This is a genomic window from Lentibacillus salicampi (assembly GCF_004565465.1).
GTDB lineage: Bacteria > Bacillota > Bacilli > Bacillales > Amphibacillaceae > Lentibacillus > Lentibacillus salicampi.
This window is the reverse complement of record NZ_SRHY01000005.1, coordinates 114951-172621: the sequence shown is the minus strand read 5'-3', so window position 1 is coordinate 172621 and position 57671 is coordinate 114951. Positions and strand designations below refer to the sequence as shown.

Genomic DNA, 57671 nt, shown 5'->3' with positions numbered 1-57671 from the left:
CACCTGATTCAAAACCCTCTGGCATTTCAATCTGGCTTTTAAACTGGCAAAATTCCTCAAACGTTAATCCCATTTTCTCACCCCCTTTATACACCCATTATTCGACAAAAATTTGTAAAATCCTGCTTATTATATAATAAAAAATACCTATTCGGATTCTTCATGTTAATATTTTTTCTTTTTTGGCATTATATTCCTCTTGTGTAATAAGACCATCTTCAAGTAATTTTCCAAACTCTCTAATTTCTTCTACAACAGATTGATTTGTAGTAACTGCGTCATCATCATTTGTTTCATTTCTTTCTTTTTCGTCTTCTTTGTCTGCTTCATTAATATAAATCTTAAATAAACTATACCAGTATTCTAAATCTTTTTTTCCATGAACAAATATATCTTCGCTTTTTCTAACTCCAAATTTATGTTTTAGGAAATAAACTAATCTAACTGGATTATTAGTGTCATTGACAACAATTCTAAGACATAAACTTTCCACTTTATCTTCCGAGGTACTAGATCCACTTAATCCACCGATTACCGCACCAACACCACCAGCTAATACACTTCCTAATAATGCACCACCTACTTGACTTCCTCTATTTGTTTTAGTAAGGGTATTACCGTCTTGAATTATTTCTATTTCTAAAATATCCCTATAGGTATATTTATTTATATTGAAGCCATCTTTTAGGTTATCTCTACTAAAAAAGCATACACTATCAATATTTTCATCAACCAGAACAACTAGTTTATCATCCTTTGATGTATATTCTTTATCGATACTAAAATTTGTTAATTCAGATTTTGTTTTATTAACTAACTCATAAAATTGTATTTCATTCTCTTTACCAATACTATAGGCACTAATAATTATAATAACTACCATACCTAAAGAACTGAATATCATTACAGTGCCTAATGTTTCATTTATGAAAAGGGCAAAAAACCCCCCTATACCCAAAACAAAAAAAGATGTAATAAAAAATTTATAACGTGACTCACTTGACATATTTAAATCCCTCTCCCTTCTACTACAATATACGACATATAGGACAAAAATCCTGCTTATTGAGAAATATTTCCTATATTATTTTTACTTCTCTAATTTTTGTACTATTACATTCTGGACATCTCAATAAATCATGAAATACTGCTAGACATTTTGAACAATAATATGCATTTGTAACTTTAGATACAGATTGTAAATTTTCGATTATGTTATAATATGTTTCTGGATTTTTTATATATTGTAAATTCATTCGATCACCTTCTTTATTTGAGATAAAAAAATACCCTTCAAATATGAAGGATAGGTAAAAATTCGATTATTTATGTATTTCTCGTTCAATTTTTTCCACTTTTGAATCCAATTTAACAATTGTGTTACCTGTATTCTCCAATAATCTAATGATTTCGCCAAAACCTATAAACATGATACCTGAGATTAAACCGCTGACAGCATATATAAAAAATGCTGACCATGAAAAATACAGAGAACTACTTGCTATAATTAAACCTGCCACGATCCCTACAACAATAATAATCTGCCCTAATGTGTAAAGCCATTTTGCAACTTTATTATTTGTATTCAATTTTACATCCCCCCTTTTTTATTATATTACCATATATTTCATCCAATGTGAGCATATATGCCTAAAATTTTAGATTTTCTGTTCGTGTAAAAATTGGTATGCTATGCCCAAATTTTTGCTAATAGGGGTCTACAGGTTAAAATAAAGCCTTTGTATAGCCTTCTATAACCGATTTAGACCTATTCCATATACGTATGCTATAATAGACCTCAATAAGCCATACTTTACTAACTTATAAATATACAAAACCTTGTTTACATAATAGCCATTATGTCTACTAACTAAAAGTAAGAATAGTTGTCATGACTGGTTTTAAAGATAACATAATAATTATCAAATATGCATAATTTATGCAACATCATAAAACCCTATGATACCAACGTTTATATAAATTGTAATAATATTCAGTTATTATCAAAAATGTATAAAATCATGCATACTTTATCTCTTATAATAGCCCCTTATATAGACATTGACCATATATGCCTATAACAGCTAAAGCCCTGCATTGCTGGCATTTTGGGTTTTTGTGGAGATTTTTTACATTTATTTCGATACTCGAAACATTTCTATTGTAACAGCGAGATTTTTTCAACATATTTATATATCTTCAAATCCCCCACAAATCAACATTTTTATGTAACATTATTCTAATTGATAATGGTTATCATTTAGTCACCATCTATACCATATTACCCTAATTAAGAATTACCCTGATTTACATTAACATTACTATGTTCTTCTATAATCCGTTCCATCTCCTGTACTTTATCAATGAATGAAACGTTATCCATAATGGATTCAATACTAATTGCATCTAATTCCCTTAGCTTTTCAATGCTTTCAACTATTTCTTTATCGGACTTAGGCATTGATGGACTAAATACAAATCTAACTGAATCAAATTCATCATCATTAAATGTCACATCTTGCATAGCTAGTATTCCCCTGATCTTATCTAAACGCTGCTCGAATCCATCTTCTAAGTATTTACTGTTCATATTGGCTTTAATCAATGCCAATGTATAGATAGCTTCTACTGCTACCTCTGCAACATTACTGATTTCAGTAGTACCATTTAATACAACGTTAGGCAATTGTGATATGTCCATTAAAGCATTTCTAAGTGTTCCGTATAACTCTTTAAATGCACTATGACTAAAAGGATTAGCAACATATTTAAAATCGCTGTCATCGTCTAAATTAAGTCCTACACCGTTTCCATGCTTAGGTAGTTGTGCATCTGTTAATGGCTGACCAATTACTACAGGCGTTCCCATAATATGACGGTAATAGCCATCAAAACTTTTAGATAACAGGCTTTCCATGCTGTCTAAAATATCAATATAATCATTTATTTCTGCATACCCTCTAGTCTTATCCATTTCATTTTCAGTTTTATAATGGACTGGCATACCAGATAAATTAACGGATTCCTCAACCTTTCGTAAATCTCCGCCATAATTATCATATTTATATACCTTTTCATCTGTGAACACGTTATAATAATCAATAGCATCTGAATTATAAGCCTGAATAAACGCTATCATGACGTTTTCATGGTTATACACTGGATATGCTTCGCTAGGATCAATTACTTGGCTTAAAATCTTTCCATCCTTCATATATACATACTCAAAGGATTCACCGTAACGAATTAAGTCATTAAGTATACGATAATCAGTTTTATGATATTTGCCACGCTTATATACCTTGTTCAATTTATCTATGACGTTTTCTGATCCACTTAATGAAACTGGATTCTTACCTAACAGAAAATTGACGCTAAATTTAATAATCGTTTTAGCATAATTTAGTACAATCTTCTCTGTTTTCAATGTTACACCGTTAAAAGTTTCATCTGGTCTTTGTTTAATTTTGTGCTTGTTTTCCCCTAAATACTCTTTAATGGCTACGATTTCCCTAATATGATGCTGTTGCGGAACACTATGTACTTCTTGAGTAACGAATTTCTTAAAACTACCGTCATATTTTTCACGTATCAACTGTTCTAATTGCATATAATCAATTCCTTTCATAATTAAAAAATCTCACTTCACAATAGAATGAAATGAGTTACACGTACCATTTATTTTCTAATTTTGCCAATACAGATAAAGAAGCACTTATAACCTTATCATCATTCCCTACTCCACTATTGCCCATCTTTCCATTATCATTATTAATCTGGTATATCTGCATCTGCTCTAATGTTTCTTTATCATTCAAAAGGATATAACCGAGTTCAAATTGTTCCTTAAACTTTTCAATCAATACTGGCTTACTTGTCTTGGTAGTCGTAAATCCTAACTGTTTCTTATGTGTTCCACGCTGATCAAACAGCTTTTCCTTATACATATTTAAATAACCGTAATCATCACGTAATTTTTCAATAAGAACAATTCCAACATTATTACGTTCAATCGCTACAAAAGCCTGACCGTAATGTCTTAATAAATCATTGGCAACCTTAGCAAATTTATATACTGGTAATTTATTACTGCCAAAACTGGCTACTTCTATACCCTCTTCATCTAAAATGGTTATTGTCGAATAGTCTCCAGTACCAGATGAAGCTGTTGCTGTATCAATTCCAGCATAATATTTCTTTTTCTTATCGTATTCATGATATATGTATAACTCTTTGCCTATGTATTTTTTTAAACTGTCTGGAATGTCTTGTATATCCTTTTTATTAATGGCTGGCATTATGTGATTGATACGCTGCATAATTTTATTTTGTTCAAATACACTGTTTCCACTTGAAACAAACGATTCCATAGGATTAGAGGGAAACTCTTGCCAAAACTCTTGTAAATCCATATCCATTAGTTTCCACTGTCTCCATGCAATTTGTTTTAATGTCGCCCCTTTTTCATGTAAAACCTTTTCATCTTCATCTAAATCCTTAACAGATGGATAGGACTTAAAATAACTTCTATACCACTTCCACGCTTCCTCATATTCATCTGCCCACATTTTCTTATAACCGGACGAATAGAAGGGAGCAAAATAAGCTGTATACTTTGAATGTCCACGATAAGCCGACATAAACAATTTATAATAATGATTCCCGATACCGTTAGATGTAGTTTCAATAATAAGCCTACTGTCCTCACTTTTTGCAAGTGCTTGTTCTGCTGACAATAACTGTTTTTCTTGATTGCCATAAAAAGCAAACTCTGACAAGTGAATCATTGTATATGTACTTCCACGCCCAATATCCTTATTTCCTGCTGTAACTGAAGAAACAGATGATCCATTACTTAATATTAATTCATTACGGTTATCACGTACTGTATCAGGGAACAAGTTAGGATATTTATCTCTTGGCAAATATTGATTCATTCGCTTCAAACGGTTAAATAATTCCCTTGCTGAGTCTTCCTTATAAGAAACTATCATGATATTAGAATTAGGCTTATTTATGGCAATAAAAAAAGCCCTTGCTAAGGCATAAACTGAAAAACCTAATTGTCTGCTTTTGGCTACAATTGAAAAACGTTGCTTATTTACTATGTCATTAAATTCTATTTGTTGATCGTTTAAGTCTAATTTGACTAATTCCCCTGCGTTATCCACAATATGTACAAAATTCTTACAAAACAAAGTGAAATCGTTCATTATACGCTGAAGCTTTTCTTGTTTTGTTAATTTCTTTGCCACTTCATCACCCCTTATATCGCTAAGTCGTCATCATCTTCTATTTCCGTATCATTTCCCATTAAATCTTTAACCGCTTTAGCATTTTGTTTAATTTGTTTCTGCAAATCTAAGAATAATTTAATACTCTTTTCATCACCTTCTTTTGCTTTATTGCTGACTACATCATAGATTTGTTCAAAATCATCTGTTGAACGCCATTCAAGCAACAACATTAATAATTGTCTATATTCTGGTGTTTTCTCCCACTTCAAGAAACTATTCAATGTTTTCATATGTACATATCGTAAAAAATCTTCCTTGCTTTTTTTCTCTAAACGTTGATCGTATCTAATATCATGTTTCCATTTGAAATATTCACGCTTTTTAAATGGAATTTTTTCTAACGCTTCATAAACTGTCATTAATGATTATCCTTTCTGTTAAATTGTAACTGGAACACCTTTTTTTCAACTGGAACACTTAATGGAACACTAAATATAAAGGTAATTGTTCCAATTTACACCCTATAAACACTGTCATAATTGGATTTTACCTTCACTGGAACACTTGGAACACGTTTTTTCTAGTTTCTCTTATATGTATATATAATTACTAAATTATGTCTATAATCTCTCACAACACTAAGGATTATTTTTTTACTGTTCCAACTGTTCCAGTAGTCTATAAACGTTGATATGATAGGATTTTAAAAATAAAACTGGAACAATTTTATATAAATTTACTGTTCCAGTTACTGTTCCACTTAACTATTTACTGTTCCACCTATTTAAAAGGGGAATATTCTTTATATTCACTTGATAAACCTATTCCGTTCCAAGTTGTTTTTTTATTAAACTTATTTGGTCTGGAGGTGTCAAAATTATATGTCTGTTTTAAGTGACTATTAAATTCCTTTTTGCTGTAAGAATAATAATTGTTCTCTTTGCAATAATTTTTGTATGTATGATATAAATTTTCTACTGGTACTTGATAAGGTTTGTTGTTTTCATCATTTCCGATTTCGCAACATTCCTCAACAAACGTGACAATATTATCTGATTGGTTTATGTATTGTTTAAGCATCTCTATAGTTGATTCATTTTCTGAAAAGTTCATTTTCTTTTTACGTAATCGTTGCAATCCCTCTAACGCTAAATTTAATAGGGTTGACAATGCTTTTTCTGTTGTCAATTTACCTATTAAACTTTCATCCTTATTTTCACCTTTGAAAGTGTTGGGGAATGGAATAATAATCCAACGTCTGAAATAAGCATCTGAATTATCATGAGACTTTGGAATTGTATTAGCTGAATAAATATGTTTAGCAAACGGTCTAAATTGAAAAGGATTCTGCCCTTTTCTTTCAGCATCTATTGATCCACCTGTAACACTTGCTTTGAAGTTGCCATTTTGTTTCAATGCTTTATTAGGTAAATCATCAAACGTATTAATTAATTTATGCTGTAATTGTGCCACTTTAAATCTATTGTCGTCTAAGTCCTGTAACGCCACATTACTAATGTTACTGTTACCAATTAAAGCACTAATCATATCAATCATTACAGACTTACCATTTGCCCCACTACCTTGAAACATAAACGCTTTTTGTGCCTTAATGTCCATAGTCAAGCAATAACCAATCATTTCATACACTAATTTAACTGTATCGGCAGGAACAACCGATTTAACAAACTTATCCACTTTAGATATATTGGCATCAGGATCATAAGTAACGGGTAATTGAATTGTCGAAATTCGTTTTTGGCTATGTGGTAATAATTCACCAGTTTCCATATTTAATAATCCATTTTTCACATTTATAAAACCGTCATTTGGATTTACTTTAACATTCTTATATGTAATATCATTATTAGTACGTAACCAGTCAATCGTTTCACGTTTTCGGCTAATTGTGCTGTCATCTTTTAAAATGTCTTGAATAACCTTGTTTAACCTTGCTTCACCTTTTGGAATATACACGCCATCTTTATAATAATAAAGTGTATTCCCATCATAAAAAGTTGCCATATTTTCATTTATGTACCTGCCTAGTTTAGCAGGAACAAATTTAAAATTTTCACTAAAGAAGTCTTTTGGATTAATTTTGCTTTTCTTTTTTTCGTCATGACTAACTATTGTTGATGCCTGCTTACTACCCATATGTTTCTGATAGCTTTCTAACTCTGCTTCATATTGTTCATAATCATATTGTTTAGCTTCATCTTCTGTGATTTGTTTATCATCTATTTCCCAACTATTAGTAAAAGGATTAATTCTTGGTTTTCCCATTTTTCTACCTCTCCCTATATATTAAATCATTTGTTTTACTCTCCCTTTATTGATAATTTGCAATATATTCTTTATAAGCATTAATTATTTTTGGTGATGGCTCATATTTACCTTTTTCATATTTAGATAAATAGCTAGGATCGCACTTAGCATATTTAGCAACCTCAGCCAATTTGATGCCTAGTTTTTGCCTTTGCATCTTGAACATTTCTTTTTCTGTAAATTGCATTTTCATCCCTTCCTTTCCATTTCATGAATTTTAATTTTAAAAAAATAGTGTAGATAGTCGAGTTGACTAGACCCGACCATCCACCGCAAATTACAATGAAAGACGAATAATTATTAAAACATGGTTTGACGTTTTTTAGTGTAATTAAAGCCAATCAGACTGGAAACGTCTTAACCTCATCTGCTGACCGAATCCATATCAAATTTATGTGATTTTCCCCTGAAATTTAACGAATGAATATCAAAAACCACATGAAAAATTTATCCATTCGCCAACGATTTATATGTATTGCTTCCTTTTATTCCTATAATTTATTATGATGCTGTTTCAATAGAGAAACTAGCTGCTGCTTTTTCGTTCAACAATTTAACACCTTGCTGTGCTTCCAGATATACGGATTGTTTTGATCCGCTTACACTTTGAACAGTAGCATGATATGGGATAAGTTGAGCCAATTCAAGATAATCTGGATTAACTACAAATAGTTCATTGCTTAGACCCTCACAAAGCACGAATGAAACATTGCCCCAAACAGTGATATAAGTGTCCATATCAAATCCTAGGAAGTTATCCTTTGCAAAGTGTTCAACCGAATCAAAAGCATTAATCTGCTTTTTCAATTTAGCAGGAACAAAGCAAATCATGTTATCAGATACACCAGCGTTATATAATTTTTCAATTACGCTATCAAAAGCATCAACCGTTAATGCTGTATCTGCAACTTTGTTATCAGCATGAATTTGTGACAAAATACCATTCGTTTTATATGTCTTAGATGCAGATTTATAACCTCCACCTGTAGCATGGATAAAACGGTTTTCAAACTGTCGCTTAATAGCTTTAGTCTTTTTGGTAACTTCATGTGCCAACAAGTCACTAATTCCAATAGCATTAGAGTATTGGGCAGTATTTGTAACTGATGCTGTAGCCCCAATCAACTCTAACCAATTCTGCTTAGAACCTAAGTTATCTTTTTGGTATGCAGGAGCATCTCCACCTTCTGCCATAGTGACCGCACTAGCTTCATTGATTTCTTCTTGAATCCATTCGACATGAGGGGATTGAGCCGGAACAGCCTTAGACAACAATAAAGTTGAAAAAGGATTCTGTTTCTTATTCACCTCAATAATCAAGTCTTTCATATCGAATGATTGACCTGGAACAAAATCTTGCGTATTAAACATTTACTCACCTCCCTTCAAGTGTGATAATTTATGATTTAAAACCAAAGATTGACTTAACCATTCCTTTGTGATCGCCTTGTTTTTTAGCAACATCGTATGCATCATTCCCTTTCGTGTCTGTTGGCTGATATGAGTTGTTAATCTTCATATCATTATTGATTTTAGTTAATTGTTCGATTGTCTTAGTTAATCCTTCTTCATTGGACACATTTACAACATCTGCAAATTGTTCTAAGCCATTGGCTTTTAACTCTACAGATACTTGTTTTTGGAAAAGTTCATTTTCCTTTTGTTGTAAAGCCTTTTCAGCGTCTGTGGGCTCTTTAGGTAGTTTACCCTTAACCTCATCTAATTCTGTTTGTAATGGCTTTAACTCTTTCTCTTGCCATTCCTTTTTGGCATTAGCAATCTGTTCATCAACTTGTTCTTGCGAAAATGTTTGATCTGCCATTGATACACCACCTCTCTTTTTAATATTTGTATATGTATGAATGTCTAAATTAGACAGACATAAAAAAGTGATACTCTCTCCCTTTCCAATAAGTGAATTAATTTGCAAAAAATATTGGTAGCCGACCATCTAGCGACAACCGACTACGGGAGAGGTGTGCCCAATTGGCACATAATAATAATAATAATAATAAAAGAATTTTAAGGAGAATTTTGTAGTAATGCGTAATAGCATATCATTCTACAAAACTATAAATGTTTAAATATGATACATTAGCCTTATAGAAAGACATATAAATGTATACATTGAATTAAACCAACTACTTATATTAGAGTTAATTCTACAAATTTTCATAAGTTTCCGTCTATTATTGTTTACTATTGAAATATTTATTCGATATTATTATATGTTATACATTTTCACATGACTTGCAGATTGATTTTAACCCCTTCCTTCCTGTGTTTTTACTGTTTTTGCCAAAATTTCTTGTACTTGCTACTTTATCCTCTTTGCATTTACTACATTTAACCGTACCTAATTTATCCTTTTCTATTTCATCCAAATATGTATTGCTAATTTTCTTGGACAACTTTCTAATCAATGTTTTAAGCTGTCTTTTATTTTTAATGGATAAGTCGTATGTATTATTTAATTTATCAATAATATCTCGATACAGATTTTCCCTTACGTTTCCTTTTTCTTCTATGTTATAGATAGGATCAATAATCATTTTAACTATGGCATTCTCATAATCTTCTAGTTTAGTAGACTTAACCAACTGTCTAAACTTGCTTAAAATGTGATTATTAACATATGTATTATGATTTTTGTGCTTATCTTCCAGCACTTGAAATAATGGAATTGAATATTTAAACCTTATTGATTTCCCGTTATCATCTTTAACTGGCTCGCTTGTTTCAGTATCAACAAATAATAAACCTTCAATCATTTTAGGATCACCAAAATGAAATTTATGCTCTAATTCTTCCTGATTCTGTCTAACATTAATAGAAGTCACTCTTTGACCTCTGAAGCCGACTACTGGCTCTAATCTCTGCTTTATGACGGTCATTTCATAGCCAATATCATTTTTAATTCTTTTTGCTTTGTTATATTGACTTATGGCATTATTGGCATTACCATAATATCTAACAACATTTTGAAATTTTGATTCTAATTCACTTTCGCTAATTATTGGTTTCCAGACCTCATTAATTAGTAATTCTTCAAATTTCTTAGGATTCTTTTTAAATCTTTCAATAGTTTCTTTGTCTAGCCTTGACTGTCCATTTGCCCATCTGTCAAAGGCTTTTTCTTTTTCTTTATATAAGAGTTGGCTGTAATTAGATAAATATGTATTTCTCTTTTCTTCTTTGTCCTTATCGGTCAATCCATCACTTAAACCTAATTCGTTTTCAAGTGTTAATTTAGCTTCATACATATGTAGCAATTCTGGATACTTCTTAAAATCATCTGGCTTGATATTTTTATTTCGTAATTGTCTTTTCTGTTTCTCGGACATTTTAAAATTATTTATTATGGATTGCGTTTGTTCATTATTAAATAACTCTACAATGTCCTCATGTAAGCCATTTGGCATAATTCCTAATTTTGGATCTTCGTCCTCATCATCATTTATAAATTTTTCCCTGTTTGTGTTCATATTTTCCGCATACTTGCTTAACAATGGATATTCAGAATCATTAGTAAGGTTAATTAATTTAGTAGCTAATGATTCCAATTTCTTATTTATGTATAAGTCCTCCGACAACCTACTACGCTTGTTTGTATCTGCATAATTGGTATGGTAGTATTCTGTTTCCAGTATTCCTTGTAATTCAGCGTCTAGTGTACCTTTATCTTTATCGCCTAATATTTCATTTAGGTACTGGCTTAAAAGCACTGGATCATCTGTATAATCCTTTTTCTCTAATTCTCGATTTATCCTTAGAAATAAACTAGCTGCGTTCCCTTCAGATTCTTTATTATATCTAGGTGTTCCATAACCAAAGCTATATTTTAAATCTAGCTGTTTATATTCCATGTCTTGAATTTTAGTTTCTGTTTGTTCCCATGTTTTAAATTTTTCTTCCAATATAAATTCCTCTCCTTAGTTCTAAAATCTTATTGATATAGCTTATTGAGCCTTCTGACATTACGTTTAATAGAAATATAGGACTTATTATATCCGCAAGCATTAAAACGCTGTGAGAAGGCTCTCAATAGCTAAAAATACTTTAAACATTTAATCAATCAAAATAAACATTTTCATCACACTTATTTTTTAATATTTTCATGAATTCATAATCATCATGTAATACGTTTTCATCTTCAATTTCTAAATCTGTTTCAAGAAATTCACTTGCTGCTTTTTCGTACCAGTAATTTACGCCTTCATTTGTTTTAGCCTTCATAAATTTAACAAGGTCATCCTCTAAGTCATTCTCCATAATAAAGTTGACAAAAAGGTATTTCTGTCTTTGCATAATCATTCTTTCGTTATCCATTTTCGTAAATGCTTCCATCATACCCCTTGCAGCTTCTCTTTCTTCCTTATTTTCAAATTTATAGTCATCTAATCTAAGCATTTTTCATTTCTCCTTTTTAAATTTTAATTTGCTTATATGAGTTCATCATTTTGCCTACTAACAACTTCAACATCTGTACATACTACTACTTCCTCGTCACCTTCAAGGTACTCGCTTTTTGTTGGTCTGCCAGTTCCTGTCACCAAGTAAGTGTATGGGATTTCCGGCTCTTCCGTTTCATCAACTTCGACCACTGTTACCGTTTTACCGACTAAATCTTCATATGTTCCTTCGCAAGAATCCTTAATTACTCTTACCTGATCGCCAAAATCTACTTTACTCATAATTTACCCTCTCCTTTAATAATTTCAGGATTGTGAATTTTTCTGCTAACTTCCCTCATCTGCTCATCATCAGGATTGGCTCTTACATAGTTATCAATTATTGCTGCTATAGTTGCTGTCTCGTAATAATCGGCTTCAATGATTATTCTTTGAGTAGCTGGAATATTCCTAACAATCATTTGTGATCCCCCTCTTAAAATTTTTTTCACTTCATCTTTTGACATTCTCAACAACTTGGCATATTCGATTAATTCAACCCACTCTTGATCCACAAAGCAACCCCTCCCCTATATAAACCAAATTCCGATTGCTATTACCGGCATTATCAAAATTGGAATGTAGAAAAATAATGCATCTGATACAAGCGGTAACTGCTCATCGTCCTCTAAATCAAAGAAATAATGATTGATTTTGTTTATCAGGTTCACTGATAACCCTCCATTTTGTAATGGATAGCTGTAAGCACCCATGTTTTAATAAGACCTTCCATGTTGCTTATTGGTCTATCGACCTTTTTAAACATTTGCTTCATTGTTTTTGTAAATTCAATGTCATTCAGATGATAAATATCTTCAGATGAACAATTAGGATAAATAAATTCTGTATATGTGTTATAAAAGTATTCAATTTCTGTAATATCAAATGTTCGATCATTGACTAAAACATTTACCTTTTCCGAAAAGAACTTCTTTAATGACATAGGTAATTTCATTTTCCAGATATAACCAGTCATCTGGTAATGGTAATGATGATCAGTATCATTAAAATCAGTATTAATAACATCAGTATTACTACCGTCTTGTTTTGGGATTTCTAGTTGTCCTATTTCAGTATTTCTAGTTGTCTTATTCTGGGATTTCTTGAAATCTCGTTTTGGGATTTCTAAACTTTCTGCCTTATTAATCTTGTAAATATCATGCTTGCTAACAATCGGCTTTTTAACGTAAAGTCTGTTTGGTTTTCCTTGCCCTAACCTGACCTGTTCAAGTAATCCATTCTGAAGCAATTCCTTTTTTATATTGGATAACTTGTTATTACCTACATTTAAAATCTGTTTTAATTCATCATTCGTATAAATGAAATAAATATTCCCCCTTTCGTCATACCAACCATTTTTAACCGACAATTGAAACCTATCCTTTAATACTGACCAAGCAATTTTGGTATCATTTGTCATTTTTATGTAGCTGCTATTCGTAAAAAACACTTTTGGCAACTGGTAATGTTTCAATCCATATTCTTCAAATATATTGTAATATTGCTCGGTCATAGCGTTATCACCCCTTTCATCTGAATTTAAAGAATATGTATTATTTACTCTGAATCCAATTTAATAAGAATTGTTTAGTCTCTTTAGCAGGATAAAGCCACTTATTGCCAACCTTATGCTTAGGAAAATCTGGATGATAGAAAAACTGATCTTTAATGGTGTTAAAGCAAAGATTGGTCTGTTTCTCTAGCTCCTTCGTATCCCAGAACACTACTTCGTTATCTAATTTGTTTAGATGTTGCTCTAATTTTTCTTGATACAATTTATTTAGTTCATCCTCATCTAGTTTAATTTCAACCAAATTTATACCTCCTTTTTTATCATTTATTATCATAAGTTATCATGTTGTATCATTAGTATATATTATCATGTGTTATCATGTCAACCCCCCTCACTTTGAATAATTTATATGATAACTGGTAATAATTATCATGACAGTCTTGTGAGCCTGATAAATAAGGGATATACTGTGATAAGATATAATAATTTCAGGAGGTGTAAAGCTATGACCAGAAAATATTACCTTAATTTTGATGGAACGTTGGGGGAATTTATCAAACAGCATAGGAAGGCTAAAAAAATTAATGCTAGAGACTTGTCTTTTGAATTAGGCAAAGGTGCTGCTTATATATATCAAATTGAAAGTGAAAGAAATAAAAATCCTGACTACGACAATGTTTACAAGATTTTTAAGTATATAGGAATAGATGAGGATAAAATAGAGGATTATCTGGAATCATTTGGTCTTATGTCACCAGAACGTGAACAGGAATTAATTAATAAACAAATGCAACAAAATGAATTGACATATGATGAGTATCAACAACATGAAGAAAATGAGAAGGAAATAAGGAATAGTCATCCAGAATATTTCATTAATACAGATGACGAGTTACTGAAAGAAATCATAAATGATCGACTAGAGATAATTAACTCAATTCTCAAAGAGGTGTCATTAGAAAAGACTGGTGAAGGCTTTAAATTAGTCAAGAATATTGAACAGACATTGACAAATATGAAGAGCAATAAAAAGCTGTATATGTTCATGCAAAGGCTTTTTGACAATAATTTATCATTGTTGAATGAGGATAGCTTAGTTAAAGTTTTGAATGAGTTATATAAAGAAATGAATGAGGCAGAAAAGGAAAATGCTGCATGGGGAGAACCAATAATTAAACAGTCAATTGATAAATTATAGGAGATGAAAAGAATATGGCTTATTACAGAAGAAGAGGTTGCAAGTGTAAAAATAAGAAGCAATGTACTTGTGGTGCAAAATGGAGTTATACTGTTGACTTGGGGATTGATCCAATCACCAACAAAAGAAAGCAAAAAACCAAAACGGGCTTCAACACTAAAAAGGAAGCCCAATTAGCCGCTGCTGAAATTGAGCAACAAGTTAATGAAAAAACTTATGTAACTGTGACCGAAAAAACATTAAATCACATTATAGATGAGTGGATCGAGGTATATGCAAAAAATAAAATGAAACCTTCCACATTTGAAAATAAGAATATGATTATAAGAAATAAAATCCGACCAATTTTAGGTAATAAAAAAATAAAGGATATCGAACCTTCTGAAATCCAGTCCATATATAATAAAATGCTTAATGATGAAGGCTTATCGACATCATACGCTAGAGCAGTTCACAATATCTTATCATCGGTTTTTAAATATGCTAAAAAGTGGGATAAAATCAAAGTGAATATTATGGAAAAAGTTGATGCCCCTGTTCCAAAATACAAACAAATACAAACGTGGTCATTGGAAGAAGTGACAAAATTCATGGAGATAGCTAAAGATTATCAAACTTATATTGCCTATGTTTTAGCTATATACACCGGAATGAGGATGGGGGAAATATTAGGTTTAAGGTGGAAAGACATTGATTTAGATAATGGTACAATCCATATTGTACAAGCAATGATAAGAATGGGCGGTAGTTACTATTTTGATGAACCTAAAACAAAAGGTGCTAAAAGGCAAATTTCAATTACAGATGACGTTATAGAAGCATTAAAAGAGCATAAGAATGATCAAGAATATTCATCTGAATTAGTTGTTACCACATCAATCGGCACTCCATATAGTCAAAGGAACTTATTGCGTAATTTCAATTCTATCCAAAAAAGAGCAGACGTTCCAAAAATCACGTTTCATGATTTAAGACATACACATGCTACAATGTTGCTAAAATTAGGTGAAAACCCAAAAATCGTTAGTGAACGTTTAGGACATGCAAGGACATCTATAACATTAGATATATATAGTCATGTGTTGCCCGATATGCAAAAGGAAACTGCACAAAACTTCTCTAATTATTTACGTGGTCAAAATGTGGTCAAAAAAGAAAAATAAAAAACACCAAAGGATTGAAACCCTTGGTGTGACTGATGATTCCGAGTGGGCTCGAACCACCGACCTCATGCCTGTCAAGCATGCGCTCTCCCAGCTGAGCTACGGAATCATGTTTTATATGAAATGACCGACAACTAATACTATAAATAATTTATAGCGCATTGTCAATCATTATTTTTTCAAAAATAAACGTCACGCTCCCTCCTGCACTGCAAACATCATTGCCTGTTTTGCCAAGCATGCGTATTTCCTGTTCCTGTATCAATCATCAGTGAATCACTATCATCACGGACCGACGCATAGAATACCTGACTTCGATCAGAAAAACCGGCATTCGAAAGTTCTTTATTCAACCATTGTTCATCCTTATCGATAAGCTTCAGATTTCGGTGATGGATTCTTCCTTCGATAATGACCGCGATCGGGAGGCCGTGATAGGACGTTTCAATATTCAAATGCGCAGGTGTGACAGGAGCAATATCCTGTTGCGGAACAATGCTTATGCCGCCGCTTGGTTCAATAATCGCATAATCTATTAATGAGATATCCGGATAGCCTTTTTCCCGTACTTCTGATAACAATTCAGAAAGTGTAAAATGTGAACCTTTTAAATTTTCCCGGATAAGCTTGCCATGTTTAATGACAATCGTTGGCTTTCCGACAAAAATCCGGTTTAATATGTTGAACAGCATAAGCCTGGAAAACCCGATATGGATCATCCCGACTACGGCCAGCCCCGTTATTGATTGAAGAAAATCGTTTGTCACAACCGGGCCTGTCGCCAGTGAAATAACGAAAAAGATCCCGGCCAGATCATGTGCTGTTAGTTGGGCAAAAGCTGATTTTCCCATCAATCGAATGATGATAATGGTTATGAAATATAAAAGGATTGTTTTCCCGATGAATAAAAGCATTCGTGTACCTCACCTTTAATTTCTGCTTTGGCGGTAGTATCTGTTTGTTCTTTGAAATTATGAGGGGCTGTTTGGCTATATGCTGAAGTTGTCACAAAATCAGTTGAAGTTCACAAATTTCCGGAGAAGTGTTCACAATTCAGCAGTCCGTAACAGAGTGAAAAACACGAACAAATGAAAGTTTTAATTTATTTCTAAACCCGAAATAAATGCTTGGCGAAATCACCTGGTTCCCTTTATAATAAGAAGACAATTGCCAAAATTGCATCGGAGGTCACCGACTTGAAGCATGTCCTTTCTTTTCTTAAACCATACAAAATTCCTATCACTGTCGCTTACGCACTTACCCTGATTGAATTGATGGTTGAGCTTTTGCTGCCGTTTTTTCTTGGAAAGATGATTAATGACGGGGTCGTGAATCAAAACATCAGCACGATCATCATATGGGGAAGCATTATGATTGGCATGGCATTTGCCGCTTTTATTGCCGGTATTTTCAACTCATTTTACGCCGCTCACACGGGGCTTGGATTTGCGTATGATATCCGCCGGCAGCTTTTCCGGAAGATACAGGATTTTTCGTTTGCAAATTTGAATCGGTTCCCCACATCAGGGCTCGTCACCCGGTTTTCTAATGATGTTCGCCAGTTGCAAAACACGGTATTCATGGCACTCCGGATTATGGCTAAGGCACCCCTCATTGTGATGGGCGGGGTGATCATGGCGTTTATTGTCAGTCCGCGGCTTGCATTGATATTTCTTATAACGGTGCCACTTCTGGTCGGATTTATTTTATGGGTGCTGAAAATGGCTGCACGGTTATTCGACCGAGTGCAGCGCAACGTTGATTACGTCAATCAGGTCATGCAGGAGAATCTTGCGGGGATGCGACTGATAAAAGCGTTTGTGCGTCGGGACCACGAAGAAAGCCGATTTATGGATGCAAACGCTCATCTGGCCTATATAATGCGCAAAACATTCCGCTTCATCGAGGCGTCCATGCCGATCTTGCTGTTTGTCATGAATATGAGTCTTATTTTTATCATCTGGCACGGGAACACGCTGGCAATTTCCGGTGACACGAATACCGGTGATGTCGTGGCCGTTGTCAATTATGCGATGCGTGTGGCTATGTCGATTTCCATGTTCACATTCATTATTATGGGCTTTTCCCGTGCCAAAGCGTCAGCTGAACGGCTTGATGAAGTGCTCCGGGTAAACGTTGACCTGATGGATCATACGGATGCTGATGACCATTTAACCGTACAGGATGGAAAGATTACTTTTGACCATGTATCGTTTGCCTATCCAAACATGCCGGATTACGCATTGAAATCCATTTCCTTCACTGTCAACCCGAACGAGAAACTGGCTGTGATGGGTGCAACGGGATCAGGTAAAACATCCTTGTTCCAACTGATTCCGCACTTATATGATGCCAATCAGGGCACGGTTTATATCGATGAGCGACCCATCAATCAATACAAATTGGAACATGTGCGACTCAGTATAGGCTACGTTCCGCAAAATCCACTCCTGTTCACCGGGACTGTCACCGACAATATCGCGTGGGGAAAGACGAATGCATCCAGAAACGATGTTGTTCAGGCTGCAAAAGATGCCCAGATTCATGAAACAATCATGGATCTGCCGAACGATTACAACACCAAAATCGGTCAGAAAGGTGTCAATTTATCTGGTGGACAAAAACAGCGCATTTCGATTGCCAGGGCGTTGATTAGACAGCCAAAGATCTTGATGCTTGATGACAGTACGAGTGCGCTTGATCTGGCCACTGAGTCAAGGCTGCTTGAAGCCATCCGAACGTATAACTGCACGACATTGATGATTACCCAAAAAGTATCAACAGCGATGAACGCCGACCGAATATTGCTGCTGGACTACGGGGAAACGCTGGCAATCGGCACACACGATGAGCTGCTTCATGACACTGCGCTATACCGGCAGATTGTCGCCTCACAGTTTGGGAAGGAGTATGCGTATGCAGACCAAAGCCTTTAAAGAGCCATTTCAATATAAAAAAATACCGATCGATGAACTCCGCGAGCGGCAGGAGCGAGACAAGACGGACCGTGCCCGCAATACGGCCGGTACCGTTAAGCGCATCTGGTCGTATTTGTCACGGGAAAAAGGCATGCTCCTGCTAGTGATCCTAATGGTGTTCTTCAGTTCGGCCATGAGTCTGGCCGGTCCGTTTATGGTGGGGGTGGCGATTGATGATTTTATCGTTACGCAAGAAGCAGCCGGGCTCGGCATGCTGCTCGTCTGGCTGTTTATCATTTACGTACTCCATTCGTTGTCCGTTTTCTTGCAAAATTACTGGATGATCGGCATCGCCCAGAATACAGTGTACACACTGCGGAGTGAACTGTTCCAGCAATTTCACCGGCTACCGATCGCCTTTTTCGATAAACGGCAGCACGGCGAACTGATGAGCCGAGTCACCAATGATATTGATAACATTAACAACACCCTGAACCAATCCGTTATCCAAATTTTTACCAGCATCCTGACGCTTGTCGGAACCGTTGCCGTCATGCTGGCACTGAGTCCATTATTGACGCTGATTACGATGGTCATCATTCCGGTCATGTTTCTGGCGATTCGCTGGATAACCAAACGAACCGGTCCATTGTACAAGCTGCAGCAACAGCACCTTGGCACATTGAACGGGTATGTGGAAGAAACGGTCTCAGGGCAGCATGTTATTAAAACATTTTCTCAGGAAAAACGAGTCATCCGTGAATTTCAGGAGCATAATGAAAACCTGCAGCATTCCGGGTTCTGGGCGCAGACATTTGCCGGTTTCATCCCGAAAGTCATGAACATGCTGAACTTTCTAAGCTTTGGGCTAATTGGACTTGCAGGCGGGGTTCTTGCGATTAAAGGGATTATCACGGTCGGTGTCATTGTTATTTTCACAGAATACGCCCGGCAGTTCACCAGGCCGCTTAACGAGTTGTCGAACCAGTTCAATATTCTGTTGTCAGCTGTTGCAGGAGCTGAACGTGTTTTTAATATTATCGATGAAGAACAGGAAGAAACCGATGAAGCCTCCGCCCGCATGATCGACCATACGAACGGTCATCTGGCATTTGACAACGTGTCTTTTGCATATGAGGAAACACCGATCTTAAAACAAATCAGCTTCACAGCCAATCCCGGTCAGACAGTTGCCTTGGTTGGACATACCGGTGCAGGTAAAACGACAATTATTAATCTGATTTCACGTTTCTATCGTTATGATTTCGGTTCGATCACCCTCGATGGCATTGATTTAAGAAACATTAAACGCAGCAGCCTCCGAAAGCATATGGGATTTGTTTTGCAAGATGCCTTTCTATTTAGAGACACAATCAAGGGAAACATTCGCTACGGCAAGCTTGATGCGACTGATGATGCGATTATCAAAGCTGCCAAAGACGCCAATGCACACGACTTTATTAAGCGCCTTCCCAGCGGTTATGACACCGTTCTTGATCAGGACGGGAGTGGCATCAGCCAAGGACAAAAACAACTGATCACCATTGCCCGGGCAATACTCGCTGATCCGGCGATTCTAATTTTGGATGAAGCAACCAGCAACATTGACACCGTAACCGAACTGCACATTCAGGATGCACTTAAACGACTGATGGAGGGAAGAACAAGCTTTGTGATTGCTCACCGGCTCAACACGATTCAGGAGGCGGACAAAATCATCATGCTGGAAAACGGCCAAATCATTGAACAGGGATCGCATCAAGAATTAATTGCGCAGCAGGGCCACTATTTTAAATTATATAAAGGTCAATTGAAGAACCATGCATAGAATATTCTATTCAAGCATGCTAAACTAATAGTGGTTTGAGATGCTCTTACACGGGTAAATATCAGGAAAGTGGATCTTTCATCAAGCGGGGTGTTCACGATCGGACGAAAAGGAAAAATGATCGACAAACAGATAAACAGCACATATCTAAATGAGACCATGACACTGAGAATTTATCAGCCGGAAACATATTCACCGCTTTATAAATATCAGATTGGCATCATGCAGGACGGTGATGATTACTATCAGCTTGGCCGTGCCGCAACATGGTCTGACCGCTTGCACGAGAATGATGAAATCGCCAATACGATTTTGGCTGGAATCCATTACCGGGATAAATTTGACCGGAGAGATAAATATCATCCAAATGGCAGTCAGCGCCAGGCCTACAGCAAATTTCTCGCTCATGAAGTTGTCCCGTTCCTGGATGACTTGTTTCCCACGTACCTTATGGGGCGTTCCCGGGCACTAATTGGCGATTCATTGGCAGGGACCCTGGCATTGATGACCGCATTGAAGTACCCGAATACATTTGGCAAGGTAATCATGCAGTCCCCCTATGTTGATCAGACAGTAACTAAGACCGTTCAGGATGCGAAAGCCATTCAGCCGATTACCATTTACCATACCATCGGAACTGATGAGACAGCTGTTGACACGACGGATGGGAGTAAGAAAGATTTTTTAAAACCCAACCGGGAACTGCACCAGGTTTTGCAGAAAAAAAACATGGATTACACGTATCACGAACTTCAGGATGGCCGGCACACCTGGAAATATTGGCAAAACGATTTAAGCCGTGCATTCACACATATATTTAGTTCAATTTAAAATTTTTGAAAACTTTTATTTCCTATTCAATCCATTTTTTGTTATAATAGAAGCTATACTTAAAATCAATATAAGGTAAACTGAGGAGGTTATCTAAAATGAAATATGGTATTGTTATTTTTCCATCAAAGCCGATTCAGGATGAGATTAACGCATACAGAAAACGCTATGATTCACATTATGCATTGATCCCGCCACACATTACATTGAAAGAAGCCTTTGAAGTGGATGATGCTAAAATCTCTGAGCTGATTACGGAGTTAAAGCATATCGCAAATGAGACAGAGCCCTTTAACGTATCCATTAATCAAGTGAGTACTTTTGCGCCTGTGACCAACACAATTTATTTAAAAGTTAACCAGCATCAGCAATTGACTGATCTGGCTGAGAAGATGCAAACTGGAAAATTCCCTGAAAATCAGACGTATTCCTTTGTACCACATATCACCATTGCGCAAAAACTATCGGAAGACGAGCATTCAGACGTATACGGCAGCCTGCGTATGAAAGACATTCAACTCGAGGACCCTATTGACCGTTTTCACATCGTGTACCAGCTTGATAATAAGATATGGACGGTTTATGAATCGTTTGTATTTGGCAAGGAATTCGTATGATCATCAACGTTGTCAAAACACCACAGGAGAAACAAGACGCCATTGATATCCGTGCAACAGTATTTGTTGAGGAACAGCGCGTACCACCTGAAGTAGAGATAGACGAGTTTGACGAGCAGGCGATTCATTTGATCGGTTATGAAGATGATTTGCCAATCGCCGCCTCCCGTGTCCGATTTGTCGATAGCTTTGGCAAATTGGAACGGATTTGTGTCGTAAAAAACGCGCGCGGAAAATCACACGGCTCTGAATTGATTCAAACAATGGAAGATGTTATCAAAAAGGAAGGCTATGCCAAAGCGAAATTAAACGCCCAGACACACGCCACACGCTTTTATCAACGATTGGGGTATGACATTGTGTCAGGTGAGTTTATGGATGCGGGAATTCCGCACGTAACCATGACAAAACAATTAAGCTAAGAAGGGTATCCTGTTTTTCATAAAGGGTATCCTTTTTCAATGGGACGTTTTTCAGTATGCATCAGACAGCCGCAGTTTCCTATTCAATGGCGCACCTAACTGATATGCCGCTCTTATTTCATCTGCATGACAAACAGCCGAATGGTTATGCTATAACAAGAATGAAAAAGGGGGAATTATCATTGAATGAGTATCTGCTGATGTTTGCTGATGCAGTCTTCGGTTTTTTTGCTTTATTTGTACTGGTCAAAGTGCTTGGAAAAACGCAAATCTCCTCTTTAACCCCATTTGATTTCATCTCTGCTATCATATTGGGAGAACTTGTCGGGAATGCCTTATTTGAAAAAGAGTCAGGTATACCGGAAATCGCCTTTTTGGTCGTTGTCTGGGGTTTATTGCTTTACATTACAGAAGTTGTCACTCAAAAATTCAAAGGGTCACGGGCCGTACTGGAGGGCCGGCCTTCGATCGTTATTCATAAAGGACACCTCATCTATGATGTTCTCAAAGAAAATCGCCTGGATATCGATGAACTGCAGCACCTGCTTCGTTCCAAAGATGTCTTTTCAATTGAAGAAGTTGAATACGCCGTTCTTGAAGTAGATGGAACCATTTCCGTGCTGAAAAAACCGGACTATCAAACACCAACAAATTCAGATCTAAACGTCTCACCAACTCCTGTCAAACTTGGCAGAACTATCGTTAGTGATGGTGAAGTGCTGTGGGACAATCTAAAAGAGGCGAACCTGTCCAAAAAATGGCTGGAAGAGGAGCTTCATAAACAAAATATTGCTGCTGTTGAGGATGTTTTCTATGCCGAATGGCAGGAAAACCAACAAAAACTGTTTACCATGCTTTACCATAATAAAAAGTAAAAGTTCACGGAGGCACTCACGTTGATGGGGGGCTCTTTCACCGTTGATGGGGGCTCTTTCACCGTTGATGGGGGCTCTTTCACCGTTGATGGGGGCTCTTTCACCGTTGATGGGGGCTCTTTCACCGTTGATGGGGAACTGTCTCGAGGTCTCGACAGTTCCCCTGCTATTCTTTCATTGGCTTTCTTTTTTCTAAATACTGCTGCTGAAGTGGCGTCCTTTTCCTGTCAGCTCGGCATATAGTTCGTCAGCTGTAGGGGGCCTTGGTGTGCTCAGTTTAAAGCCGGACTTTTCAAGCGGCTTTGCTGCGGACAAATTTGTATGATCATTGTGGTATTCCATTCGTAATATCGTTTTATACGGCCGTTCAATGTGAAAAGGATCCGATTTTGCTTTCGTAACTCGTTGTTGATAATCATGATATTGATAATGATTGATCGGCAAAACATACCCCATCACTCGTCCCCCCTTCTCACATTATTTTTAGTATTCTTAATCATCTATACCCCTTTTGATTAAAAATTATTCCATTATTTTTTCAAATTCATCCATAACGTTTTCAAATGTTGCGATTCCCTGTTGAAATTCTTTGTCCCAGGCGTGTATTTCCGTATCAAGTGATTGCATTTTTTTCTCCGGGTATCGAAACCACTTTTCGTTTTTATCTAAATGTTTTTCAATAATGCGTAATGTCCGGACTAGACGGTTATGCACGGACATCCCCCCTTTCTTCAAAAAATAGCGTAAAGAAAAAGACAGCCCTACAGCTGCCTCGAGCATTCATCATTTATATCCAGGTAGATGGCCCGCTATCCTTTTTATCTTCAGAGCTTTCTTCATAATGACGTTCATCTTTATCACTTGATTCTTTGTGCTCTTCCCAATCGCTGCCCATCCAGCGGCCAAAAAATGGATCTCTGCGGGGACGCCTGTGTTGCGGCTCTATGTGGACATTATCCGCTTTAATAACTAAATCTTTTACATGAATGACTTTTTTATGATCAGACATGACATCAACACTCCTTATGAATTGGAATCATGGTCGTTATTAGTTTATGTTCCATTGTTCGTAAGGTATAGTCAGGTGTCCCGAAACATTGAAAGATTCTTTTCAAAGAATACTCCGAACCACGTTTGCCACTGGATCAACTGTTTTTCACGAAGACGCTTTTGATATCTCGTTCAAAAATATTCGCGTAATGCAGACGAGTGCCCACACCATATACCCATCAGCACATATCTTATTAGGGACACCAAGTCAATAACACACGAAAGGGGTTATAATTCATGGGTTGTGGAAAGGATTTTGAAACAGGTAATTGTGTCTGCGATGTTTTGCGCGAAATTGTAGAGGCACAAAACGATGTTGTGGAAAATTGCTGCGCGACCAGCTGCGAACAATCAATCAGTGATTTGCTGGGTGAAACGGAGGGGACCAACGGCCTTGACACGGTTCCAGTCATCCTTTATTGCAAAGAAGGCTGCAAACCATTCCAAGGGTTCGGTGCTAACCCGGATGATATTGGCGAAATGACTTCAAGCTTCTACTTCCGTGTGAAGAAGGTAAATGATGATTGCTGTGCGGTTGTTGAGTTATTGAGAGACCCTCATGACGATGACAACAATCCGAAAAATCCAATTGACCAGTACACGAAGCATTTGTGCGCTACCGGCATCTGCATCACAGTAGACCTGAACTGCTTCTGCCATGTAACATGCCTGCCAGCAGTAAATGCATTCAACTAATCAATAGCTAACGAAATGAAGGTGCTCCGGCGATCCCGGGGCACCTTTTTTTCAATACAAATTATTTCGTGCTTTTTAGAAGCCAAGCAGCCGTATTTCGGTAATCGTATCAAATGGAATGGCTGTTGGTGTTGTCCGTTTGCCGACACGCATATACACGTTTTTTTCCTGATAATCAATAATCATCCCCCGATAATTCCGTCCCTCTGTTTTCACTTCACACCTCATGACAGGGGCATGTTTAGGTGCGTCCAGGAAGTAATAGACGCGCTCTTCTAATGTCATGTCTTTAAACTTTTTCCGATCATGACTGCTCTCCTGTTGATCAGAGTCCTCTTCTGAGGATTCCGTCACCTCTTCCTCTGCTTCATCATCGTTATCTTGTTTCCCAAAATTACTCCAGTTTACCTGGCGTTTTTTGCTCATAGGGTAGCCCTTTTTGTTATCATCAAACGCTTTTTTCGGTGTCCTGTAATGACTTTGCATCGATGCCCTGGGTGTTTTTATGTTCGGCTGTTGAATATAGAGTAATGGGCTCTTAGCACTTTTATGGTCTCCCATTTGTCATACGCTCCTTTTAAAGTGAAACTTACCGGACCTTTACAAGCAGTTAGCCGTTTTTTTGGCGGATCGCTGCCCATTAAGGCGGGATAATCCATTCGTCAACCATATTATATGAACACTTTAAAAATGTGTGTATGCCTATTCTGGAAGACAGCTGTTTAGATGCCGGAAACCAGATCCCAACCCAGAAAGATCGGTGTGCACGACGGTTCTGAATAGCCTATTCGTCAGAACGCTAGACCAAATATTGCATAAATGCTGTTGCAAGACCGAAATAAATGAAGATGGAAATGATATCATTAATGGTCGTGATAAACGGGCCTGATGCAACAGCAGGATCAATATTCAGTTTGTCCATCAAAATCGGGACAAGAGCGCCCGCCAATGTTGCCACCACCAATGTCACCATAATTGAAAATCCAACCAGGAGTCCAAGGTAAAAATCATTCTTCCAGAAATACACAATCACTGTCAGTAACGCACCACAAACTGCCCCATTTATTAATCCAGTGGCTGCTTCACGAAGCATGAGTTTCAGTTTCCCCTGTTTCCCATAGTCACCTGTTGACAGTCCGCGGACAGCAACTGCCAGAGCTTGTGTTCCGGTATTACCGGCCATCCCGGCAAGCAGCGGAATAAAGATGGCGAGAACAGCGACTTGTTCAAGGGCCTCTTCAAATTGACCAATCAGACTGGCGGTCAGCATTCCCAGGAATAACAGAATAATGAGCCAGGGCAGACGCTTTTTGGCCGAGATGAGTGCACTGTCTTTCGGCCGCTCCACATCGGAGACACCAGCCAGCTTCGAGTAATCGTCACTGGCTTCTTCGTCCATAACATCGAGGATATCATCAACCGTTATAATACCGAGCAAATGATTCTGAAAATCAACAACAGGAAGTGCCAGAAAGTCATAATCACGGATCATCCGGGCAACGTCTTCCTGATCTTCTGCCACAGATACAGACAATACCTTGTCGCTCATCAAATCAGCAATCTTCACGTCCGAATCGGCAATAATTAAGTCACGCAACGATAAAACACCAACAAGATGTTTATCCGCATCGACCACATATAAATAGTAAATCGTCTCGGCTTCAGGTGCCTCAGCCTTCAGATATTGCATCGCATCACTTACCGTTGTCGCCTGATAAATTTCCACAAATTCTGTGGTCATAATACTGCCGGCGGTTTTTTCTTCATAATGAAGCAGTTCTTTTATCTCGTCAGCGTTTTTATCGTCCATGATAGTCAGCAGACTGACAACCACATCTTTTCTTAGTTCATTTAAAATATCAACTGCATCATCTGTCGCCATTTCCGCAATGACCATCGCGGCAAAACGCGGATCCATTTCGGTTACCAGCGGCTTGATATCATCCAATTCAATATGTTCCATGATCGCTGCCATTTCTTCCGGAGACAGGTACGTATAAATGTGCAAGCGTATGTCTTCTGGGAGTTCCATGAAAAACGCGGTCTGGTCATACGGGTGCATGTCTAAAAATTTGCCACGAAATGCATCGATCTGTCCGTTGGCTGCTAACGTCTGTAATTCGTCCCGGAAAAATGCATCTGAAACATTCTTTTCCACAAGATCACATCCTTTCACAATGTCCTATTATACATGACAAAAGATGTCCGCTAAACGTTCATTTTATTATGATTTTTTTCACCGGAATGCTTAATTTCTCGATTGATTTCGTGTAAACTAAAGGTATAATGGGTTCATATGCATAGACGAAGTTTGTCGTTAAATCTATTATTCCCTTAAAAAGGTTGTTCAAAAAGTAAATTTAAGCAACACGAATTCTACGGAAAGTCAGGTTAAATCATGCAGAACCGAATCAATATAGATTATACAATATTATCCATACTTATACTTCTGGGGCTGTCCAGCATTTTTACACTTTATACGCTTGAACCGACGCTTTCAGCAAGCGATGGATCAGGTTACTGGCTGAAGCAGGGCATGTGGTATATAGCAGGCGGACTCGTCATCGTTGCCGTCATGACCATTGATTATGATCGTTTTCATCAGATCACATGGATCTTATATGGCCTCGGCCTCTTATCACTTTTCATGCTTTTTGTCGGGTTTCCACCTGGTATTGTAACGGAAATAAACGGTGCCGTGAGCTGGTTTCAATTTCCGGGTATGTCAATCCAGCCTGGAGAATTTATCAAGGTTATCCTGGTCATGACGCTTGCCCATGTTATCGTTCGGCACAATAGCAAATACGTGGAAAAAACCTTTAAGAGTGACCTCGGATTGCTTGTGAAAATCATTGCCCTGTCCTTGCCGCCCATGTTTTTCCTGGTCAAGCAGCCGGACCTCGGCGGGTTTTTGGTACTTGCCGCGATTGCAGGCAGCATGATTCTGGTATCGGGGATAAGATGGCGGATCCTATTTTTCCTTCTCTTCGTCAGTTTGGCTGCAGTATCACTTGTCACTGCTATATGGTATTTCTTTCCTGATTCTGTCGCAGCGTTTCTTGACAAATCCGGACTTGATCATGTGGCAGGCCGGTTCATCGGTTGGCTGAACCCGCAGGAAACAAATGGCGGTTACGGCTATCAGTTGATTACAGCCATGATGGCAATCGGCTCAGGCCAATTATTTGGTAAAGGCAACATACAAGTGTCCGTACCGGAGCAGCATACCGATATGATCTTCACGGCCGTTGCCGAGCAGTTCGGATTTATCGGTTCCAGTATTGTCGTCACACTGCTGTTTTTATTGATTTACCGGCTGATTTACATCGCCATTCAAAGCAATGATGACTATGGCAGCTACCTTGTCACGGGCATGGTCGGCATGTTTGCCTATCAGATTTTCCAGAATATCGGCATGTCCATCCAGCTCTTGCCCATCACCGGGCTTCCCCTGCCGTTCATAAGCTACGGCGGCAGCTCAACACTGACATATATGCTGGCCATCGCAATTGTGCTGAATGTTCATTCCAGAACGAAAGAATACATGTTTGAGACAAGGTGGAAAAATTAATGCGATATGATGTCATCGGTGATGTACATGGGTGCATGGATGAATTGCGCACACTCTTTTTGACATTGGGATACGAGCAAAGACAGCAGATTTTTGTGCACCCCGACAACAGAATTCCTGTTTTCCTCGGCGATATTACTGATCGGGGACCAAATTCGGCCGGGATGATCAAACTTGTCCATGAAATGGTCGTGAATCATCAGAAAGCATATTATGTGCCAGGCAACCATTGCAATAAGCTGTATCGTTATTTTCTGGGGAACAAAGTCCAGGTGAAGCACGGGCTGGAGACGACTGTCGACGAATACCAGAAACTCCCCCGAACCGAACAGCACTCGGTCAGAGAACAATTCATGGAACTTTACGAACAGGCCCCACTGTATCTGGAACTGCCTGACGTGAATGCGATTGTCGCTCATGCCGGGATCAAGGAAAAGGATATTGGCCGGTATAATAAAAAAGTCCAGTCATTTGTCCTGTACGGTGATGTTACCGGAACCTATGATAACGATGGCAAGCCCATCAGGCGTGACTGGGCTCAGCATTATACAGGTGACCGCTGGATTATTTATGGGCATACCCCTGTCATGAAGCCGCGCAAGGTTCATCAAACCGTTAATATTGATACGGGGTGTGTATTCGGAAATGCGCTGACGGCCTTTCGTCTGCCTGAGAAAAAAACCGTCTCAGTCCCGTCAGAACAGCCATTTGTGGCGGAAAAATTTCGCTATTTTGACGAAACCTGATTTCACAATGTCTGTTGTCCATCACCAGACCATTCGCTTCATGTCATTTGGCGTGTCAACGGAAAAATCCATCCGTTTACGTGTGATGGGATGTTCCAATGACAAATGATGACAATGGAGCGCCTGCCGGTCGATATAACCCGTCCCGCCGCCGTACAGGTCATCACCGGCTAGAGGATGGCCGATATGTGAAAAATGAACACGGATCTGGTGTGTCCGGCCGGTTTCCAGCTGGACATGGATAAGCGAATGATTCGTGAATTCCTTTAAAACGGTGTAATGTGTGACGGCGTGTTTGCCTGCCTCCGTAACCGTCCGTTCAATAATGGAACCATCTTTGCGGCCGATTGGTTTATTGATGGTTCCTGTTTTTTGCTGCAGATGTCCTTCGATCACCGCATGATAGGCACGGGCAATCGTTCTGTCTTTTTGTGCTCTTGCTAAGATCGAATGACTCAAGCGGTGTTTGGCAATCAACATCGCACCGGAAGTGTTCCGGTCAAGCCTGGTTACCGGATGAAACGTATACGGAAGCCCCTGCTGCTCATAATGCGCCAATACACCGCCTGCAATTGTCCCGGATGTGTGAACATATGATGGGATGACTGCCCGTCCCGATGGTTTATTAATAACCAGGATGGCATCATCTTCATACAAGATATCCAGTGGCATTTTTTCGGGAATCATCATGGCTCCTTTTTCCTCTTCAGGAAAGGTGACAGCAACCACATCGCCCGGTTCCAGTCGATACTTGACCGTCTGACTGACGCCGTTCACCTGGATTTCACCGCCGCCATGTATGATGTGCTTCATCAGCCGTTTTGAAAATCGATGTTCCTGCTGTAAGTAGTTTCTTATCGTGAATCCTTCCTGCTGTTGGTTGATTGTCCATTTCATGCTGCAGCACATCCTGTCATATTAAGCATCGGCTTCATCGGTAACAAAGGAATCACGGACACGATCCCAGAATGGAAATGGTCTGAATCGGGCAAATCGTATGCGTTCTTTGGCAACCCGGCACTGGATGGATTTGACACCGGCGTAATTGTTCGTGAAATGATCAATCGCTATTAGGAAGGTTTTTTTGCCGCCAAGTGGTTTCAGCATGCATGTATGGTGCTTGGGCAAAATCAGCGGTGATCCAATTGTCCGGAAAACCCGGTTGTTGATTGAAGCTATTTCAGTCAGCTGAATCGACTCAAGCGACGGATGGATAATGCCCCCGCCCAGTGATTTATTATAAGCTGTGCTTCCGGATGGCGTCGCAATGCACAATCCATCCCCGCGAAACGTTTCAAAATGGGAACCTTTTATTTCCACATCAAACACAACAGATCCTTCAGCTGTTTTAATCGTCGCTTCATTCAATGCGAGAAACCGGCTTTCCTCCCCACCGTCATAATCGCGAATCGTCACTTCAAGAAGCGGGTATTCGACAACCTGGAAAGGTGTTTTAGCGATTTCGATAATCAGTTTTTCCACTTCTTCCGGTGTCCAGTCGGCATAAAAGCCCAAATGGCCTGTATGTACCCCGATGAATGATGTTGAATCAAGGCAGTGGATATATTGATGAAAAGCCTCCAGAAAAGTCCCGTCACCGCCAACGGTGATGACCAGATCAGGGTTTGTTTCATCATAATCCAGATTAAAATCCGTTAAATATTGTTTCATAGTTGCCTGTATTTTTTTGGATCGTTCATCACCTTTTGCCACTATCGCAAACTTCACAGTCAGATCCTCCTTATTTTCGGTGAAATAGTCGTTTTGCTTCCTGTACTTCATTTTTAATGATGGACATTTCCTCGTCAAGCTTAAAAGCTGCTTCAGCCGCACGCTGCAATCTCGATTGAATATTTTCCGGGATTTTCCCCTTATATTTGTAGTTTAGAGAGTGTTCATTTGTCGCCCAGAAATTCATCGCCAGTGTACGAATTTGGATTTCGGCAATCACCATTTTAACACCATGAATCGTTTCGACGGGATACCGGATAATAATATGGAAGGAGCGGTACCCACTTTTTTTCTTGTGCGACACATAATCCTTTTCATCGATAATGTGCAAATCCTCCCGTGATCGAATCATGTTAACAATCGCATAGATATCATCGACGAATGGGCAAACTACTCGGACACCTGCTATATCCTGCAATTCTTCAATTTTATCAAGCGGAATGTGTCTTACTTCGGCTTTTTCCAAAATACTCGGGACCGGTTTTACCCGACCGGTTATAAATTCAATCGGTGAATGTTTGGATTCATATTCATATTGTTTACGGATTCCTTTTAATTTTACTTTTAATTCCTCCACTGCCTGAGCATACGGGGCGAGTAATGCTTCCCAATTCATTCGTTACACCACCTGTCGAGTCATCTATTTCCTTCACACATCATAACATATTCAACGGGTATTCTTTGCATAATTGGGCATCATTCGCCATAATGAAGTTTACCATCATACTCCAGCAGCAACTGATGCTACACAAATATGGGGGGATCCAAGTGACACAGGAAATTGAAATGGAGTATAAAAATTTGCTGACTGAAGCAGAGTTTAAACGCTTGTTAGACGGTCTGCCATTTCCTGAAAAGGCACAGCGACAAGTCAACCATTACTTTGAAACGGCTGATTTTGCGTTAAAGGAATCGGGGGCTGCTCTCAGAATCAGAGAGAAGGACGACACCTTTACATCTACACTGAAAGAACCGCATCCGAAGGGCCTGTTGGAAACGCACGATACACTGACACAGCAGGAAGCATACAGCTGGATGAATGGCACTGTGACGCTTAAACAAAACATCGCAAAACGCATGACTGACAAACATATCTCCGCAGACAATCTGACCTATTACGGCAGACTGACAACTGAACGCCGAGAACTAAACTACAATGACGTTCTTCTTGTTCTGGACTACAGCGCTTATCACGGCTATGACGATTATGAGCTGGAGATTGAAGCACAATCCGAAGCAGCCGGCGTCAAAACAATGGATCAAATAATGCATCATTTTAATATAAATAAGCGGCATACACCTAATAAAATCCAGCGTTTTTTCGGTACAAGCCCCGCGAACATGCGGCCCCATGAATCAGATTAGTTGCTCTTACATTTTGACGTTGCTAAAATATATACAAATAAATGAGGAGCACACGTATGAAACAACCCGGAACGATCTATGAAGCAATTGGCGGATTTGATACGATTGACACCTTGGTAACGGCATTTTATACACATGTTGGAAATCATCCAAAACTGATCCCGATTTTTCCGGATGATTTAACGGAAACAGCCCGAAAACAGCGGCTTTTTTTGACACAATTTTTCGGAGGGCCGAAGTGGTATACCGAAGACCGCGGTCAGCCCATGATGCGCCGGCGTCATTTGCCATTTGAAATCACACCGGAGCGTCGGGATGCATGGTTAGCATGTATGGATGCAGCTCTTAACGAAACAAAAATCGAGGAACCCTATCATACAGCTATATTTGAAAAACTGACTATGACTGCACACCATATGATGAACACACCATACAAATAAAGTGAAACTTCATTGAGTGGGGTGGTTTTTCCTACTGAATGTTAGTTGAACAGAATCGGACCTTTACGGGCAAGTTGAACCCCACTTATCTTTTTGATTTCCACCTCAAAACCTTGGAGTGGGGGTCTTACTGCCCGTTAAGACAGGATAAATACACAATGTTTTAGAAAAAAGATTGTCAAACAGTTAATTGGCAAGCGGCAGCACATCTGTTGCTGCCCGGGCGTCCGCCTGACTTTCTGACATCCTTTGGAAAGGAGAATCGATGTGAGTTGGAAACAGCCGGGGCTATCAAGCTCAAATAACGCAAACACATCGTCAACATATAGCTACGTCGATTTTGTTCAAAAACCGGTTGAAATATACGTTTTTATCGATCCATTGTGTCCGGAATCCTGGTCACTGGAGCCCTATTTAAAGAAGTTGTCCATTGAATATGGACGTTTTTTCACATTACAACCGATCCTCAGCGGTCAGTTGAATGCATTAAATAAAGATATCTTTGATAAACCAAAACGCCTGAAACAAATATGGGAAAAAACCGCTTCCCGCACCGGCATGTCCTGTGATGGCGACTTATGGACAGAGAATGACATCACGGCGCCATGGATAGCGTCACTTGCCGTGAAAGCGGCTGAACTGCAAGGAAAAAAAGCGGGTAAAATCTTTTTACGAAGAATTCAGGAAGGTGCGTTTCTCGGGAAACAAAACATATCCGACGTATCTATCCTGCTGAAATATGCGCAGGAGGCCAATCTGGATCTTGAAGAGTTTAAAAATGACTTGTATTCACAATCAGCCAAAAAAGCTTTCCAATCCGATCTGAAGTTAACAAGGGAGATGGAAGTGGACTACATTCCGACGATTGTATTTTTTAATCAAAGAACCGACGAACAAGGCATCAAAATATCCGGCCTCTATCCCTATGACATTTATGTACAGATATTGAAACAGATTCTGCAGAAAAACCCTGTCCCGTCCAGCAAACCTCCGCTTGATCACTTTGTTCAATATTATCATGTTGTCGGCAGCAAAGAAGTATCGGTCGTTTACGATTGGTCTGCGGCAAAAACGGATCGGGAAATGAAAAAATTGCAGCTGCGCCAGTCAGTTAAAAAAATCCCTGTAAAATACGGCGCATTCTGGGAATATATTGACACTTGAAGCTCAAAGTTCAACTACACAACTTTGGGCTTTTTTGTGGGGCAAAAAATTGGGACAAAGGGTCAGACCCCTTGTCCCACAAAAAAACAGGATGTACGGGGCAGCGTACATCCTGTTATTCTCCGTCTCTGTATTAAACAAAGGGGGATGGGAGAAAGTTTCATGATCAAAAACAAAGGGGTTTTGTTTGTGATTTATCTCACATTGTTAATGTTATCAGTGACGGCTTTATTTATCAATTAACATGTTCACTTTTTCACAGAAATGTCACAGTTCTATTTCACAGGTTTGTCACATACCTTTTAAGAGGATATTAGATGTGAGGGGCTCGGTAAGATTGGCCTACGTCTGAATAGGAATACCTGTCAAAGACAAAACTCTTTCGCTTGAGGAGTGGATATTATGCGTAGCTTCCTGCCGTTTATATTTCTCGTGATGACGGTTGTTGCTGTGTTCTTGAATTTACTCGGACTGATGAAGCTGATACCACTGTATATTACACTGCCAATGCTCTTTATTTCCATTTATTTAACTATTTTCACGTTTACCCACCGCAACGTTTATCGTGGCAGGATACACGGATAAAGATGCGCGGGCGTGTTATATGTACTCTTACACGTTTTTTTGCGATTTCTTCATTTACAAGCAGAAGGCTGTCACTACAAAGCGGCGACAGCCTTTTCTTTGCTTACTATTTTCTAAAAGGTTGTTACTTTTAGCACAAAAACCATAAACTGCGACGTAAGTGCTGGAGTGGTTCCAATTTCACCCTACCGTCCGGGATCACTCCGGGCGGATGCGCACCTTAGGGCAACGCTTCAGCTTCCTCGGAAGCAAAAACCGCTTCCTGTGGGAGCAGAGGCCTAGATGAGACCCCTTAGTGCTTAGCTCGAGGAGGCTCATCAGCCGCCCACGGAAAGCGACGAGCAAAACATCCGCCGAGTTAGCTGCGAGTTGCGAGGAGTGCTGCTTCCCGCAATCACTTGCAACACGACGAGCACCAAGTGTATTTCCGCAGCGGCAGTTTAACACTCATGGAACATTACGTCGCAGTTTATCTCAATTGTCACAAAGCAACAAAATTTACGAAAAGAGCCTCTTCGTTTATTTCAACAACAATTCTTCCATTTCATTCAATTTTTCCTCAAACACATCAAGCGCCGCTAAAATCGGTGCTTTGGACGTCATGTCAACGCCGGCTTTTTTTAAGACCTCAATCGGGTAATCACTGCTGCCGGCTTTAAGAAAATCAAGGTAGCGATCAACTGCCCCCTCTTCCCCATTCAGGATATTATGAGCAAGTGCCGTAGCGGCAGAATAACCCGTTGCGTACTGGTAGACATAGTAATTCATATAAAAATGTGGAATACGTGCCCATTCCTTACCGATTTCTTCATCCGAAACGACATCTTCACCATAATATTTCTGGTTAAGGTTATAGTAAATCTCTGTTAATGATTCCGCCGTCATGGCTTCACCATCCTGCATGCGTTTATGAATAGCATGTTCGAATTCAGCAAACATGGTCTGACGGAAGAGCGTCCCCCGAAATCCTTCCAGGAAGTGGTTCAGCAGGTATAGCTTTTGTTTTTCATCTTCAACATGGTTTAACAAATAGTCATTTAACAGTGCTTCATTGGTTGTTGACGCCACTTCAGCCACAAAAATCGAATAGTTGCCGTAACGAAATGGCTGGGATTTATGTGTGTAATAGCTGTGTAAGGAATGTCCGAGTTCATGCGCCAAGGTGAACAGGTCATTCAGTTTATCCTGCCAGTTCAGCAGAATATATGGATGTGTCCCATATGCCCCAGATGAATAGGCGCCGCTCCGCTTCCCTTTATTCTCTTCAACGTCAATCCAGCGGCTCTCGAAGCCTTTTTTCAGGACGCTGACATAGTCTTCACCAAGTGGTGCCAGGCCATCCATCACGTATTGCTGGGCCTCTTCATATGAAAAGCTCATATCCGCATCCTTGACAAGTGGTGTATAGATATCATACATATGCAGCTCGTCAAGGCCAAGTACTTTTTTGCGCAAGCGGGCGTACCGATGTAGAAGCGGCAGTCTTTCATTCACGGCCTCTACCAAATTATCGTACACCTGCTCTGGAATGTTATTACTGTCCAGTGCAGCCTGACGTGCAGAATCATAGTTCCGGACTTTGGCATTGAAATTGTCCGTTTTGACTGTGCCGGTCAGAGTTGAGGCGAACGTATTAATGAATTCACCATATGTGTCATACATCGCTTTAAAAGCCGATTGACGGACATCACGGTCTTTTGATTCCAAAAATCCAATATAGCGCCCGTGGGTCAGATCGACCTCTTCTCCATCCTCGTTTTGAATTGATGGGAATGTCAGATCCGCATTATTCAGCATGCTGAATGTATTGGACGCGCTTGACATTGGATCAGACGCCTCTGCCAGTAGTGCTTCTTCTTTTTCGTTTAACACATGCGGACGAGACCTGTTAATTTCGTCCAGGATATGCTCATACAGTTTCAGCTCTTCGTTTTCATTCAAAAACCCGCGCAATTTTTCCTCGTCCATTTCCAATATCTCCGGCACAACATAACTCATCGTGCTCGAAGCCATGGTTAAAACGTTTTCCGCTTTGGAATTCATCGCCTGATACGTCGAATTGGTTGTATCCTGATCATAACGCATGTGGGCGTATGTAAACAGCTTGCCAAGCCGCTCCGACAATTCATCCTGAAGCTTGAGCACATCATACAGATTTTGTGCCGATTCAGCAATTTTCCCTTGGAATTTTTCAATCGACGGCAGATCTTGTTTCAATGATTCCAATTCTTTCTCCCAATCGTCATCAGTTGCAAAAATATCTTCCAGTTTCCATTTGTGTTCTTCCGGTATTTCACTTCTTTTTGGCAGTTCTTTTGCAGCCTTTGCCATATTCCTCATCCTCCTTATCATTCCGGTTACCTATTTATTCTATTTGGTTGTCTAAAAATCCTGCCTGTTCATTAGTATAACGAATCATTAGTGAAACATGCCCATATTTTGCTTCAACATTAATTGATCCATCAATTGGCTATCTCCATCTATTGCGGCTTCGATATGCTCATAGAACATAAATGGTTTTTGTTTAATAAAATGGCCGGACGGGGTTTCTTTGATGATCTGAAGCTTCTGCAGCAATTGAAGATACTGATAAACAGGGTTGTCAGTAGACTTCATAAGCGGAAATAACGATGAGTGCCGAAGATGCTGGCGCAACACACGCATACAGCGCTGAAGGCTGAACGTCTCCCCTGACGCTAGTGGATAAATGATTTCAAGACATATTCGGCTTTGCCAGTCCCATGGCTGTGTGATCATCCTGAACTGTGCTGAAACGGGAAGATAAACAATCGACGGAAGGGATTGACGATGAATGGCATTGACATATAGCCATTGATTCCACGCCAATTCCCGGCCATATACACGTCTGGAAGGGCGGATGCGGAACGAACGTTTTTCCTGCTTCCAAACTTGAAAAAGTTGCTGGGGGGAAAAGAAAGACGTTTTAAACAAATCAGTGAATCTCATATCATTTAATTTTCGAATAGTCATTTTCCCTATTGCCCGCTGCAATGCTGTAAAATAAAAATCCTGGAATGAACTAAACCGGAGTGTATCGGGACAGAAGAAATATAGTGTAAGTGGAAAATCTGCAGAAAACTGGTGAATAAAATGAAGCTGAAACTGATCAATTCGGATTTCGTTCCGTTCGCGGCGATTAAACCGATTGGCACCCAGAATCCAGATGGGAACAATCCCTTCACGGTGATAGCCCTCATTGCGTTTAATCACGTCTGTGGGGGGAATTCTGGCACATTGATATTCAACCGCAACCGTCTTATTTTTCAGTTTGACCAGAATATCGGGCCGCTGATTGATTGCCGGTAAGTAGGCCTCCAACTGGACATCAAGCTGCTGCCATCTGAGCCACTGATAAAGCAACAGTTTACCTTTTTCGTGATAGCCCCCCTCGCCGCCTTCCTGTGCCGGACAACTACTTTTCGAACTGTGGGCAAAATGTGGCGTTATTTTAGCACCTGCTTTAACAATGACCGGTTCCTGACACGCCGGACAAAAAAATTGCGTCTTTTCCTTCACGGATGAAATCTCCTTTTTTGTAAAGGACGCCAGTGTCACGATGGTTCCATATTCAGTTTTCGCTTGCAACATAAAAAAAACACCTCCAATCAAACTATTCGACAGAGGTGAACAAAATCCTGCAAAAAAAAGCGAATTTTTTCGGAAATACATGCATTTAGTCTTGTAAGGCCAGCCGACATTGAATGTGGAGCTAATCAGCCCTTATTTGGGGCAAAAAAAGAACACTCTTTATTCAGAGCGTCCAATCGTTGCCGGAAAATGGGAGCGAATTTGTCCAAATGTGTCATGGTCAAAAATCTGTTCACCATATTCCTGAAGGAAATGAATGGTTACCTCCGTGTCCATAGCAAATTCGAATATTTGACTGAGCAGATCTTCCTGTCTGTCATCGTCTTCCTCAGGAAATACAATATACAAATAATAATCATCTTTATAATGATAAAGCATATTGTCCAATTCCTCATCATTTCCTGCGAAGTAATGACTCAATTGAATGACGTCCTCAAAGTCGCTGAAACGGACGATCAGTGAAAGACTGCCATCTCCCTCATCTTTCACAGCGGCTTTACTCGGTTTTTCTTTGCCGAATTTATCATCAAGCACATCTTCTATTTTTTCATTCACTGAGATGTCGATTGTTTTTCCGTTCTCATCCGGTAGTTCGAGATTCTCACCGTCTTTGGAAACTTGTGCTTTTGTTACGACAATTTCCAGGCCTTTATCCATTGCCTGTACTTGAATCCATAATGGGCCATCAACATTAAAGTCCTCTTTATAGTTCAATTCTTCCATCATTTGCCAGAATAGCTGTTCGCCCCGCTCACGATTATACCAGATCTCTTCACGCTGGAACCCGCGATCTTCAATATCAACATACGTAATATAGAACTTCACCGTATTCTCATTAATCCGTTCTATTTCCATCCATCTTCTCTCCCTTCGTTTAAAGAATCATGACTTTTAGGGTCAAATCCAAATGGTGGAAGAGTCAAATTCGTATTTATTATGATTCATATTCCCATTTCAAACACCTTTATAACCAATCATTAATCCTTTATATTCATTGTATGATACTTGCATCCTGATTGAAAATTTATATGCCTATATACAGATGATTAATTTCATATTTTAACCGATTTTAATCATCTTGTCACTAGCTGAACAAAAATTAATTTGCCTGTTATAGAGAAATCAGTTCGTATAACATGAGGGTGATTTTTAAAGAAAAAACGCAGACCTGATTTTGAAGGATCTGCGTTTTTAATTTTTTTATAAAGGTTGTTCAAAAGCTCGGTAAAAATGACACGTTAATAGGGGTTCTTCTGCTAAAACGCCCGCGTCAATCACCAACTACAAACTCACTACAACGCGCGAAGCCCTCGTTCAGGCATTGGATGCCTTGAACTTTGACGCGTTGGACATGTTAGTGCAGGCGTTAGCGAATGACACCAAGAGCACTTAGCCTGCCGGTCCTTTTTATCCTCCTTTTTGAACAAACACGTATATATACTGAAATCAGTTAACCATCCGTTGCGCTTCACGCAGCTGGAAAGTACGTACCGTTCGCGGCAAGAACCTGCGAATTTCATCTTCATTATAGCCTACCTGCAGCCGTTTTTCATCAAGAATAATCGGACGGCGCAGCAACCCGGGATTTTGTTGAATCATCTTGAATAAGTCTTTCATTGGCAATTGGTCAATATTGACGTCCAACTTTTGAAAAACCTTCGAGCGGGTTGATATAATCTCATCGGTACCATCTTCCGTCATACGCAATATTTCCTTGATCTCATCAAGTGTCAATGGCTCAGAAAATATGTTGCGCTCATTAAATGGTATATCCTGCTCTTCCAGCCATGCCTTTGCTTTTCTGCACGAAGTACAACTTGGTGAGGTATAAAGTGTTACCATGTAACTTCACTCCTCAATCTAGAATAGATAAACATTTTATGAACATGCAATAGCTTATTATTAAATTAAAATAAGTTTAAATAACTTATATGTACATTATACTATAGTTGTCAATCAAAAGGTAGGGATTTTCCAAAAAAGTTGGCAAAAATTATATCTGTTCACAAAATGTACTTATTTATTTGTAAGTTACCCTAATACGTTTTTAATTAAACCTGCTAATTGAAAAAATCACCCCTGCCAAACCCGGAATCTGCAGATATTCGGCCAGGGATTCTGTCCATTACATGCAGGATTATGCTTTCTCTGTCACGTTTTCAAAGATGTCGTTTGAATCGCGCTCTTCATCATAACTCAGCACTTCATCAACAGGTTGATAGGATTTTCCATATATTTCTTCATCCTTGTACGTATGAATCGTTTCGTACATTTTCTTCATTTTTTCATAGATCATTTCTTCCAGATCGTCATTTGGAGACCAATATAATACTTCCATCGGTGTCTCTTCATTTGTAGCGAGGGAGCGGCGGTTATAGTCAATGTACTGCGCATGGTTGAAACCTTCACGCTTATAGAAGTGAAGCCGTTTACCAGTGTCCGTATCATCATAATCAACGGGTTCCACTTCAAGAATGATCGGCTTATTCCGTTCTTTAAGTTTTTCAATCAGTTTATGCCCGATGCCCTGCCCCCTTGATTGTCCAGAAACCCAAACATAATCGATAAAGATAAATGTGTCGAATTCTGCGTACATCATGACATGGTAAGGGCCTTCATCCTTATGATAAACATCGCCTTTTTCCTTCAGAAGCTTATCCATATGCTCCTTGGATTTCATTTCTTCAATAGGAAAATATTTGTTCAGTTTTTCATACCAATTCATAAATCTGCTCCTTCATTTAGTATCCTTTACATTATAACGGTATCATATGCCTTTGTGAAATTGGCTCAGACGTCATTTGTCTGCATTTTTACGGGTTATAATCATTGTGAACTTATTATAATAAAGAAAACCGGGTTTTATTCGTTATAACCCGGTTTTTCAAACATAGACAAAACCATTTAACAGGAAGTCCATTAGAAAACCTTAATGGCAAGGGATGATATGCAGATTAATCCATTGGTGTATAATCAACATTTTCCGTGTACGTATTACCGGCATTCCAGATCAGGAATTCATTTATGCCGTTTTTATTTAATGCCTTAATCTGTGCCTCAACCTCTGCCTTGCCATATTCGGTTGGAGCACCGCTATAGAGCCATGGTGCTTCAAAATCCTGGATCCATGGACGGGAGACAGGCTTATTCTCGCCCAACTGATCAAGAATACCATTTTCGGCCTTCGCATACGCGTCTATTGTTTTGTATGGTTCTTTATCCGGGAACTCAATGTCAAAGTAAGATGTCCAATGGCTCGGATAAATCATCGAGGAAATCACATCCACATTGCCTGCAATTTCAGGGAAATTCTGGCCAATTCCAGGAGCTTCTTCAATGGTTGCCGTATACCCGAATATATCTACCGCTACATCGACGTCATAATAATCAAGCTCTGCTTTGGCATATTCGACAAACTCAGTAACTGCTTTCACACGCCGTTTCACATTACTCATATCTTCATTCTTATAGTCGCCCTGGTTGTAGCTCAATTCATCATCTTTGTTTTCAAAGCCTTCCGGAAAGCGGACATAATCAAACTGGATCTCCTGGAAACCAAGCTCGGCTGCTTTCTTTGCTATATCCAGGTTGTACTCCCAGACCTTTTTCTGAAACGGATTAACAAACGCTTCACCTTTATTATTCGTCCAGACTTCTCCATTTTTCTTGAAGGACAGCTCAGGGTGCTGTTCAGCAAGGACTGAATCTTTGAAAACAACGATTCGGGCAATCGGGTAAATACCTTTCTCTTCCAATTTTTCCAGCATTTTCCTGGGCTCATCAATATAATTTTGGGCTGCATCCGAATATGGTGAGTCTTCCGGCACGCTGATTGTCAGGTTACCGTGGTCTTCCTTGATATCAATGACCATGGCATTCAAATCAGATGTATCGACCAGATCGACAAGACTGTTGAATTTCTTTCCCCCGGCGGACGGTCCAGTGACGTAAATCCCCCTGACCGCATCCGGATAATCAAAGTCCAAACCGGAATCGTATGTAAAACGCTGCATCTTCTGTTCGTTATCAATCGTTGACAAATTCGTTTGCCTTTCCATATGCGGGCTCGCCTCTAATGTCTCCTCGCCGCTCGTTTGCTGAGCTGTAATCGGTATTATGGTCACGATAACAAGGAGAATAATGACAAAAGCAGAAATCCTCAGATGTTTTCTCTTCATTATCTATCAATCTCCCACTCCATTTTAATTCTATTATAAAGGAAATCGACAAATAATAGAACAACAAACTTCAAAATTTGACAAAAACATGTTTATCCGTATGCTACGTCAACAAGTTCTCCTTTACGATTACTTGTATTCAAACGTCTGCTGATTATTCCAGTTTGAAAAATCTTTGAACGCTGAACGGTATACAAGGTGCTCACGATTGAACTTCGTTGGACTGTCCAACCCGGCCACTGCAGCTAAGTTGAATAAATCATTCCTTAGTGTGACTAAGTAATTGGTCACCCGGTATTTCTTTTCCTCGATATTCAAAGCCTTCTGAAGGTTTGGGTCAGTAGTCGCTACACCGACAGGACATGTATTTGTATGACACACCTGGGCCATGATGCACCCGGTTGAGATCATGAATCCTCTGGCAATATTGATCAAATCCGCCCCAAGGCAAAGCGCCATCGCTATTTTATCCGGAGTCAGAAGTTTACCAGAAGCAATAATCTTTGTTTTATTACGCAGCTGGTACTTTTTCAGGATTTCATCCACTAACGGAATGGCGGAAAAGGCCGGCAATCCTACTGAATAGGCCAACGCATAAAAGGAAGCTCCCGTTCCACCTTCTCCCCCGTCGACGGTAATAAAATCCGGGACAATGTCGGTTTCAGCCATTGATTGAATAAGAAGGTCCACTTGTTTTTCATCTCCGGCGACAATCTTCATACCAACCGGCTTCCCGCTAACATCCCGCAACTGATTCAGAAATTCAAGCAACGCTTCTGGGTTCGATATGCCCGGAAATCGATTGGGACTGTTAATCTCTTGTCCTACCTCCACTTTGCGGATGGCTGCGATTTCTTCTGTTACTTTTTCACCGCTCACATGTCCTCCCCGCGTCTTGGCACCCTGGGCGAGTTTTAATTCAAACGCCTTTATTTGTTCAGTTTCGGCTTGCTTTTTAAATTCTTCCCATGAAAAATGACCATCCTTGTCACGGACACCAAAAAGACCTGGACTGATTTGCATAATGATATCGGTGTTTCCTTTCAGATGATAGGGTGAAACGCTCCCTTCGCCGGTGTTCATCCAGGTCCCTCCGGCCATCCCCAGACCTTTGGACATCGCTGTTATCGCATGGTCTCCCAAAGATCCATAGCTCATGGCTGACTGGCCAATCAGCCCTTTAAGCCGAAATGGATGGCGAGCTGTATGCTCACCTAAAATCACAGTGTCATCATCACGCAGGTAGGACGGATTAATTTCGGTTTCCTTTCTGCTTTCTTTGCGGTTAAATAAGTTTTCCTCATTTACCTCATATAAACGCGTCTTAACTTTCGGGGATTGGTCAATTTTTAACTCATCTTTCTTGGCAGGAAACATATCATTAACCAGATACAACCCGTCGTTCTCAAAATTCCGTTCAGCACCAAAACTCATCATACTGCTGTTATACTTCCCTGCCTTCATGACAAATTCAAATTGCTTCCGGTTAAAGGGTTTTCCTTCCTGATCATTTAAAAATAAATACTGCCTCAGCTCAGGTCCCATTTTTTCTAAGATATAGCGCATCTTCCCAAGAATTGGATAATTTTGCAGGACTGAATGTTCTTTCTGTTTCACGTCATGAACATACAGCCACAACAGCAAAATGGCGGGGATCAGTATGACAAGTGCCAAAAAAATGATAAACCCGATGACCATCCATCTTTCCATTTTTATATGTCACTCCCTGCATAAGAATTGTCTGTTACGTTTCAGAATAATCGTTTAAGTACCGTCCTTAAAGACGGCATGTCCATATCTCCCTCGTTTTCGATCAATTTTTTCCACAAATGTTTCGAATAGCCTACAGCCTGAGTCCATTCAATTTTCCCCGGCAACGGCGCACTGTCTTCTATTTGTGCGTCAATGATCGTTGGTACGTCGCTGCTTTCAGCCGAACGCAGTGCATCACGTAATTCTTGGGTGCTGGTAGCATTATAGCCTTCGCCGCCGCAGTTATTAGCAAAATTTGCATAGTTAAAAGGCTGCAGATCCGTTTCATAAGGGATATTTCCAATTTCCTCTTGTTCATATTTAATCATGCCGATTTTTTCATTATTGAATATAATAACGTTAATTGGCAGCTTATATTTAACAGCCGTCATGAAGTCCTGCATCACCATTGAAAAACCGCCATCCCCACAGATGGCAATCACTTGTTTGTCCGGTTCGCTAATTGAGCAGCGATCGCTCCAGGCAAACCGCAGCCCATGGTCGCAAGCCAGCTCGATATGACAAATTGTTGGTTCGTGAGCCGAAGAAACCTTGCCGTCCAGGTTGTGACATTCCCGACATCGACTGATAATATCGCATCATCATCCATAACATCATGCAGTCCATTGATGACATGCGCTCCCTGTAGTTTTTCATGGTCTGCATTAACAATTTTATTAATATGTCCCCACCAGTTTTCCATGTTTTTCTGACATGCCTTCAAAAATTCACGGCTTTCCTGATAGGGCAATTGTTTATTAAGATGCAGCAGGGTTTCCTCTAGGGTACCTGTCAGTCCAAGACGGACAGGATACCATTTTCCAATTTGATCGGGATTCAGGTCGATCTGAATGGCGGGTACATCGTTCGGCAAAAATTCACGATACGGGAAGGATGTACCGGCTAAAATCAATAAATCTGTCTCGCCCATTGCTTCATATGCTGGCTTTGTTCCTATTTGCCCCAGGTTGCCGAGATTCAGCCTGTGCTCATCAGGCAGCACGCCCTTTCCCCGCAATGACATAACGACAGGTGCGGCTATTTTGTCAGCAAACGAAACCAAAGCGTCTCTTGCCTCAAGCGCGCCTTTACCTGCCAGAATGACCGGTTTTCTGGATTGCTGTAAGAGTGAAACAGCCTGATTCATATCCTCTTCATCCGGATAAACATGGTAGTTTGGAATCGTGGTTGATCTTAACGGTTTCTGCTTAATCGATTCCAGAAATACATCGTCCGGCACCGACAGGACAGCCACACCTTTTTGGTCATAAGCTTCCCTGAATGTCCCTTCATGGATGATGCAAAACATTGAGTGGGATATTTTAATCCGAGTAATCTCGCTTTTTTTGATGAACGTTGAACGATTTTGGTATATAATAGATTCAAATTTTATAAAAAGGAGTGGATGATGCTGTGATTTATAAACCCCGCACGAAGCCTGCCGAATTAGCCACCATGGAACTATTAAACACCCGTATGAAACTGAACAGCAAGGATAAGCTTCACTATAAAAGTTTGAAAAAAGGTTATGAAGGCGAAAAGCAATTTGACGCCTTAACCGAAAAACTACAGTGTGAATGCTTGATATTAAATGATTTGCTGCTGGAGCTAACAAACACAACATTCCAAGTTGACTCCCTGATTATTGCACAAAAGAAAATCTGCTTTTATGAAGTTAAAAACCATGAAGGCGATTATTATTACGCTTCCGACAAACTTTTTAAAAGACCAAATTTGGAGATTATGAATCCACTCCACCAATTGGGCAGGAGCGAATCCCTGTTGCGGCAGCTGCTCCTCAATCATGGTTTTACGCTTCCAATTGACGGCTCCGTTGTTTTCATTAACCCGACATTCACCTTATATCAAGCACCCCTTGATCAGCCTATTATTTACCCGACCCAGGTTAGGAGACATCTAAGTGATCTGAATGCATTGCCATCAAAATTAACTAAAAAGCATAAAGAACTTGCAGATCAACTGCTGTCCCTGCATCAATCAGACTCTCAATATAAAAAAATCCCAACTTATGAATACAGCCAGCTGCGAAAGGGAATAATCTGTCCGAAATGCCAATCGTTTTCCGTGGCTGTTGAAAAAAGAAGATCTGTTTGCCGGGGATGTGGGCATGCCGAGCCAGTTACTGATGCCGTTCTAAGAAATGTTAAAGAGTTCAGGATTCTCTTTCCGGACGAAAAGATTACAACGAATATTATTTATGACTGGTGCCAGGTCGTGCTATCCAAGCAGCGAATCAGAAGTATTCTTTTAAGCAATTTTACAAAAGTAGGTACTCGTCGGTGGTCTTATTTCGAGTAAGAACCTATAATCTTATGCTCTAAACCTTAAGTCCTTCCAATATTCAGGGAGGACTATTTTTAATGAGAACACTTCTATTGATGATTTTACCCCTGATTCCCCCTCTTTTTCATCGTGACAACACATCATCACTTCGTTTTACGAAACTTACCGCTTGCATTTCAACATGGGACTATATATAATGATGAAAAATCCATATCGTTAGCTATGAAAAAGACGCAGTACAATGGCCTACTGGATTTCAGAGAGCTTGTGGCTGGTGAAAACAAGCACCATGGTCAATTGGAATTGGACTTTGGAGCTTTTTATAATGAGTGATTCCGCCAAACAGAGCGGGATAAACAGGGTGGCACCGCGGTTCATTCGTCCCTTTGCAAGAGGGATAAATGGATCTTTTTTTAAAAGATAAGAATGTATAAAATTTTTGGCTATATGAAGCTCTTTGTCAGCAATAGCCATGTCCAGTTTCAGCGCCTAACCCCCCCTCGAGGTCTTAAGCAATCATTTTACGTGGCAAAACCCGCCATTACAAATACTTGCTTAAGCTTTTCGGGGGTGAACAAGGCGCCCTGCGCTTTTTTTGCTGGTAAGAATAATCGAGGAGTGACCATGATGCAAACCATATTTTCAGGAATTCAGCCTAGCGGAACATTGACGATCGGGAACTATTTGGGAGCAATTCAGCATTTCGTAGAGCTTCAGGAGGAGAATGACTGCTATTTTTGTATAGTGGACGAACATGCGATTACCGTGCCCCAGGACCGGCTGAAACTTCGCAGCAATATCCGCTCACTGGCAGCGTTGTATCTCGCATCCGGGATTGATCCGGAAAAATCAACACTGTTCATTCAATCTGAAGTCCCGGCACATACACAACTGAGCTGGATGCTGCAGTCCATTAGCTACATCGGCGAGCTGGAGCGGATGACGCAGTTCAAGGATAAATCAGCCGGGAAGGAAACTGTTTCCTCAGCATTATTAACTTATCCCCCGCTGATGGCATCTGATATTCTGCTCTATAAAACAGAGGTCGTTCCGGTCGGCGAAGATCAGAAACAGCACCTGGAACTGACGCGTCATCTGGCGGAGCGATTCAATAACAAATTCAATGATATTTTCACCATCCCGGAAGTCAGTATCCCGAAAGTCGGTGCGCGGATCATGTCCCTGCAGGAGCCGACCAAAAAAATGAGCAAATCGGATGAAAATGAAAAAGCATTTATTTCAATGTTGGATGAACCAAAAAAGATCGAAAAGAAAATCAAAAGTGCTGTAACGGACTCTGAGGGCATTGTGAAATTTGATAAGGAAAACAAACCGGGCGTTTCCAATCTGCTGACAATTTACGCCAGCTGTTCCGGAGAATCAATTGAAGATTTAGAAGCAACATTTGCAGGAAAAGGCTACGGCGAATTCAAACAAGCCACGGCCAATGCAGTCATTGATGTCCTGAAACCGATCCAGGACCGTTACAATGAATTAATCGACTCCGAGGCACTGGATGATATTTTGGATCGGGGATCGGACAACGCTTCCTTTGAAGCAGGTAAAATGCTCAAAAAAGCAAAAAAGGCAATGGGACTTGGCCGTGTGAAGAAAAAACGCTAACAAAAAGGGCGGACCCGCAATTGAATTGGGTCTGCCCTTTTTTCGTGTAACGTTAAATTTTAGTATTCTGCCCATTCAACTTAATTTTGATGTGTGTTTTGTTTCGGCGCCTGCTCAGCTTCCCACATCTTTTCAAGAAATGGCTGGCCTTTAATCATTTTGGCGCATAATTCCTCTTGTGAGTGACTCCAGCCATGCCTGACAGCCTCGTATAACGTATCCCAAACAATCTCCTTATCCATGTAGCGTATATAAGGATACTGTTTTGGATCCCATTCTGTCAGCCAATACCGGATTTCTTCAGGATTATTGACCGTCCGCAGCTGATCAAGCGCAATCATCATGAGTTGTTTCAACTGACGTTCCCGCCTTGTCAAACCGTGGACAAGTTCCGGCTCCATCGACAGCATATGGTACTCTTTTTCTATTTCTCTTCCATCAAAATGAAACGATTCCGGTTTGGTCGTTTTGATCATATCAAATACAAGCTGCTCCTGCCTTGGGATTAGCCGGCTTTTCCTTACGGGTATCTGATAACCAATTGAATCAAATGCAATCATGTCATTCCCATCTGTCACAACGGCTGCAAAATCAACACTCGTACGTTCCTGACCTTTTCGTATATACGCACGTCTGTAAATTTGGTCCATCATCGCTTCCGGCAAATCATGCATATCATTTTCAATGTAATCGTAAAGATCTTCCGTTATGTATAATAATGGCACCTGATCAAGCAGTTCAATCCCATCATTTTTCCGCCATTCATGAAAATAGCAGACACTATAACCATTTTCTTCACCCTCAAACCAATTTACCCAGACATCGTGTAAATATAACATAAACAACCCTCACTTTAAATGAATCATTTAAGGGTATTCAAAAGGATTCAAATCACCGGTATTCCCCTGCAATTTGACCAGCCTTTCGAACCCGTACTTAAAATACATTATGACCATCCTGGAAAAAATTATTCGATTCGCCAAAAAAATTAGAGGTTGTTTGGATAACGGAAGAGTACAATCGACATCAGTAAAATGCCAATCGGAAGAAAATAACTTTCAGGCCGGCCGGCTAAGAAAATAAAGTAATCCGCCCAAGAGACGCCGACAGGTAAAAAGTTCATATAGGCGATGATGGTTACACCGCCAGATACAGCAAGTCCAAACCCGATCAAAAAGAGAATTAATAGTACCAACCTTCACACCGCCTCATCAATGAACAAGGACTTAGACCTGACCGCTTGTCCACCATGCTTGTCCAGTTCCTTTAGTTCATCTTATGCATGAAAATGGTATTCATGAATGGTGTTTCCCTTTCAAAAAAGCAAGATTTCCCCCGACAGCGAAAAGATTGCACTCTTCTCATGTTTTTCATATTTTCGCAACAAACTAAGAAAAACGCAGAGCGCCTTGTTTATCCCCGAAAGCTTAAGCAAGAATTTGTAGTAGCGGTTTTTGCCACGTAAAATATTGCTTAAGACCTCCAGGGGGACAGGCGCTGGACATGGCTATTGTTGACAAAGAGCTTCATATAGCCAAAATTTTATACTTTTTTTTCTTTAAAAAAGCTAACTACCGCAGCAGTCAGCTTCTTATCTTACGAATATTTTTTAAAAATCAATGTGGCGTTGTGACCACCAAATCCGAGTGAATTACTCATAACAACTTGGATGTCCTGCTTTCTAGCTTCATTTGGCACATAATCGAGATCACAGTCCGGATCAGGTGTCTCGTAGTTCATCGTTGGTGGAATAATGCCATCATCAATCGCTTTAACAGAAATGACCGATTCCACACCCCCGGAAGCTCCGAGCAAGTGGCCGGTTACACCTTTTGTTGAGGTGACAGCCAAATTCCTGGCATGGTCACCGAAAACGTCCTTAACGGCCTGTGTTTCATACTTATCATTCAGTTCTGTACTTGTTCCATGAGCATTGATATAATCAATCTCTTCAGGTGAAATACCGGCATCGTCAACTGCCTGCTGCATAGCCCGTGCGGCGCCTTCTCCATTTTCTGCCGGAGCTGTAATATGATAAGCGTCACCTGTTGCGGCATAGCCGATGATCTCACTATAAATATGAGCCCCGCGCTCGATAGCTGACTCCAGTGTCTCCAGCACCAAAATGCCTGCACCTTCTCCCATGACAAAGCCATCACGGTCTTTGTCGAAAGGGCGGCTTGCTTTTTTCGGATCCTCGTTGGTCGATAATGCTTTCATGGACGAGAACCCGGCAAATGCCAGCTGTGTGATAGGCGCTTCTGTTCCACCGGCAATCATATAGTCGGCATCCCCACGCTCAATCGCTTTGTACGCGTCACCGATTGAGTTGGCGCCAGACGCACAAGCAGTTGTTGTACAGGAATTGATTCCCTTAGCACCAAGTTGAATGGATACCTGCCCTGCTGCCATGTCCGGAATCATCATAGGCACGAAAAACGGACTGATCCGCCGCGGACCTTTTTCCATCAGTTTCGTATGCTGGTCTTCCAGCGTTCCCATGCCGCCGATCCCGGAGCCGACCCAGACACCGACACGAGTGGCATTATCCTCATCAATCGTCAGATCGGCGTCATCAACAGCCATTCGAGCTGCGGCGACTGCGTATTGTGTAAATAAATCCATCTTCCTGGCATCTTTTTTTTGCATAAAATATGTCGGGTCAAAATCTTTCACCTCAGCAGCTGCAGAGGCCGGCAATTCACTGTGATCAATCCGGGTGATCACATCAATGGCGCTATTCCCGCTCACGACATTCTCCCACATAGTTCCTACATCATTACCATTAGGGGATATGGTTCCAAGTCCGGTAACGACTACTCTTTTTCTTTCCATATGCTGCTCCTCCTATAGACTTTTGAAATCATTAAAGGCCCCAGCGCAAGGCAATGGCGCCCCACGTCAATCCTCCGCCAAATCCAACCAGAACGAGTAAATCATTATCTTTTATTTTACCACTATTAACGGCTTCTGATAAAGCAATTGGAATAGATGCTGACGATGTATTGCCATACCTTTTGACCGAATCTGCCATCTTTTCTTTGGCAATCCCCAATCGTTCGCGGGCGGCTTCCATAATGCGGATATTTGCCTGGTGCGGAATTAAATAATCCACATCTTCTTTATTGTACCCGGCCTTCTCGACAACATTTAACGATGATTCCGGCATTACTCTGACAGCAAACTTGAACACTTCCCGGCCGTTCATAAACAAATAATCGGTCAACTTATCCTGGTACAGTTCTTTCCCGCCTGAGCCATCAGCTCCCAGTTCAAACGACAGGATGCCTTTACCTTCTGAAACAGGCCCGACAACAGCTGCTCCTGCCCCATCACCGAACAGAACACAAGTACTCCGATCGGTCCAGTCGGTAATTTTTGAAAGCTTTTCAACACCAACCACCAAAACCGTTTGATAGGCATTGGTTTCGATAAATTGTTTGGCAGTAATCATCCCATACATAAAACCGGAGCATGCCGCACTGACATCCATCGCGGCAACATTCCCTGCTCCCAGCCGGTCCTGAAGCATACATGCGACAGATGGAAAAGGTGTGTCAGGTGTAACGGTTGCAACAAGAATCATGTCAAGGTCCTCTGCCTTCATGTTTGCTTCCTTCAGGGCATTCCCGGCAGCATAAAAGGCCATATCCGACGTTTCCATATCATTGTCAGCGATGCGCCTTTCTTCAATCCCTGTTCGCGTTCTGATCCATTCATCATTTGTATCCACTATTTTCTCGAGATCTTTATTGGAAACAACATTGGACGGAACGTAATGCCCGGTACCTAACAGTCCGACGCTCATATCATCCATCTCCTTAAAATCAATTGTTATAAGCAATTATTATGACTTGGTCCTAATTTTAATGCATCACCTGTCATTGTGCAAGTATGACTTACTCTTCCTGCCGTTCATTTGGCAGCAATCCAGTATCTTTATAGGCTTGTACCTCTTTATTTATTTTTTCCTGAACGTTTTCCGGAACCTCCGGGCTAAATTCTCCAAGCGTTATTACATCATCCTGGAAATCGAATGTTAACACACCTCCACGCAGGTTATCCTCATTGAACTTTTCTGCTGCACGAGTGTAAAGTTTTTCAACGTGCTGGACGGTACTTGTCAAAACAGTTTTTTCAGCTATTTCCGATTGATCGGTTATATAACCAATTGCATATATTCCATCCTTGTTTGCCTGTTCTATGACCGATGCACTGTAAACATTGCCGGTCGGATATACCACATCAACCTCTTCACCCCGGATGGTTTCATACATTTCCATGGCTTTTTCCTGGCCATTCCAATCATTTACATATTTAAAATGCACTTTTGCTTCCGGATTCTGATACGCAACTCCTTCAAAAAACCCCTCAATTTCCGGTTGCCATTCAAACGCACCAATAATACCTACATGATTGGTTTCGGTCATGTCCCCCGCAAGCATCCCCGCAAAGAATCCCATGCCATGGGCGTTAAAATTCAAACTTGTCACATTTTCGGTAAATTGCCCACCATTAAAATAAACAAAGTGCACTTCCGGATACACTTTTGAAAGCTCTTCGAAAAATTGGCCATATGCAGCGCTATGTCCAAATATCAGATTCACCCCATCATCTACAAGTTCGTCAACAGCTTTTCGGACATCTTGCTCTGTTTGAATACCTTCTTTATAGTAAACATCGATATTAAATTGTTCCTCGATGGCAAGCAGCCCTTCATAGCCTTTTTTATCCCACGGCTGATCATGAATGGATGTTTCCACCAGCATCCCGGCATTTTGTAAATTTCCTGAATCAAAATAGCTGCTGCAGCCGGGTAAGATAAGAATGAAAGCTGCCAGTATGATGATCGATAACTTTTTCACGTTTCCACTCCATTTCCGGAAGTTAATGAGCATGTACAAATATTGTAACGATTATCAAACATTCCGTAAACGAACACAATCATTACATTTTCATGACAGCGCCCGTTACATCCTGCAACCCCAAAGCGAACAGGACAGTCCGGCAAGATAGGTCCCGTATTTGGGAGATTACTGATAAAATTTCTGATACGTATTATAGTGTTTCTTCACTCGATTGATCTCTTCTTGTATAGGCCTATTGTTTCGTATATAAACGGCATTCTCAAGTTTTCTTTGTCCTGTTTGCCGCTCATGAAACGACCTGACTTCCAATATCGGGGGAAGATCAGATGTAGCAAACCACTGTTGCAGGCTTTTCAATACATCGCCCACGTAGACAGCCTCTGTTAAGAATCGCTCAGAATCAAACGGGATAAAATCATCCTGATCATATACGCCCTCCTGATTCATCGGCATCCATTCCCCGAAGACAAGAGGCAGGTGAATGGTGACCAAATTTTCTTTTTCCAATATCAACGCATCATCCTCAATCTTGAGTGAAATATCGTACGCGTTATTTCGCTCAGAAGCAGATACATGACGGAAGAGCTGGTTCCGGCCGACAAACATAGACAAATGCTCCTTCTTGTCCGTGTCAAGACTGTCCATTCCATCAACTTGAAAACCGTTATCAAGCAAATCATTCATTATATGAAAACCAATCCAATGAAAGCAATTTTCCACAAAGACAACCATTGTGATTCACCCTCCTGTTACTCAAAAAATTATGTCACGGTGTCGTTCTTCATCATATCACGCATGCGAAAAATCAATCCTTTCCTGACGTTAAAACAAATCCTTTAATTTTTCGGAAGGATTTGCTAAACTGAAGAAGTAAGCGTTCATCAATCAATCTTGAACACACTATAAGCGAATCGAAAAAATAAGCAGTATTATAAAAATGAGGTGTATTTTAACATGCGGTTCTTTTGGCCACTTTTTTGGGCATTTTTAATTAGTTGTGTTGTTTCATATGTATTAATCAGCATGGCAGGTAATACGTTTGAAATTGGAAGTACATTAGCAGCAGCACTCGTCATTACACTTGCCGTATATGTGCTGGGTGAAGGCGTATTGAAAGGTGAAAGTGATCAGTAAGCAATACCGGTGACATGATTCCGGTCGTTTGAATGATGATAGCTGCGTATGAATCAACCCTTGCCTTCAAGGTAATGATGGCAAGGGTTTCGTGTTTGCAAGTGTTTCGATGACGAAACGCCGTCATGCGGGAATGTTTTTTTAGTACCAGGGCAGAACGCTTAGTGCAGTCAACGCTGCCAATGGAAGCACCAGGCGATTGAATCTTCTGGGGCGGCCATAACCAGGATACCCGCCATGTCCATAGCCGTATCCATAACCAGGATACCCGTAACCGAACCCGCCAAATCTGTGTGGATCCTGGCAGCAATCGTGGGACTGATGATGATGATGCCCGGGCATATGGTTATCCTGCCCGAACGGTGCAGCCATATAGACGCATTCGTTATCAAGCCCTGTGATAATGCCGTCAACTTGTGTACCATCATTCATTTCAGCAAGTACATACGAATGCATATGCTGTTTACACAATTCATACATATGTTGATGATTGTAGTTCATATTTTCAACCTCCTCACCAACCAGCCTATTCATATGCCCATGGGTTGGTGACATGTCTGGCACCGGAAATTCAATCAATTGAGGTGAATGTTTTATGGAAACCATTGAAGCATTTTGGCTGCTAATCAAATATATTGTCCTTGGACTACTCCAAGGATTCACGGAGCCGATTCCGATATCATCCAGCGGACATCTGGTCATCGTAGGAAAACTTTTTAATGTTGGAATTGATGGGCTTTCGTTTGAAATCATGGTCAATTTCGGCTCATTATTGGCAGTTCTGATTATCTACCGGAAAGATATTTATAGTCTTGTGGAAAACACGATACGATACATAACGACACGGGCTGACGATGCGAAAAGTGATTTTCAATTTGTCCTATTTTTGGTGGTTGCAACGATTCCGACCGGGATTATCGGTCTCTTGTTTGAGGATTATATTGAAAGTAAACTGAGCGGTGTGGCCGTTGTTGGGGTGACACTTTTGATTACTGGTGCCGCTTTATGGATTATCCGGAATCTGCGCGGCAAGAAGAGTGATGGCGGGATTACGGTCCGTGATGCTATTATCGTTGGACTGGCCCAATCGGTTGCACTTGTGCCCGGCATTAGCCGCTCAGGGGCCACTATTGTCGCGGCCATGCTGGTTGGTATGAAAACCGAAACAGCTCTCCGGTTCTCTTTCCTGCTGTATATACCGGTCAGCCTTGGTGTTACCATGTTATCAGCTGGCGACCTTGTCGGCGGCGACAGTGAATTCAGTGCTGTGGCAATTCCAGCAATCCTGGCGTTTGCAGCGTCAATCATCGCGACTTATTATTCATTACGATGGTTTATAAATGTTATGGCACGGGGCAACCTGAAGTATTTTGCTTATTACTGCTTTGCCATCGGGCTTCTTGTTATCTTGTTTCTTTAAAATGCGACAGAACATGCTTCCATACACTATTTTATAAAGGGTTGTTTTTAACCAAAATCCATTAACTGCGACGGTAAGTTAATAGTTGAGTGGAAAGCGACTGCCCGGAACGGAAATCAACACAGCACTTACGTCGTAGTTTATCTCAATCGCGAAGATTAAAAAGCAGCAGGATTTAGAAAAAACGGCTTAAAGTATCAGGTGCTTCATGGTTCCTTTCGAGGGGTAGCCGATCTGTGGAGGGATTTTTCATGGTTTCATTTAAATGAAAATAACTATCCGGATATTCAAGTTGGTAGCGGCAGTGCTCAGTCTCTCTCCCGTCCAATCAAAGATCGTATGCATTCTTTTGAACAATTGAATCGTAAAAAAAAGCTTCTAACCTTGATCAGTTAGAAGCTTTTTGTCGATATTCACGTCTATGCTCTTCCCGCCAGGCTTTGGGAATATAAACACAATATGGTTCGCTTTCCATATAGTCCCCTGTCACATTATATGCACGCGATCTTGAGCCACCACAAACATGCCGGAATTCGCAGACACCACACTTGCCTTTATAGTTATCCGGGTTCCGCAAGTTCTGGAATACTTCCGACTCTCGATAAATGGTTGGAAGTGGTGTCTGGCGTACATTGCCAACTTTGATTGGTAAAAGACCGCTCGGGAAAACATCACCCGTATGCGAGATGAATACAAAACCATTCCCGTCATTGACGCCTTTAGGTGCGCGCCCCAGCCCATCGATCTGGCCAGTTTTTCCGCTCATCAAAGCATCTTCATACCGAATCATCTCATCGGTGTGCTGGTTCTCACGTATTTTACCCTGGATAACAACACGGCGATAATGCTGTGCTGCCGTTGTTTTAATATCAAACGGCACACGTTTGGAAAGTTTATACAGCCAGCGCAGTACGCGTTCATGTTCTGCCGGTGAAATCATGTCGCTTTCTTTTCCACGTCCAGTTGGTACAAGGAAAAACACACTCCAGAGCACACAGTTCAGATCCTTGACCATTTCAGCCATTTCATCAAGGTAGTCCACATTATATCTGGAAATAACCGTATTAATTTGCAATGGCATTTCCAATTCATGTAAATACTTAATCGCATTCATCGTCAAATCGAACGAACCTGACGTCCCGCGGAAATGATCATGAACCTCTTTGCAGTGACCATCAATGGAAAAAGCCCACCTCGATAACCCAACATCTTTTGCCTGCCGCATCGCTTCTTTCGTCACATTCGGTGTAGCAGATGGTGTCATGGAAACCCGCACACCTTTCTGCACCGCATACTCTGCAATATCGAACACATCCGGCCGCATCAGTGGATCCCCGCCAGTAAAGACGAGCATCGGATTATCCATGGCGTAAATGTCATCGATCAATTTCTTTCCCTCTTCAAATGTCAATTCCAGTGGATGTCGGTGATATTGGGCTTCTGCTCTGCAGTGCAGACATTTTAATTCACAGGCACGTGTCAGTTCCCAAATAACGATAAACGGATTTTTATGGTAGTCTTTTGGAAATATAAAGACCCCTCCTCAACGATTGCAGATATTACTATACAAACCTCTGGGGCGACATCCAGAGGCAGCGGCTATTTATTTTTTTCCGATGGCGATGCGCCACATTGGTGGTCCCTGTTCCAGATATTCCCATGTAAAAGATCCTTTCCGTTCAGCCTTCAATTGATAATGAAGCGGTTTTGGATCGTGATCATTGGACAACTGTATAAATTCACCCGATTTCAATCCATCAAATACTTCAAAGATCTTTGGATGTCGATTTCTTGGATCATAGTTTGGTGCATGTATTTTTGCCGTAAATTGTGTATCATTCATTATAAACCCCTCCATAAATATTTTTCTTATTGACCAATTCCATCTTATACCCCGACAGGCCATAAGGTTGTGACGAAGGACATCATCTATGTATGATATTCATCACTTGATCACAAAACGTTCAAACTTAAAAGCAGAAGACACCTTTGGAATATGATAGGATGAAATTGACCATCACATAACTGAATAAAAGCCACCCTTAAAATGGAGG

At 40.1% G+C, this 57671-nt stretch carries 60 protein-coding genes, 1 tRNA gene, 1 pseudogene and 1 other annotated feature (1 of these 63 only partly in view); of the genes and pseudogenes, 19 read left to right on the top strand and 43 right to left on the bottom strand.

The genetic code is table 11. From position 1 onward, the window contains the following. From E4U82_RS06760 to E4U82_RS06685, 16 genes are all read right to left on the bottom strand, one after another. Positions 1-73, bottom strand: the start of a protein-coding gene (locus E4U82_RS06760; RefSeq protein ID WP_135109397.1) for a hypothetical protein. 380 nt of this gene lie to the left of the window's left edge; the window shows 73 of its 453 coding nt (coding positions 1-73); the start codon lies at positions 71-73; its stop codon lies off the left edge, out of view. A gap of 87 nt (positions 74-160) precedes the next feature. Then, positions 161-1006, bottom strand: coding sequence for an SHOCT domain-containing protein (locus E4U82_RS06755; protein WP_135109395.1), 846 nt, complete (start codon positions 1004-1006; stop codon positions 161-163). A gap of 316 nt (positions 1007-1322) precedes the next feature. After that, positions 1323-1589: a hypothetical protein gene (locus E4U82_RS06750; protein WP_135109393.1), complete on the bottom strand. Its 267-nt coding sequence runs from the start codon at positions 1587-1589 to the stop codon at positions 1323-1325. Between the two features lie 701 nt (positions 1590-2290). Further along, positions 2291-3628 (bottom strand): phage portal protein, encoded by a 1338-nt coding sequence (locus tag E4U82_RS06745; RefSeq protein WP_135109391.1) that lies wholly within the window; start codon positions 3626-3628, stop codon positions 2291-2293. Positions 3629-3665: 37 nt separating this feature from the next. Continuing rightward, positions 3666-5255: a terminase large subunit domain-containing protein gene (locus tag E4U82_RS06740; protein ID WP_135109388.1), complete on the bottom strand. Its 1590-nt coding sequence runs from the start codon at positions 5253-5255 to the stop codon at positions 3666-3668. 11 nt (positions 5256-5266) lie between these two features. Next, positions 5267-5656, bottom strand: coding sequence for a hypothetical protein (locus tag E4U82_RS06735; protein ID WP_135109386.1), 390 nt, complete (start codon positions 5654-5656; stop codon positions 5267-5269). Positions 5657-6017: 361 nt separating this feature from the next. Next, a complete protein-coding gene (locus tag E4U82_RS06730) occupies positions 6018-7523 on the bottom strand; it encodes a DNA primase family protein (RefSeq protein WP_135109384.1) in 1506 nt (501 codons plus the stop codon). A gap of 46 nt (positions 7524-7569) precedes the next feature. Further along, positions 7570-7752 carry a helix-turn-helix domain-containing protein gene (locus tag E4U82_RS06725; RefSeq protein WP_167751346.1) on the bottom strand — a complete coding sequence of 61 codons (183 nt, stop codon included), beginning with the start codon at positions 7750-7752 and terminating at the stop codon, positions 7570-7572. 314 nt (positions 7753-8066) lie between these two features. Further along, positions 8067-8936, bottom strand: coding sequence for an SU10 major capsid protein (locus E4U82_RS06720; RefSeq protein WP_135109380.1), 870 nt, complete (start codon positions 8934-8936; stop codon positions 8067-8069). A 28-nt stretch (positions 8937-8964) separates the two neighbouring features. After that, positions 8965-9387: a hypothetical protein gene (locus E4U82_RS06715; protein WP_135109378.1), complete on the bottom strand. Its 423-nt coding sequence runs from the start codon at positions 9385-9387 to the stop codon at positions 8965-8967. A 409-nt stretch (positions 9388-9796) separates the two neighbouring features. After that, positions 9797-11482 carry a hypothetical protein gene (locus tag E4U82_RS06710; RefSeq protein WP_135109376.1) on the bottom strand — a complete coding sequence of 562 codons (1686 nt, stop codon included), beginning with the start codon at positions 11480-11482 and terminating at the stop codon, positions 9797-9799. A gap of 154 nt (positions 11483-11636) precedes the next feature. After that, positions 11637-11975 carry a hypothetical protein gene (locus E4U82_RS06705; RefSeq protein ID WP_135109374.1) on the bottom strand — a complete coding sequence of 113 codons (339 nt, stop codon included), beginning with the start codon at positions 11973-11975 and terminating at the stop codon, positions 11637-11639. A gap of 32 nt (positions 11976-12007) precedes the next feature. Beyond that, positions 12008-12259, bottom strand: a complete 252-nt coding sequence (locus tag E4U82_RS06700; protein WP_135109373.1) for a hypothetical protein — start codon at positions 12257-12259, stop codon at positions 12008-12010. Further along, positions 12256-12531, bottom strand: a complete 276-nt coding sequence (locus E4U82_RS06695; protein ID WP_135109371.1) for a hypothetical protein — start codon at positions 12529-12531, stop codon at positions 12256-12258. Before E4U82_RS06695 ends, E4U82_RS06700 begins: the two co-directional genes overlap by 4 nt. A 152-nt stretch (positions 12532-12683) precedes the next feature. Beyond that, positions 12684-13529, bottom strand: coding sequence for a replication initiator protein A (locus E4U82_RS06690; RefSeq protein WP_135109369.1), 846 nt, complete (start codon positions 13527-13529; stop codon positions 12684-12686). Positions 13530-13569: 40 nt separating this feature from the next. Then, positions 13570-13830 carry a group-specific protein gene (locus tag E4U82_RS06685; protein WP_135109367.1) on the bottom strand — a complete coding sequence of 87 codons (261 nt, stop codon included), beginning with the start codon at positions 13828-13830 and terminating at the stop codon, positions 13570-13572. 204 nt (positions 13831-14034) lie between these two features. Here E4U82_RS06685 and E4U82_RS06680 point away from each other — a divergent pair, with 204 nt between their 5' ends. Together E4U82_RS06680 and E4U82_RS06675 are read left to right on the top strand one after the other, a co-directional pair. After that, positions 14035-14727, top strand: coding sequence for a helix-turn-helix domain-containing protein (locus tag E4U82_RS06680; protein WP_167751345.1), 693 nt, complete (start codon positions 14035-14037; stop codon positions 14725-14727). 14 nt (positions 14728-14741) lie between these two features. After that, positions 14742-15890 (top strand): site-specific integrase, encoded by a 1149-nt coding sequence (locus E4U82_RS06675; RefSeq protein ID WP_135109363.1) that lies wholly within the window; start codon positions 14742-14744, stop codon positions 15888-15890. A gap of 36 nt (positions 15891-15926) precedes the next feature. Here the strand turns inward: E4U82_RS06675 and E4U82_RS06670 are convergent. Together E4U82_RS06670 and E4U82_RS06665 are read right to left on the bottom strand one after the other, a co-directional pair. Continuing rightward, positions 15927-15999, bottom strand: a tRNA-Val gene (locus E4U82_RS06670). Between the two features lie 109 nt (positions 16000-16108). Then, positions 16109-16804: a DUF421 domain-containing protein gene (locus E4U82_RS06665; RefSeq protein ID WP_135109361.1), complete on the bottom strand. Its 696-nt coding sequence runs from the start codon at positions 16802-16804 to the stop codon at positions 16109-16111. 282 nt (positions 16805-17086) lie between these two features. Here E4U82_RS06665 and E4U82_RS06660 point away from each other — a divergent pair, with 282 nt between their 5' ends. The 6 genes from E4U82_RS06660 (at position 17087) to E4U82_RS06635 (ending at position 23381) form a co-directional block, all read left to right on the top strand. Continuing rightward, the gene (locus E4U82_RS06660; protein WP_135109359.1) at positions 17087-18826 is read left to right on the top strand and encodes an ABC transporter ATP-binding protein; all 1740 of its coding nucleotides are present in this window, start codon (positions 17087-17089) and stop codon (positions 18824-18826) included. Next, the gene (locus tag E4U82_RS06655) at positions 18807-20636 is read left to right on the top strand and encodes an ABC transporter ATP-binding protein (protein WP_135109357.1); all 1830 of its coding nucleotides are present in this window, start codon (positions 18807-18809) and stop codon (positions 20634-20636) included. Before E4U82_RS06660 ends, E4U82_RS06655 begins: the two co-directional genes overlap by 20 nt. A gap of 99 nt (positions 20637-20735) precedes the next feature. Continuing rightward, complete coding sequence (locus E4U82_RS06650; RefSeq protein ID WP_135109423.1) at positions 20736-21467, top strand: alpha/beta hydrolase; 732 nt, start codon at positions 20736-20738, stop codon at positions 21465-21467. Between the two features lie 98 nt (positions 21468-21565). Then, positions 21566-22084, top strand: coding sequence for a YjcG family protein (locus tag E4U82_RS06645; RefSeq protein ID WP_135109355.1), 519 nt, complete (start codon positions 21566-21568; stop codon positions 22082-22084). Beyond that, positions 22081-22506 carry a GNAT family N-acetyltransferase gene (locus tag E4U82_RS06640; protein ID WP_135109353.1) on the top strand — a complete coding sequence of 142 codons (426 nt, stop codon included), beginning with the start codon at positions 22081-22083 and terminating at the stop codon, positions 22504-22506. Before E4U82_RS06645 ends, E4U82_RS06640 begins: the two co-directional genes overlap by 4 nt. Before the next feature lie 56 nt (positions 22507-22562). After that, positions 22563-23381, top strand: a complete 819-nt coding sequence (locus E4U82_RS06635) for a DUF421 domain-containing protein (protein ID WP_425339506.1) — start codon at positions 22563-22565, stop codon at positions 23379-23381. Between the two features lie 192 nt (positions 23382-23573). Here E4U82_RS06635 and E4U82_RS06625 read toward each other — a convergent pair whose 3' ends face one another. The 3 genes from E4U82_RS06625 to E4U82_RS06615 form a co-directional block, all read right to left on the bottom strand. Next, positions 23574-23837, bottom strand: a complete 264-nt coding sequence (locus E4U82_RS06625; protein ID WP_135109349.1) for a hypothetical protein — start codon at positions 23835-23837, stop codon at positions 23574-23576. A 66-nt stretch (positions 23838-23903) separates the two neighbouring features. Then, complete coding sequence (locus tag E4U82_RS06620; protein WP_245183528.1) at positions 23904-24101, bottom strand: hypothetical protein; 198 nt, start codon at positions 24099-24101, stop codon at positions 23904-23906. Positions 24102-24168: 67 nt separating this feature from the next. Further along, positions 24169-24390 (bottom strand): hypothetical protein, encoded by a 222-nt coding sequence (locus E4U82_RS06615; protein WP_135109345.1) that lies wholly within the window; start codon positions 24388-24390, stop codon positions 24169-24171. A 278-nt stretch (positions 24391-24668) separates the two neighbouring features. On the opposite strand from E4U82_RS06615, the gene E4U82_RS06610 reads away from it, so the two are divergent. Then, a complete protein-coding gene (locus tag E4U82_RS06610) occupies positions 24669-25127 on the top strand; it encodes a CotY/CotZ family spore coat protein (RefSeq protein ID WP_135109343.1) in 459 nt (152 codons plus the stop codon). A 75-nt stretch (positions 25128-25202) separates the two neighbouring features. Here the strand turns inward: E4U82_RS06610 and E4U82_RS06605 are convergent, their stop codons facing one another. Both E4U82_RS06605 and mgtE read right to left on the bottom strand, forming a co-directional pair. After that, positions 25203-25688, bottom strand: a complete 486-nt coding sequence (locus tag E4U82_RS06605; RefSeq protein ID WP_135109341.1) for a CotO family spore coat protein — start codon at positions 25686-25688, stop codon at positions 25203-25205. Positions 25689-25926: 238 nt separating this feature from the next. Further along, on the bottom strand, positions 25927-27285 hold the full coding sequence (gene mgtE / locus E4U82_RS06600; protein ID WP_135109339.1) for a magnesium transporter: 1359 nt from the start codon (positions 27283-27285) through the stop codon (positions 25927-25929). Positions 27286-27525: 240 nt separating this feature from the next. Here mgtE and E4U82_RS06595 point away from each other — a divergent pair, with 240 nt between their 5' ends. After that, positions 27526-28698 carry an FtsW/RodA/SpoVE family cell cycle protein gene (locus E4U82_RS06595; RefSeq protein WP_135109337.1) on the top strand — a complete coding sequence of 391 codons (1173 nt, stop codon included), beginning with the start codon at positions 27526-27528 and terminating at the stop codon, positions 28696-28698. Beyond that, the gene (prpE, locus tag E4U82_RS06590) at positions 28698-29444 is read left to right on the top strand and encodes a bis(5'-nucleosyl)-tetraphosphatase PrpE (protein WP_135109335.1); all 747 of its coding nucleotides are present in this window, start codon (positions 28698-28700) and stop codon (positions 29442-29444) included. The genes E4U82_RS06595 and prpE overlap by 1 nt, the downstream gene beginning before the upstream one ends. Positions 29445-29465: 21 nt before the next feature. Here prpE and E4U82_RS06585 read toward each other — a convergent pair whose 3' ends face one another. The 3 genes from E4U82_RS06585 to yjbM are packed head-to-tail and all read right to left on the bottom strand — an operon-like array spanning position 29466 to position 31791. Further along, a complete protein-coding gene (locus tag E4U82_RS06585; RefSeq protein ID WP_135109334.1) occupies positions 29466-30341 on the bottom strand; it encodes an RluA family pseudouridine synthase in 876 nt (291 codons plus the stop codon). Between the two features lie 21 nt (positions 30342-30362). After that, on the bottom strand, positions 30363-31172 hold the full coding sequence (locus tag E4U82_RS06580; protein ID WP_135109332.1) for an NAD kinase: 810 nt from the start codon (positions 31170-31172) through the stop codon (positions 30363-30365). Between the two features lie 13 nt (positions 31173-31185). Further along, the gene (gene yjbM, locus E4U82_RS06575) at positions 31186-31791 is read right to left on the bottom strand and encodes a GTP diphosphokinase (RefSeq protein ID WP_135109330.1); all 606 of its coding nucleotides are present in this window, start codon (positions 31789-31791) and stop codon (positions 31186-31188) included. A gap of 152 nt (positions 31792-31943) precedes the next feature. Between yjbM and E4U82_RS06570 the strand changes: the two genes are divergently transcribed. The 4 genes from E4U82_RS06570 (at position 31944) to E4U82_RS06555 (ending at position 34729) form a co-directional block, all read left to right on the top strand. After that, positions 31944-32540: a CYTH domain-containing protein gene (locus tag E4U82_RS06570; protein WP_135109328.1), complete on the top strand. Its 597-nt coding sequence runs from the start codon at positions 31944-31946 to the stop codon at positions 32538-32540. A 56-nt stretch (positions 32541-32596) separates the two neighbouring features. Continuing rightward, positions 32597-32980, top strand: coding sequence for a globin domain-containing protein (locus tag E4U82_RS06565; protein ID WP_135109326.1), 384 nt, complete (start codon positions 32597-32599; stop codon positions 32978-32980). A gap of 267 nt (positions 32981-33247) precedes the next feature. Then, positions 33248-34144 carry a ClpXP adapter SpxH family protein gene (locus tag E4U82_RS06560; RefSeq protein WP_135109325.1) on the top strand — a complete coding sequence of 299 codons (897 nt, stop codon included), beginning with the start codon at positions 33248-33250 and terminating at the stop codon, positions 34142-34144. Between the two features lie 402 nt (positions 34145-34546). Beyond that, on the top strand, positions 34547-34729 hold the full coding sequence (locus E4U82_RS06555; RefSeq protein ID WP_135109323.1) for a hypothetical protein: 183 nt from the start codon (positions 34547-34549) through the stop codon (positions 34727-34729). 519 nt (positions 34730-35248) lie between these two features. Here the strand turns inward: E4U82_RS06555 and pepF are convergent. The 8 genes and pseudogenes from pepF to E4U82_RS06515 all read right to left on the bottom strand — a co-directional run bounded on the left by pepF (position 35249) and on the right by E4U82_RS06515 (position 45415). Then, entirely contained in the window at positions 35249-37060 is a 1812-nt protein-coding gene (gene pepF, locus E4U82_RS06550) for an oligoendopeptidase F (protein ID WP_135109321.1), read from the bottom strand. 87 nt (positions 37061-37147) lie between these two features. Further along, the gene (locus tag E4U82_RS06545; protein WP_167751344.1) at positions 37148-38338 is read right to left on the bottom strand and encodes a competence protein CoiA; all 1191 of its coding nucleotides are present in this window, start codon (positions 38336-38338) and stop codon (positions 37148-37150) included. A gap of 159 nt (positions 38339-38497) precedes the next feature. After that, a complete protein-coding gene (mecA, locus tag E4U82_RS06540) occupies positions 38498-39193 on the bottom strand; it encodes an adaptor protein MecA (RefSeq protein WP_135109317.1) in 696 nt (231 codons plus the stop codon). A gap of 591 nt (positions 39194-39784) precedes the next feature. Beyond that, complete coding sequence (spxA, locus tag E4U82_RS06535) at positions 39785-40180, bottom strand: transcriptional regulator SpxA (protein ID WP_135109315.1); 396 nt, start codon at positions 40178-40180, stop codon at positions 39785-39787. A gap of 295 nt (positions 40181-40475) precedes the next feature. Beyond that, positions 40476-41063 carry a GNAT family N-acetyltransferase gene (locus E4U82_RS06530; RefSeq protein WP_135109313.1) on the bottom strand — a complete coding sequence of 196 codons (588 nt, stop codon included), beginning with the start codon at positions 41061-41063 and terminating at the stop codon, positions 40476-40478. Positions 41064-41292: 229 nt separating this feature from the next. Further along, complete coding sequence (locus E4U82_RS06525; protein WP_135109311.1) at positions 41293-42516, bottom strand: putative glycoside hydrolase; 1224 nt, start codon at positions 42514-42516, stop codon at positions 41293-41295. A gap of 129 nt (positions 42517-42645) precedes the next feature. After that, on the bottom strand, positions 42646-44226 hold the full coding sequence (locus E4U82_RS06520) for an FMN-binding glutamate synthase family protein (protein ID WP_209300542.1): 1581 nt from the start codon (positions 44224-44226) through the stop codon (positions 42646-42648). A 41-nt stretch (positions 44227-44267) separates the two neighbouring features. Next, positions 44268-45415, bottom strand: a pseudogene (locus E4U82_RS06515) (thiamine pyrophosphate-dependent enzyme). Positions 45416-45681: 266 nt separating this feature from the next. On the opposite strand from E4U82_RS06515, the gene E4U82_RS06510 reads away from it, so the two are divergent. Continuing rightward, entirely contained in the window at positions 45682-46587 is a 906-nt protein-coding gene (locus E4U82_RS06510; RefSeq protein ID WP_135109308.1) for a nuclease-related domain-containing protein, read from the top strand. A 198-nt stretch (positions 46588-46785) separates the two neighbouring features. Next, positions 46786-46961: a binding site (T-box leader), on the top strand. Positions 46962-47199: 238 nt separating this feature from the next. Further along, entirely contained in the window at positions 47200-48195 is a 996-nt protein-coding gene (trpS, locus tag E4U82_RS06500) for a tryptophan--tRNA ligase (protein ID WP_135109304.1), read from the top strand. 80 nt (positions 48196-48275) lie between these two features. Here trpS and E4U82_RS06495 read toward each other — a convergent pair whose 3' ends face one another. From E4U82_RS06495 to E4U82_RS06470, 6 genes are all read right to left on the bottom strand, one after another. Then, positions 48276-49034, bottom strand: a complete 759-nt coding sequence (locus tag E4U82_RS06495; protein WP_135109303.1) for a YjbA family protein — start codon at positions 49032-49034, stop codon at positions 48276-48278. A 149-nt stretch (positions 49035-49183) separates the two neighbouring features. Beyond that, complete coding sequence (locus tag E4U82_RS06490) at positions 49184-49390, bottom strand: YuzI family membrane protein (protein WP_135109301.1); 207 nt, start codon at positions 49388-49390, stop codon at positions 49184-49186. A 401-nt stretch (positions 49391-49791) separates the two neighbouring features. Then, complete coding sequence (gene fabF, locus E4U82_RS06485; RefSeq protein ID WP_135109299.1) at positions 49792-51030, bottom strand: beta-ketoacyl-ACP synthase II; 1239 nt, start codon at positions 51028-51030, stop codon at positions 49792-49794. A 31-nt stretch (positions 51031-51061) separates the two neighbouring features. Continuing rightward, a complete protein-coding gene (locus tag E4U82_RS06480; RefSeq protein ID WP_135109297.1) occupies positions 51062-52003 on the bottom strand; it encodes a beta-ketoacyl-ACP synthase III in 942 nt (313 codons plus the stop codon). A gap of 91 nt (positions 52004-52094) precedes the next feature. Next, positions 52095-53060, bottom strand: coding sequence for a BMP family ABC transporter substrate-binding protein (locus E4U82_RS06475; RefSeq protein ID WP_135109296.1), 966 nt, complete (start codon positions 53058-53060; stop codon positions 52095-52097). Between the two features lie 168 nt (positions 53061-53228). Then, positions 53229-53795 (bottom strand): hypothetical protein, encoded by a 567-nt coding sequence (locus tag E4U82_RS06470; RefSeq protein ID WP_135109295.1) that lies wholly within the window; start codon positions 53793-53795, stop codon positions 53229-53231. Positions 53796-54017: 222 nt separating this feature from the next. Here E4U82_RS06470 and E4U82_RS06465 point away from each other — a divergent pair, with 222 nt between their 5' ends. Next, on the top strand, positions 54018-54197 hold the full coding sequence (locus tag E4U82_RS06465) for a DUF2929 family protein (protein WP_135109293.1): 180 nt from the start codon (positions 54018-54020) through the stop codon (positions 54195-54197). 141 nt (positions 54198-54338) lie between these two features. Here E4U82_RS06465 and E4U82_RS06460 read toward each other — a convergent pair whose 3' ends face one another. Continuing rightward, positions 54339-54698 carry a hypothetical protein gene (locus tag E4U82_RS06460; RefSeq protein ID WP_135109291.1) on the bottom strand — a complete coding sequence of 120 codons (360 nt, stop codon included), beginning with the start codon at positions 54696-54698 and terminating at the stop codon, positions 54339-54341. Positions 54699-54801: 103 nt separating this feature from the next. On the opposite strand from E4U82_RS06460, the gene E4U82_RS06455 reads away from it, so the two are divergent. Further along, entirely contained in the window at positions 54802-55617 is an 816-nt protein-coding gene (locus tag E4U82_RS06455; protein ID WP_135109419.1) for an undecaprenyl-diphosphate phosphatase, read from the top strand. Between the two features lie 388 nt (positions 55618-56005). Here the strand turns inward: E4U82_RS06455 and E4U82_RS06450 are convergent, their stop codons facing one another. Both E4U82_RS06450 and E4U82_RS06445 read right to left on the bottom strand, forming a co-directional pair. Beyond that, positions 56006-57148 carry a TIGR04053 family radical SAM/SPASM domain-containing protein gene (locus tag E4U82_RS06450; protein WP_135109289.1) on the bottom strand — a complete coding sequence of 381 codons (1143 nt, stop codon included), beginning with the start codon at positions 57146-57148 and terminating at the stop codon, positions 56006-56008. Positions 57149-57220: 72 nt separating this feature from the next. Further along, a complete protein-coding gene (locus E4U82_RS06445; protein WP_135109287.1) occupies positions 57221-57460 on the bottom strand; it encodes a DUF2249 domain-containing protein in 240 nt (79 codons plus the stop codon). Positions 57461-57671 lie beyond the last annotated feature (211 nt).

What these genes read in the sequence shown, in the direction of transcription:
- mecA (WP_135109317.1), bottom strand. Translation starts at nt 39,193, where the DNA reads ATGGAAATAGAACGGATTAATGAGAATACGGTGAAGTTCTATATTACG.
- E4U82_RS06605 (WP_135109341.1), bottom strand. Translation starts at nt 25,688, where the DNA reads ATGGGAGACCATAAAAGTGCTAAGAGCCCATTACTCTATATTCAACAG.
- E4U82_RS06720 (WP_135109380.1), bottom strand. Translation starts at nt 8,936, where the DNA reads ATGTTTAATACGCAAGATTTTGTTCCAGGTCAATCATTCGATATGAAA.
- E4U82_RS06690 (WP_135109369.1), bottom strand. Translation starts at nt 13,529, where the DNA reads ATGACCGAGCAATATTACAATATATTTGAAGAATATGGATTGAAACAT.
- E4U82_RS06470 (WP_135109295.1), bottom strand. Translation starts at nt 53,795, where the DNA reads ATGGTTGTCTTTGTGGAAAATTGCTTTCATTGGATTGGTTTTCATATA.
- E4U82_RS06520 (WP_209300542.1), bottom strand. Translation starts at nt 44,226, where the DNA reads ATGGAAAGATGGATGGTCATCGGGTTTATCATTTTTTTGGCACTTGTC.
- E4U82_RS06715 (WP_135109378.1), bottom strand. Translation starts at nt 9,387, where the DNA reads ATGGCAGATCAAACATTTTCGCAAGAACAAGTTGATGAACAGATTGCT.
- E4U82_RS06675 (WP_135109363.1), top strand. Translation starts at nt 14,742, where the DNA reads ATGGCTTATTACAGAAGAAGAGGTTGCAAGTGTAAAAATAAGAAGCAA.
- E4U82_RS06745 (WP_135109391.1), bottom strand. Translation starts at nt 3,628, where the DNA reads ATGAAAGGAATTGATTATATGCAATTAGAACAGTTGATACGTGAAAAA.
- E4U82_RS06610 (WP_135109343.1), top strand. Translation starts at nt 24,669, where the DNA reads ATGGGTTGTGGAAAGGATTTTGAAACAGGTAATTGTGTCTGCGATGTT.
- E4U82_RS06615 (WP_135109345.1), bottom strand. Translation starts at nt 24,390, where the DNA reads ATGTCTGATCATAAAAAAGTCATTCATGTAAAAGATTTAGTTATTAAA.
- E4U82_RS06525 (WP_135109311.1), bottom strand. Translation starts at nt 42,516, where the DNA reads ATGAAGAGAAAACATCTGAGGATTTCTGCTTTTGTCATTATTCTCCTT.
- E4U82_RS06620 (WP_245183528.1), bottom strand. Translation starts at nt 24,101, where the DNA reads ATGTCCGTGCATAACCGTCTAGTCCGGACATTACGCATTATTGAAAAA.
- E4U82_RS06625 (WP_135109349.1), bottom strand. Translation starts at nt 23,837, where the DNA reads ATGGGGTATGTTTTGCCGATCAATCATTATCAATATCATGATTATCAA.
- E4U82_RS06545 (WP_167751344.1), bottom strand. Translation starts at nt 38,338, where the DNA reads ATGTTGCAAGCGAAAACTGAATATGGAACCATCGTGACACTGGCGTCC.
- E4U82_RS06585 (WP_135109334.1), bottom strand. Translation starts at nt 30,341, where the DNA reads ATGAAATGGACAATCAACCAACAGCAGGAAGGATTCACGATAAGAAAC.
- E4U82_RS06705 (WP_135109374.1), bottom strand. Translation starts at nt 11,975, where the DNA reads ATGCTTAGATTAGATGACTATAAATTTGAAAATAAGGAAGAAAGAGAA.
- E4U82_RS06495 (WP_135109303.1), bottom strand. Translation starts at nt 49,034, where the DNA reads ATGTTATATTTACACGATGTCTGGGTAAATTGGTTTGAGGGTGAAGAA.
- E4U82_RS06640 (WP_135109353.1), top strand. Translation starts at nt 22,081, where the DNA reads ATGATCATCAACGTTGTCAAAACACCACAGGAGAAACAAGACGCCATT.
- E4U82_RS06645 (WP_135109355.1), top strand. Translation starts at nt 21,566, where the DNA reads ATGAAATATGGTATTGTTATTTTTCCATCAAAGCCGATTCAGGATGAG.
- E4U82_RS06635 (WP_425339506.1), top strand. Translation starts at nt 22,563, where the DNA reads ATGCATCAGACAGCCGCAGTTTCCTATTCAATGGCGCACCTAACTGAT.
- E4U82_RS06680 (WP_167751345.1), top strand. Translation starts at nt 14,035, where the DNA reads ATGACCAGAAAATATTACCTTAATTTTGATGGAACGTTGGGGGAATTT.
- yjbM (WP_135109330.1), bottom strand. Translation starts at nt 31,791, where the DNA reads ATGAATTGGGAAGCATTACTCGCCCCGTATGCTCAGGCAGTGGAGGAA.
- E4U82_RS06730 (WP_135109384.1), bottom strand. Translation starts at nt 7,523, where the DNA reads ATGGGAAAACCAAGAATTAATCCTTTTACTAATAGTTGGGAAATAGAT.
- prpE (WP_135109335.1), top strand. Translation starts at nt 28,698, where the DNA reads ATGCGATATGATGTCATCGGTGATGTACATGGGTGCATGGATGAATTG.
- E4U82_RS06445 (WP_135109287.1), bottom strand. Translation starts at nt 57,460, where the DNA reads ATGAATGATACACAATTTACGGCAAAAATACATGCACCAAACTATGAT.
- E4U82_RS06460 (WP_135109291.1), bottom strand. Translation starts at nt 54,698, where the DNA reads ATGAACTACAATCATCAACATATGTATGAATTGTGTAAACAGCATATG.
- E4U82_RS06735 (WP_135109386.1), bottom strand. Translation starts at nt 5,656, where the DNA reads ATGACAGTTTATGAAGCGTTAGAAAAAATTCCATTTAAAAAGCGTGAA.
- E4U82_RS06595 (WP_135109337.1), top strand. Translation starts at nt 27,526, where the DNA reads ATGCAGAACCGAATCAATATAGATTATACAATATTATCCATACTTATA.
- trpS (WP_135109304.1), top strand. Translation starts at nt 47,200, where the DNA reads ATGCAAACCATATTTTCAGGAATTCAGCCTAGCGGAACATTGACGATC.
- spxA (WP_135109315.1), bottom strand. Translation starts at nt 40,180, where the DNA reads ATGGTAACACTTTATACCTCACCAAGTTGTACTTCGTGCAGAAAAGCA.
- E4U82_RS06465 (WP_135109293.1), top strand. Translation starts at nt 54,018, where the DNA reads ATGCGGTTCTTTTGGCCACTTTTTTGGGCATTTTTAATTAGTTGTGTT.
- pepF (WP_135109321.1), bottom strand. Translation starts at nt 37,060, where the DNA reads ATGGCAAAGGCTGCAAAAGAACTGCCAAAAAGAAGTGAAATACCGGAA.
- E4U82_RS06530 (WP_135109313.1), bottom strand. Translation starts at nt 41,063, where the DNA reads ATGAATTGGTATGAAAAACTGAACAAATATTTTCCTATTGAAGAAATG.
- E4U82_RS06655 (WP_135109357.1), top strand. Translation starts at nt 18,807, where the DNA reads ATGCAGACCAAAGCCTTTAAAGAGCCATTTCAATATAAAAAAATACCG.
- E4U82_RS06665 (WP_135109361.1), bottom strand. Translation starts at nt 16,804, where the DNA reads ATGCTTTTATTCATCGGGAAAACAATCCTTTTATATTTCATAACCATT.
- E4U82_RS06480 (WP_135109297.1), bottom strand. Translation starts at nt 52,003, where the DNA reads ATGAGCGTCGGACTGTTAGGTACCGGGCATTACGTTCCGTCCAATGTT.
- fabF (WP_135109299.1), bottom strand. Translation starts at nt 51,030, where the DNA reads ATGGAAAGAAAAAGAGTAGTCGTTACCGGACTTGGAACCATATCCCCT.
- E4U82_RS06755 (WP_135109395.1), bottom strand. Translation starts at nt 1,006, where the DNA reads ATGTCAAGTGAGTCACGTTATAAATTTTTTATTACATCTTTTTTTGTT.
- E4U82_RS06565 (WP_135109326.1), top strand. Translation starts at nt 32,597, where the DNA reads ATGAAACAACCCGGAACGATCTATGAAGCAATTGGCGGATTTGATACG.
- E4U82_RS06555 (WP_135109323.1), top strand. Translation starts at nt 34,547, where the DNA reads ATGCGTAGCTTCCTGCCGTTTATATTTCTCGTGATGACGGTTGTTGCT.
- E4U82_RS06700 (WP_135109373.1), bottom strand. Translation starts at nt 12,259, where the DNA reads ATGAGTAAAGTAGATTTTGGCGATCAGGTAAGAGTAATTAAGGATTCT.
- E4U82_RS06725 (WP_167751346.1), bottom strand. Translation starts at nt 7,752, where the DNA reads ATGCAATTTACAGAAAAAGAAATGTTCAAGATGCAAAGGCAAAAACTA.